The following is a 57,671-nucleotide window of genomic DNA, read 5'->3' as shown; positions in this document are numbered from 1 at the left end:
AAAATGGCTGAAAGAAAACCTGACAGAGTATTATGTAATCGGCTGCGGACGCAGCCCGGAGCTTCGGGATGAGCAGGTCAGCATCGCATACCGCAAGGATCGCTTAAACCTGATGGAGATGCAGTCCTACTGGCTGTCTGAGACGCCTTATGTGCCTGCATCCCGCTACGCAGAGCAGAGCATTTGCCCGAGAATCTGCAACGAAGCGCTGTTTGAGGATCTGGAAACCGGCAAGGTATTCCGTATTGTAAACACCCATCTGGACCATATCGGCGCACAGGCGAGAATCCTGGGGCTTCGTCAGATTCTGGAAAAATTAAAAACCGAGCAGCTTTATCCCGATGCACCTACGATGATCACCGGCGATTTCAATGCAGAGCCGCAGGACCCGGAATTCGAAATTTTAAAAGAGTATCCGGAATACACCAATGTAACCGAGCATATCGGCATCACCTATCACGGCTTCACGGAAGAAGATCATCCCTGCAGCATTGATTTTCTGCTGGTGAAGGGCGACATCAAGACCGGCGAGCCTGTGAAGTGGACAGACAAAGAGGGCAACGTATGGCTGTCCGATCATTATCCGGTTTGTGTGGAAGTGGAGTAAAGATGTTGTTGGGGTCAAAAAGTATTTTGACCCCTTTGATACCGGATTGCTTTGTGCGTAGCACTTGACACAAACTCGTTATGCGCAAAAAGCGTGCGCAGAAATGAGCGGGAAATATGAAAGAAATCAAAAGGATTATCGACAACCATATCTATATTCTGAAACTGATCAGGAAAGGCAGCGGGTGGTTCCCGCTGTTCCTGATTTTCTTTTCCGTGCTCCGCGGATTTAATACGTTTTTCATGACGACGTGGATTTACCAGTATGTGATCAATGCGCTGCAAAAGGGCGAAAAGCTGACGAAAATTGCGGTGACAGCGGGTGCGGTATTTGTGTTCACGCTGGCATACAACGCCCTGCTGCAATTTAAAAATGCCATGATGGAGATCGAATCCTGCAGGATCGAAAAAGAGCTGCAAACGATTTTGCAGAAAAAGGCGCTTTCGGTCGATCTGGGGTGCTTTGAACGCCCGAAATTTTATGACAGCTATGTAAAAGCGCTGTCGGAAACGTCGCAGCGGGCGATGAAGATGCTGGACAATTTCTGCGACCTGATTGTGGATACGATTACGGTCTGCTCGATCGGCGTTTTGATTTTCCAGATCGATCCGATTTTCGTTCTTCTGGCGGTGCTGCCGTTTATCGGCACACTGCTGCTCGGCGGAAAATATAACGATTTAAAATATGAACGCGACATGAAAAATCAGGAGATTTCCAGGGAAAAGGATTATGTCCAACGCGTTTTTTATCTGAGCGACTATGCAAAGGAATTGCGCCTGACGCAGATGTATCAGGTCATGTTACAGAAGATGAAACAAAGCGTGGCCAGGTTAAAGGAAACCGTCAGTCAGTACGGTTTTTCGATCATGACACTGGAATATATTCTGGCGCTGTTATATGAAGTCGGCGTTTATTTCGTTTCAATTCTGGTTGCAGTGTACCGGACGTTGGTTTCCAAAACGATGCTGCTGGGGGACTGCTTTGTGGTTATCAATTCTCTGACAAACATCGCATATCTGGTCGGTGAGTTCGGGGACATTTTTGTAGCGTTTGGTGAAAATTCACGGTTTATCGACAATATCAGAAGCTTTCTGGAATATGAGAACCAGACACCAGACAAGGCAAATGGGGAAGCGGTTGGAGTATTTAAAGAGCTGGAGCTTGAGCATGTAAGCTTTTCCTACGAGGGGCAGGAAACGGCGGCATTGAAGAATATCAGCCTGCGGATTCGCGCCGGGGAAAAGATCGCGATTGTCGGGCAGAACGGATCCGGAAAAACGACACTGGTAAAGCTTTTGCTGCGGTTTTATGATCCGACACAGGGGCACATTTTATGCAACGGAAAGTGGATTGGGGAGTATCCGATCGCGTCTTATCGAAACCAGTTCGGAACTGTATTTCAGGATTTTCAGCTCTTTTCGGAGACGGTTGCAGAAAATATTATGGTGAAAAGACCGCTTTCCGGGCAGCAGAGAAAGGATGCGGAAACAGCGCTGCAAAAGGCCGATATGCTGGAACGGATAAACGATTTGCCAAATAAAATGGATACGCTTGTCGGCAGGGAATTTGCCCCGGACGGCGCAGTATTTTCCGGCGGGGAGACACAGAAGCTCGCCATTGCCAGGGCGATTGCGAAGGATGCACCGGTTCTGATTCTGGATGAACCCTCCAGCGCGCTCGATCCGATTGCGGAGAATAAAATGTTTGAAACGATTTTTGACAGTTTCCGGGATAAGACGGTGATTTACATTCTCCACCGGCTGTCCAGCGCGACATTTGCTGATCGGATTTACCTTCTGGAAAACGGACAGATTGCAGAACAGGGGACGCATTCAGAGCTGATTGCGCAGAACGGGAAATATGCGGACATGTTCCATAAACAGGCGGAAAAATATATTTCGTAAGGGGATTTGACAGGGGACTGAAAATGGGATCAAAAAGAATTCGCAGCAGGAAGAAAAACGGCAAACAGATTTCGATGAAAAGTGTGTTGTTCCTGCTGAAATATGTGCGAAAATATACGCCGGGATATCTGGCATTAGAGCTTTTATTGGTGATTGGAAATTCGGCCTGGGATATTCTCGTCGGAATGCTGTATGTAAAATACCTGTTCGACGCATTGGAAAAAGGAGCGGATTACCGACAGGTTCTGGCGGTCACTTTTTGCATGATCGGGTACCGCATGGTGTTGACGCTTTACGGGAAATGGCTGGCAAATGTGTACCGCCCGAACGCAAATTTAAAGCTCCATGAAAGGATGCAGACGAAGCTGTATGAAAAAGCGCTTCAGTTGGATCTTGCGTCCTACGACAACACAGAGTTTTACAACGATTTCATCTGGGCAATCCGAGAGTCCGATACCCGTGCGGTGAAGGTTTTGACAGACGTGTGCAGCCTTTGCAGTTGTGTGATTACGCTGGTCGGAATGGGAGCGGTTTTTGCGGCGATTGACTGGATGGCGGCGCTGGTTGTTTTAGCGTCTTCCGTGCTGGGATTTTTTGTCCGGACAAAAGCAAACCAGATCCGTTATGCAAAGGCGAAGGAAATGAACCCGATCACCCGGAAGCTGGATTATTTTACGCGGGTTTTCTATCAAAATGAATACGCAAAAGAACTGCGGATGGGAAATATGGGAGCACTTTTGCAGGAGGATTATGAGCAGACTGCGGAGGAAAAAATTGCCTGTGCAAAAAAATATGCTCCGAAATTAATCGGAATTTCGCTGGCGTCGGAGCTGATTACGAGCGTACTGTTTAACGTCGGACTCTTGGGCTATCTGATGTGGCGGTATCTGACGGATGTAGCCTTTACGCTCGGCGATTTTTCGGTCGGAATCAGTGCGACGTGGAAGCTGTTCATGCGGGTAAACCAGTTGATCGGATTTTTGGCGCAGTTCCAGGAACACAGCATCTATGCGGAAAAATTCCGTACATTCGTGACGCAGAAACCGCAGATTTTAAACGGAACAGAAAAAGCGGAAGCCTTCAAATCGTTGGAATTAAGGCACGTTTCGTTTACCTATCCGTTCCCCGAAAAGAACCCCAAACAGGTACTTTCGGACGTTTCTTTTACGGTTCGAAAAGGGGAAAAGATCGCGATTGTCGGTTACAACGGCGCGGGGAAAACGACGCTAACGAAGCTTTTGATGCGGCTGTATGATGTGACGGATGGGGCGATTTTTTATAACGGAACAGATATCCGAAATTATGATATTTCATCCTTTCGGGCGCACATCGGAAGCGTATTTCAGGACTATAAAATTTTTGCGGCGACCATCGGAGAAAATGTGATGGGCGGTACTTATACGGATGCGCAAAAAGAGGCGGTAGAGAGTGCACTTACGGCTGCCGGTTTTTCCGAAAAATACCAGAAACTGCCCCAAAAGGCGGATACGGAGCTGACGCGGGAATTTGACGAAAAGGGCATCAATCTTTCCGGTGGAGAGGGACAGAAAATCGCGATTGCGCGCGCTTTTGCCCAAAACAGCGACATCCTGATTTTGGATGAACCATCCAGCGCGCTCGACCCGATTGCGGAATATGAACTCAATAAAACAATTGAAGCGGCGGCAAAAGACCGCACGGTAATCTTTATTTCACACCGGCTTTCAACGACAAGAATGGCGGATCGAATTTATCTGTTCGATGGAGGAAAAATCACGGAACAGGGCAACCATGAAGAGCTGATGAAACAGGACGGAACATATGCGAAAATGTTCCGTGTGCAGGCGAAGAAATATCAGGGATGAAGAAAAACTTTCCTGATTGCTTGATGAATCCATGGTGTGGAATTGTCTTTCTTTCCAAACTGAGATATAATGAGCGCAAGTGAGTCAACATGCTTGCATAACGGCTTCAATCCAAGACAATAGAAGGCGGGTTTTATTATGGCAGAAAAAATCGTCGGACTGATATCGTGTCTTTTATGCGCGGTTCCGTTTTTGATTATCGGGATCTTTGAAAAAAACAGCAAAGAGCCTATCACTTTCTGGAGTGGAGATAAAACGTTAAAATCGAAGGTAAAAGATGTCACGGCTTACAATCTGGAAATGGGGATGCTGTATCAAAAGTGCGCGTTCGCATTTATGCTTTCCGGAATCTGCTGCCTGATTTCGTTAGGCGTTGGGATTGTGATGCTTGTTTTGGACTGCACGGCAGGGGTTTATCTGATGTATCGAAGCTATAAAAGAATTCTGGAACGGAATTCGTAATTGACAGCGCCTGCAGGAAAGCGATGGCTCAAATACATGACCGCCAATACGTTGCATACCTGCGCAATGAGGGGCGAAATGTCAGATTCTAAAACCGTCCGATCCGGTAAAAATCAGACGAAAATAGAGAGCGCCCGCTTACGCTGTGTTTTTCACAGAATAAGCGGGCGTTTTTGAAATGTCGCTGTCGCAGCGTAAGGCAGCGTTTTAAAAGCTGTTTTCCAAAGAACCTCAATCCCTGTAAAGAACCGGGCTGACGCAGAGCAGTCCTTCGATTGCAGGAAGTGCGTCGATTTCTTTCAACTGCCCGGCAGCAGAGCTGGCATCCGCAGTATTGCTGCAGGATGTCGAAGCTGCGGCAGCGTTGACGCAGGAATCCGAGGCAGCTTCGTACAGCAGCGGAATAATCGGATCGGTTCCGGAGAGCTGGTTGAGGGAAACGCGTACCGGTTTGTCGAGGGAAACGCTCGTTGTGAATGTTTTGTCTTTTCCTTTTAAAACGACCTGAGCTGTTTTTGGAACAGCAAATCCGGTCTTGTGGGCATCTGTAAACGTCAGGAGCAGTTCGTTTGTTTCCGGGAGAACCTCCGTCAGCAGCAGAGCGCCTTTGGAAACCCAGGTGCGGTGCGTGTGAATGGCGGTATCGAGCTCGGAAGCGATGTTGCCGCCGCTTTTGCCTTCGATGTAGGTTGCATAGCAGCCTGCCAGCTTCGCACGGTTGTGTAAGTCCATGCCGCTGGTTGCGGTGATTTGATAGCCTGAAAAAATCAGGGACATCCAGAGATTCGTGCCGCGTTCGTTTACTTCGTGGAGCGATTCCGGATTGTTGAAAATCTCGATAAAGTCAACCTTTGAGTAGTCCGAGATGGTCATTTCAAAGCGGCAGCCGCGGGCAAAAGGATCGCCATAGGAAAACGGATGCGCGATGCCGACGAGCGCGCCTTTTTCGCGGGCAGCTTCGAACAACAGCTCGGGACGGTGCTGGTCGATCGAGTTCCAGGGAACATATTTTGCGAGGTTTAAGCAGAGGATATGCCCGAAATAAGTCGTATATTCCATGCCGCGGATCAGGCTGATCGGATAATACTTTTCTTCCAGCAGCTGTTCGATCTTTTTCTGACCGGAGGTGGTGTTGTGGTCGGTGATGGCGAACGCATCGACATGGTCGGCTGCCAGATATTCCGTCAGCTCCTGACAGGTTAAGCTGCCGTCGGATTCGACCGTGTGGTTGTGCAGCTCAAGGCGTTTGAAGCGGGTGGATGCAGTGACGGTATTACCAGCAGAAGAACTGCCAGTGGTGCTCGAATCGCCAGCTGTGGCAGCAGAGCCAGCGCCGGAGACGCCCGAACTGCCAGCCGTGGCAACAGCGGAGGCAGGAGCACTCTCAGCTTCGCACGAGGTGTCAGCGCTCTCGGCAGCATTCGAAGCCCCCGTATTTCCCGCTGCAGTCTTTACCGTATCCATTAGATTAAAGTTCGGTGCGATTACACCCTGTCCGACCGGATGTCCGGAAACGGTCAGCGTGTACTGCGTGTTGTCCAGCAGCACGTTGAAAACAAGGACGGTCACTTTTAAAACGCCGGAAAAGGTGTCCTGTGCCAGACAGCCGTCGCTTGTGAATTCTTTTGTGTATAACATGTGGCGGTCCGTCAGCTGGCGGTGGATGCAGCCGATGAAATTGTCGTTTAATTCCGCCATTGTGTGAATTTCTGTTTTCATTTCATGCAGAATGGTCTGCCTGAACTTCTCGACGGGATAGGTCGGGGCGTCATATTTTGCGGTGCAGAGTGTCTGAAGCTTGTCAATGAGCTCTGGCGTAACGTCGCTTTCACTGTAGAGCCGCTTGTCAAAGCTAAAATGAATGTCCAGCTCGTCATAGACCTGATCGAGGCTGATGGTGTAGGTGATCTGTCCTACAAAGCCTGCGTCCAGCATGCCGCCGACGCGGTAAATTTGTTGATAATTCTGATCGGTTGTCATACGTTCCTCTCCAAAATGTATAGTTGCAGTCAGACGCTTCCAAGACAGATGCGGAAGCGTGTCAGCTCGGCGCTTAGCGCAGCGGAATCACCATGTTCCAGGTTCTGGAGAACTGGTAGGGTGCAGGACCTTCCCCGGTTGCCAGAAACAGATGCGTGGGATGGTTATTTTCATCAAGCAAAAAGTAAGGGCGTTCGCAGTTTGCCTGATCGGTCTGTCTGCCATCGGACCAGGTAACGTGGCGGGAGTAAACGACAGGATTTTCGGCGAATTCCCAGTGAATGCAGTCGGCGCTTTCAGCGTACAGGCCTGCACCCCAGATGCCGCTGATGCCGGGACCTCCGTTTTTGAAGTCGTCTTTGATCAGCAGGCGGAATTTTCCGTCCTCGTACCACAGGTACGGATCTTCCAGATGGATGTTCGGGTCCTCGAAATTGAAAATCGGGTCGTCCAAAATCCGTTCAAACGGACCATCCGGGCGGGGCGCTTTTGCGACACCGATTTTTAACGGACCGTCTGCGAAGGAACGCGATTTGTAGAGCATGTAAGTCGTGCCGTCGGGCTGGATCGCGACGGCAGGATTGGTCGTTGCAGTGCAATCCCAGTGGGAGCAGTCTCTGGGAAAAATCAGCGGCTCATCGCACCGCGTCCATGGACCAAAAACAGACGGTGCGGTTGCAAGACCGATTCGTTTGCGGTTCCAGACCTCGGTAAAACGCGAGCTGTCCACCTCGTCACCGGGACCGGGAATCGGACCGCCGAAGGTCGTTCCCATATAATAAAGGTAGTAGGTTTGGTTCCATTTGCGGATGTACGGATTGTGCACGTTCATGCCGTCAAAAAAAGTGCGTCCCCGGAGTCCGAGCACGACCTCCTGAAAGGTATAGGGACCTTCCGGATTTTTGCTGGAAGCCCGGACGATTTCGCAGTTAAACAGCCAGTTTGCACCAAAGCCGAGATCTTTCGGCCAACGGGACGCAAACATGTGATAGGCTCCGTCTTCCCCCTGTACGACGGAGCCGCACCAGATCCAATAGTCCGGGTCGGAATAACCGCCGCCGACCGGAGCCGGCAAAAGCGCGTTCTGATAGGGATTCTGTACCATATTCTTTTTTATAAAACCTCCCCTTGAAATTCTGAATAATCTGTCCGGGTTTGACAGAAGTTTGAACCCGGCTTTTCTTTAGCGTATAGAGAATTTCCGGAAAAGTCAAGGGATCTGTGAAATGTCCAGTCGCAGGAATAGAATTGTGCATTTTCTGACCAAAAAGAACCTGATAAAATGCGAACATGAGAAGAGTTGGAATCAGGAGGGGTATCGATGAGACTGGAACGTTTTTATGAAAATACAGAAATTTTGCACGTCAATACAGAGCCGGACAGATGTTATTATCTGCCGTGCGATGCAGCTGGAAATTCCGAGCAGATTCTGTTAAACGGAGTCTGGAGTTTTCAGTATTTTCCGTCGGTTGCAGAGGCGGAGGACTTTCTTCGTTCGGAATTTGATCCGAAAAAAATGGATAAAATCCCGGTTCCGTCCTGCTGGCAGTTTCACGGATACGATCGCCATCAGTATGTAAATCTGTTTTATCCGATTCCGTACGATCCGCCATATGTCCCGTTCGACAATCCGTGTGGCCTGTATCGCAGAACCTTTGCGGCAGAAAATCTGAAAAAAGACGAGCGCGTGTACCTGGATTTTGAAGGGGTGGATTCGTGCTTTTATGTGTGGATCAACAAGGCGTTTGTGGGCTACAGTCAGGTTTCCCATGCGACGTCAGAGTTTGACGTCACGGAGTATCTGTCGGATGGCGAAAATGAGATGTATGTGCTCGTTTTAAAATGGTGCGACGGGACATACTGCGAGGATCAGGACAAGCTGCGTATGTCCGGGATTTTCCGAGATGTCTATCTGCTGCGCCGTCCCAAAGATCATATCCGGGATTTCACCATTCGCACATCGTATGAAGAAGCGGTCGGAAAAATCTGCGTCAGAACGGAAAAAAGCGGCACCTGCACGGTAAAGGCGACCTTAAAGGACAGGGACAGGGTGATCGGGGAACAGGCCGGGGAATCCATTTGTTTTACGGTAGAACAGCCAGTTTTGTGGAATGCGGAGGAGCCGTATCTTTATACGCTGGAACTGGAAACAGAGCGGGAAAAAATCGTGCAGAAAATCGGAATCCGGACGGTCGAAATCGTTGACAGAAAGCTGTTGATCAATGGAACATCGGTGAAGCTAAAGGGCGTCAACCGGCATGACAGTAACCCGTATCATGGGGCGGCGGTCACGAAGGAGGATGCGCTGACCGATCTGCGGTTGATGAAGGAGCACAATGTCAATGCGATCCGGACGAGTCATTATCCGAATGCACCGTGGTTTTCCGAACTTTGCGACGAGTATGGATTTTATCTGATCAGCGAGTCCGATATGGAATCGCACGGCTGCGGCGAGGTGTACTCGGAGGAGGATAAAGACTGGGTTTCCCAGATTGCGAAAGCATTCGGGTTTGCGAAAGCGATTCTGGACCGGGTACAGAAAAATGTGATCCGTGACAAGAACCGGACGTGCATTTTATTCTGGTCCCTGGGCAATGAGAGTGGATATGGTCCGAATATGATCGAAGCGGCAAAATGGGTGAAGGCCTATGATCCAACGCGGCTGATTCATTATGAAGGCTGTACCTGGCAGGACTGGCAGAAGCAGGATTTATCCGTGCTGGATGTGACGAGCCGGATGTATGCGCCGCTTGACTGGATTCAGAATTATTGTGAAAACGGGGAAAATAAAAAGCCGTTTCTGCACTGCGAATGCTGTCATGCGATGGGCAACGGCCCAGGGGATCTGGAAGAAAATTTCGCGCAGCTGTATCAGTACGAAAATTACTGCGGTGCGTTTATCTGGGAATGGTGTGACCATGCAGTTTATGCTGGAAAAACGCCGGATGGAAAAGAAAAATTTCTGTACGGAGGAGATTTCGGGGATTATCCGAACGATAAAAATTTCTGTATGGACGGGCTGGTGTATCCGGACCGCAGATCACATACGGGACTGCTGGAATTAAAAAATGTCCTGCGTCCGGTGCGTGTGACCGGTTATGACCGCCGGACAGGCGCGCTGGAGCTTCGAAACATGCTGGACTTTACAGACGCAGAGGATGCGCTTGAAATTCACTATCTCTGGAAGCAGGAAGAAAATGTGCTGGAAGAGGGGATGATTTCTGAGTTTCATCTGCCGCCGCATCGAACGATGCGGGTGATGATCCCGCCGCTGCAGACAGTGACCGGCGCAGACGAAACTGTCCTGACCATAGAGCTGATTCAGAAAAAAGGCGCGCCGCTGACCAAAGCGGGACATCTACTGGGCTTCGACCAGATAGTCCTTGCGGCGAACGCTGATGCTGTCACACAGGAGCTTTCGCTCGCGGAATCCGTCGCGCTGTCCCTGATCTCCTGTACGGAAACGGAGACAGAATACTGCTTCGCCGCAGAGCATTTTACCTGCCGCGTCTCCAAACGGACGGGTACGGTTGTTTCTTTTATAAAAGACGGGACAGAGTATTTAAAACAGCCGATGGTGTTTGATATTTACCGCGCGCCGACGGACAACGACGGCAATATTTCGGAAAAATGGAAGGAAGCCCAGCTGCATCATGCGATGGTACGGGTATATGAAAGCAGCGCATGGCAGCGTCAGGATGGCTGGAGTGTGCGGATGCATTTTTCGATGGCTGGCGTTTCCAGACAGAAATTTTTTGAAGGAAATGTAGAGTGGAAGATCGGAAACGACGGAAGCCTCGGCTGGTATGTCGAGGGCGGAATCGACCAGACCTTTCCGTTTTTACCGCGGTTTGGACTGCGCTTTGGTGTGGACAGAAGCTGGAATCAGGTTTCCTATTATGGCTATGGTCCGCAGGAGAGCTACTGTGACAAGCACCGCGGCAGCAGACTTGACGTGTTCACGCAGACAGTAGAGGAAATGCACGAGGATTATCTGAAGCCGCAGGAAAATGGAAACCATTTCGGAACGCGGTGGGTGCACCTGGAGCAGATGCCTGACGTCGGTTTCACCTCCCGTGGGGCGCAGCCGTTTGAATTTGGCATCTCCGAATACACGCGGGAGGAGCTGGAGAGAAAGAAGCACGCGTTCGAGCTGGAAAAGTCGGATTTCCTGACGGTGTACTTTAATGATATGGTCAGCGGCGTCGGTTCTGCCAGCTGCGGACCGGAGCTGGTAGAGAAGTACCAGATGAAGAAAGCGCACTTCATCTGGCAGATGGAGCTTCGATGGGCGTGACCCTAAATCGTGGAAATGTCCATTGTACAGTGTGGAAATGTCCATTGTCGGAAATTTATACAATTTTTATAATAATTTCATCAGATGACGGGAGGTGAAGAAACCTGTGAAAACAAAGAGCCTGGCATCCCGAAAAGGGAAAACGTCCGGGAATGCGTCAATCGGAGTACGACTGATGCGGTACTGGCCGTTGTATGTCATGCTGCTTCCATGTATCGTCTACTACGCACTGATCTGCTATGTGCCGATGGCTGGTTCCGTTCTGGCATTTAAGGATTATTCCTTTAAGAAGGGAATCTGGGGAAGCCCGTGGGTTGGTTTTGATTATTTCAAAACGTTCTTCAAGAGCTACGATGCAGGACGACTGATCCGCAACACGCTTGCGATCGGTATTATCAAGTGCATTCTGGAATTTCCGTTCGCAATCATTCTGGCACTTTTGTTAAATGAGCTGCGCAACATGAAGTTCAAGAAAATTTCTCAGACGATTACCTATCTGCCGCACTTTTTATCATCGGTTATCATCGTGACGATGCTTCAGAAAATTCTGGCACCGAATACTGGTATCTTAAACCAGGCGATTGCAGCGCTGGGCGGAGACGGAAGCACATTCTTTTTGATGGATGCAAAGTATTTTTACCGGATTTTGTTTTCCATGGATCTGTGGAAAAACATCGGATGGGATTCCATCATGTATCTGGCTGCAATCAGCAGCGTGGACCCGACGCTTTACGAAGCCGCTGAAATGGATGGTTGCGGAAAGCTCAAGAAAATGTGGCACATCACATTGCCAGGAATCAGAGGAACGATCGGTATCCTGTTCATTATGGGAATCGGCGGACTGCTTTCCTCCGGTGTCGATCAGGTATGGCTGCTGCGTACACCCGGCAACATGTCGATTGCAGATACATTGGATATTTACGTTCTGCGTGTCGGCTTGCAGGGAGGACAGTTCGGTTATGCGACGGCAATTGGTCTGATACAGGGGCTGGTTGGACTGGTACTGGTTGTAGCGTGCAACAAGATCTGTAAAAAGATGACGGAAGTAAGCCTGTGGTAAACAGGATACATAAAAAGGAAGAAAGGAAGAAACCAAATGAAAAAGAGATGGATCAGAAATCTGCTCGCAGCTGGTCTGGCAGGAAGCATGGTAGTTGGCAGCTTGGCAGGATGCGGCAGCAGCACAGACAGCGCATCGACGAGCAACAGCAAAACGTCTTCGGATGCGGCAACAGAGGACACGTCTGACAAGCCTGATACCTGGATTGCAGACCGTACCATCACCGTGCAGGCATATGTAGATGATATCGGCAACACACTTCCCGATGATTTTTCCAGCACTGAGGTTGGGAAAAAGATCAAAGAGCTGACCGGCATCACGCTGGATATCAAATATACCCCTGGCGACAGTGACCAGAAGGTTATGGCCTCCCAGCTGGCTGCAGGAACCATTCCGGACGTTATCGTTTCCTATCTGGATAATTCGACCAGACCGGAGTTCCCGCTTTTGTTAAAGGCTGCAAAAGAAGGCATGTTCGCAGATGTTTCCGAGTATATGAAAAACTCGGAAGTTTACTCCAAGTATTATGAAGATGGCTTCTTACCGGATGACTCTTACAAGAATGTAACCTTCCGGGATGATCTGGATGGCGTTTATCTGTGGCAGATGAATGTGGCAGAAACCGACAAGACTCTGGAATGGATTCCGGAGGGAGAATATGTCGGCGGTCTGTGGATTCAGAAGTCTATCGCTGATGATCTTGGTATCGACGTAACACAGATCAGAACAGCGGATGATTTTTACGACCTGCTTGTTAAGATCAAAGAAGGCGGTTACAAAGACGACAACGGCAACGATGTTTACCCGCTCGGGCCGAAATACTGGGGCGGCTCTATGGACACTATTGAGTACATCTGCCCTGGCTTAAAATGGGGTGTCAGCGATGATTACAACATCGACGAGGACGGCAATGTCAGACATGAGGCGGAAAAAGATTCCATCTATGATGAAATCGACTATGTCAGAAAACTGTTAAACGAGGGTCTGATGAACCCTGAGTTCTTCACCATGGATTCCACACGTGCAGAAGAAGTTTCCAGAAACCACAACTCTGCAATCATTGCAGACGTACATAACTATCAGGATATCATTTATGGAAACGATGACTGGATTCCGCTTGGACCGTTAAACGATATCTCCGGCGATAACAAGAAGGTAACCCACGGCAAGACCGCAAACGGCTGTATGGCGATTTCTGCAGATGCAGAAAACCCGGAAGAAATCTTCAAGTTCTTCGACTGGCTGAGCACCTATGACGGACAGCTTCTGGCACAGTACGGTGTAGAAGGCGTCAGCTACAACATGGTAGACGGCAATCCTGTTCTGACCGATGAAGCTCTGGAAAAAGTAAACAACAACGATACAGATTACATGATCAACCAGATCGGCGCTGCATTTGGCGGTATCGGTAACTGCTTCTTCTCCTTCTGTGTTACCAACACAGATAATACCAAGAACTTCGGGGAGTCCCGTCCCGGTGCAGCAGCAGGCACAACTTATGCAAGAAGCGTAGAACTGGCAACAGAGTATCCGAGAGAGAAAAAGCTGGTTCCCGGCTTAAATGCAACTGCTTACATGTCCGCAGACGAACTGGCAGCAGTAAAGACCCAGATGGATCTGTTAAACTGGGATGAGGTGCTGACACAGTGCTTCTTTGCAAAGGATGACGCAGAAGTAAAGACAATTATCGAATCTTTCCGTGCACAGTTAAAGGCTGCAGGCGTAGAACAGTTTGAAGACTATGTTGCAAATATCTATAAGGAAGATCCGGATGCGGTAAACTTCTACGACTAAAAAGGAATTAGAATTAAAAGCGCCTGCAGGTTTTACAGCCTGCAGGCAAAAAGGAGACAGACGCTATGAAGCAGATCGAGGTCAGGCGGGAAAACAAAATAAAAAGAAACGCGGGAGAACAGATCTTGCAGGCAATTATTTATCTGATTATTATTCTGCTGTGTCTGGCGATTTTGCTTCCGTGTCTGAATGTTCTGGTTTTGTCTTTTAACGATGGAAAAGATGCGGCGCGGGGCGGAATCTGGTTCTGGCCCAGACAGCTTACGCTGGATAATTTCCGCGAAGTATTCAAAGACGGCAGTATTATGGGAGCATATGGAATCAGTATTGCGAGAACTGTTATCGGTACATTCTTAAGCCTTATAGTGACAACCCTTGCGGGTTATGCACTCAAGCAGAAGGATCTGCCGGGCAGAACCGTCCTTACGATGCTGATTACATTCACCATGCTATTTGACGGTGGGATGATTCCGAAATATATCCAGTACAAAAACCTGCATCTGCTCAATTCTTTCTGGGTTTACGTTGTACCGAGTTTGGTGAGCGTAACCTACCTGCTGATGGTGAGAACCTTCTTTGAGGGAATTCCGGACAGCCTGGAGGAATCGGCGAAGCTGGATGGCTGCGGATTTTTCAAAATCTATACTAAAATCATGATGCCGCTAAGCAAGCCGGTTATCGCGGTTGTCGGGCTTTATACGGCAGTCAACCACTGGAACGACTGGTTTTCTGGTGCGTTCTACATGAGCGATACTGCGAAGTGGCCGGTACAGACCGTGCTGCAGAACATGTTGACCAAAGCGATGAACGCACAGCAGAACGTAGAGACAGTCGCTCAGGCGCTGGCTCAGAACGCGGCAACGACAACCTCTGATTCGCTGAAAATGGCGGCAGTCGTTGTAACTACCGTACCGATTCTGTGTGTATATCCGTTTATTCAGAAATATTTTGCACAGGGTTCCATGATCGGGGCAGTAAAGGAATGAGAATAAAGGGATAAATACATCTCTAAATTGCGTCGCTACGTAGTTGATGAAATCGGAAAAGACATGCCCGGGATTTGGCGCATGTCTTTTTTATCGCATGACACGATAAAACCACTCTGTGAGGATCGTATTTTGATTTCCTACGGACTTTATGGTATGCTGAAAAAGAATGAAAAAACGAAAGATGGAGGGGACTATGAAGGGAAAAAAATGGGACGTCTATGTTTACGGCGATGTAAATATAGACCTTGTTGTTCCGGGCGTTTCCAGTCTGCCAAAGCCCGGGCAGGAGGATGAAGTGCCGGTTATGGATACCTATGTAGGCGGCGGCGCGGCGCTGTTTGCGCTCGGCATTGGAAAGCTCGGTCTGCATCCGGTATTTCAGGGAGAGGTCGGGGACGATTGCTACGGGGAGTTGATCCGCAAAGAATTTGCCGCAAAAAATATCGACGACAGTCTGCTTGGGACGAGCAGGACGGAAAAAACCGGTATTTCGATCAGTTTTACCAATGAAAAGGATCGGTCGTTTTTGACGTATCGCGGCACGAACGCGGGAATTTACATCGACAAGGTGGATATCGAGGGCGTGAAAAACGCTTCGCATATTCATATGACAGGCTATGAGGGAAGCAAAAACCACGCGGCGTATCTTTCTTTGTTAAAACGCGTCAAAGCAGAGACAGAAGCGACTGTCTCGTTCGATCTGGGCTGGGATTCAACCGGGGAATGGAATCCTCAGATCAAGGAGCTGTTTCCGTATATCGACGTGCTGTTCATGAACGAGACGGAAGCGATTCACTATGGCAGGACGAAGACCGCACAGGAAGCGGCACGGGAGTTTGCAAAGGATTGTGACAGGGTGGTCATCAAGCTTGGCAGCAGCGGTTCTCTTGCAATCGAAAACGGAAAAGAGGTCTTTCTCCCGGCGTACCGGGTAAAGGCTGTGGATACGACTGGCGCAGGGGATTCGTTTAATGCGGGCTTCGTATACGGATTTCTGACCGGAAAAGGTCTGGAAGAATGTCTGGCCTGCGGCAATGCCTGCGGCGCGTTAAACGTGACAGCGTACGGCGGCAACACCGGATTTCCGGACAAAGAGGGACTGAAGGAATTTATGGGAAAAAAGAAAGGAGAGGAAACAAAATGAAAATCGCAGTCATCGGGGGAGCAGGCGTCAGAACCGTCATTTTTATCAACGGCCTGCTGGCAAGATACAAGGCACTTCATATTGACGAGGTAGCGCTCTATGACATCAATCAGGAGAAACAGCAGATCATCACAAAGCTGTGCCGCCATGTGGTAAACAGAAATCACAAGGATCTGATTGTAACGGAATCTGCGGATGTGCGTAAGGTATTGCAGGACGCGGATTATGTGGTAACAACGCTGCGCGTCGGCGGCGACCATTCCCGTGTTATGGATGAAACAATCGCATTAAACGCAGGCGTAATCGGACAGGAAACGACCGGTGTCGGTGGATTTTCGATGGCAGTGCGCACGATTCCGATTTTGCTGGAGTACTGCAGGCTGATTAATGAAATTGCACCGAACGCATGGATTTTCAATTTCACGAACCCGTCCGGTCTGGTGACACAGGCGTTAAAGAGCGCAGGCTATGAAAAGGTGATCGGCATCTGCGATGCGCCCAGCAGCACAAAATTCCGTATGGCAGCAAAGCTCGGCGTGGATGAAAAAGACCTGTATGTGGAATTCTTCGGATTAAATCATCTTTCCTGGATTCGCAGCGTGAAGATCAGGGACGAGGAGATTCTGCCCAGGCTCCTTGCGGACGACGCATTTTTAAAGAGCATTCAGGAATTTTCCATGTTTGATCCCGATTTGTTGCGGATGATCGGATTTTTGCCGAATGAATATCTCTACTACTATTATCATCGGGAAAAAGCGCTCGCCAATATCTTAAAATCCGGTGCGACCAGAGGTCAGACGATCGAGCAGGTCAACAAGCAGATGATGGAAGAGTTAAAGGCGATGGATATGGACGCCGATCCCGAAGGCGCACTGCAGATTTTCCTGTACTATATGCAGGTTCGTGAGAATTCCTACATGAGTATCGAATCCGGTCTTGCAAAGCGCCCGCTTCTGGAAAAAGGGCAGCTGGAAGTGCCTGATGGCATGGGATATGCAGGCGTTATGCTTGACTGCATCGAGGGGCTGCAGAGCAAGGACGGACGCGATCTGGTGCTTTCCGTGGAAAATCAGGGAAGCATCCCAGGTCTTGAGGATCGTGATGTGGTGGAAGTTACCTGTCATGTGGATGAAACCGGGATTCATCCGGTGAGGGTGGAGGAAGTTCCGGAGCACTGCTATCTGCTGATGCGTCTGATTAAGATGTACGAAAAGGAAACCGTAGAGGCGGTACAGGAACAGTCCGAGGAAAAAGCGGTCCAGGCGCTGATGCTGCATCCGCTGGTCAATTCCTACTCTCTTGCAAAAGAACTTGTCGCAGCTTACAGCCAGGCATACGGCGGACTATTCCATAAGGCATAAGGATGCGTGAAAAGGGGACAAGGATGAAGATACAATACGGGACATGCCCGATCGAGGAGTGCCGGAGCGTCAAAGTGACCGGCACGGGAATAGAGAACGACTGCTGTAGGACAGTTTCTTTTGAAAAAAAGAGTGAAGCGCAGAAGATCCGCGCCATCCGGGAATATTTTATGGAAATTGGAATGCAGCGTGTCGGTGCTGTGGACATTTGTCTGGAAACAGACGACGATGGCAAAGCGGCGGATTTGACTGGGCTGATCGTAAATGCGCTGTACCAGGGCGCATACCGATTTTCCAAAACAGCCGTCCGTAGATGGGAAGCGGGCGCAGCCTTTGCACGCCGCGATAGCCTGACGGACTTTGGAGATCTGGAGATCTGGATTCACGGCGGGGTGGCGGATGCTGCTGGCGTTGATGCAGCAAATTACGTGTACACCGCCGATGTAGTTGACGTTGACGCCGTGAATTGCGCGGAGACCGATCCGGTGAACCTGCCTGCTGTAGATATCGTTATCGCAGCTGCAATTGATTGCGCCGTGCAGTTCGCAACCTGCGTCGGCTATGCACGGACCCTCGGCAACTTGCCGTACAACCTGTTAAACATCGAAGAGATGGTAGCGTATGCACAGGCGATTTCCGAAAAATACGGCATCCGTTTCCATGCGTACCGGGAGGCAGAATTAAAGGAGCTTGGATGCAACGCGATTCTGGCGGTCAATCAGGGCAGCAGTGAGGAAGCAGCACTCGTCGTGATGGAATACGAGCCGAGACCGGGAGAAGAGAAGACCGCGCTGGTCGGCAAGGGACTGATGTTCGATGCGGGCGGCTATCATTTAAAATCCATGAAAGATATGGAAGGAATGCAGTACGATATGTGCGGCGCTGCAAACCTGATGGAGATTCTGGAAATTTCCGCTGCTGGCGGATTACAGAAAAATTTGGTCGGCGTATTTCCGCTTGCTGCCAACCTGATCGGTCCGAGCGCGAGCAGAATGGGAGATATCATCGAAACCCTGTCCGGCAAGACGGTGGAAATTTACAATACAGATGCGGAAGGACGTCTGGTTCTGTGCGATTCTCTGACAATGGCGCAGAAACTCGGCGCAAAGTGTGTGATCGACCTTGCGACGCTGACCTATTCCTGCCACGCGGCACTTGGCGACCTGACAGCTGGACTGTTCTGCAATGACGATGCGTTGTGCAAAGAGATCGAAGACGCGATGGCGCAGAGCGGAGAACGCTGCTGGCGGATGCCGTTAGACGACTGCTATCGCGATGAAATTTTGTGGTCCGCAATCGCTGACCTCGCCAACTATGCGCCGGGAAGGCCGGGAGCAGGACCGATCGCAGCGGCATATCTGCATGAGTTTATCGAAGATGGAACGCAGTGGGTGCATCTGGACGTTGTGGGACCGGCGGTGCAGAGAAAATCCGGCAAGCATTTGGCAAAGGGCGCGACTGGCGTTTGTATGGCGGGGGTGTGTCGGTTCCTGGCACAGGAATAAAAGACTGGCATTTGCACCGCGCGTCACAGGATTATCTATTGGAAGAGGGAAAATATGAGGCTCGATTTTGACGGAAAAATAGAAAAAGAAGTGCTGGAAAACTACCTGTCCCGCTGTGCGACAGCGGCAGGGCTGTATCAGAGCGAAACGCTTTCCGACGATCTGCGTGTGATCAAAAAACTCGGAATCAAGTTTCTGGGCAGGGCGTCCGGCATCTGGTATATGACGGAAAACGATGAGGAACATTTTGAACGTTCCAGAAAGTTGGCGGAACGGGTGCATGAGCTCGACCCGGAGATCATTCTGCAGGCGTGCGTGTTTGAGATGATTACGCAGGGCATCGAGCAGGTGGAAATTCCGCTGTATGTGCTGCGCGCATTTGGACAGAAGGAAGAAAAGCGATGTTTCAGGCTGCAGGATACACTTTTTGTGGATCGACCAGAGGGCTTTATTCATGAAAACAGCGATCCGGCGAAAAACGGCGGCATTCCCGATCTTTCCCGGTTAGAGGCGCAGATGTGGTTTTATTACCGTGCGACGCGCTATATCGATTGCGGCTATGAAGCATTGCACATGGGACAGATTCATCTTTATACAGCAAATGATTTTGGCATGGAGCAGACGCGGGATCTGTTTGTAAAGATCAGACGCTATGCGAGAGAGCACGGCAGAAGACATCTGGTGTTGATGGATGCGCATACGCATGGCGTAAATGTAAACGGAAAACTGTTATTTGATTATCATGCAATGCCGTTTACCCGCGCTGCGCTTCTGGAACGCAAGGGCACGAAGCTCGTGCTGGTTCGGGAGGGCTACAGTGAAGGCGGTGAGAATCCAAATGGCTGGAGTGCACCCGTGATGCCGTACCTGATGGAATATGACAACTGGGGCGGCAAAGTAGTCGGACACCCGGAGAATCTGACAAGAGAAGAGCTTGCAGGCAGTGACTGGTGGGGCTATGACCAGATCGGCTGGTTTGCGAATCAGTCCGAGGAAGAGCGGAACCATTTCCTGGAATACACTTACTGCTGGACGGAAATCAACAATCGCAACGCATATTTCGAAATTCCGCTGCGTCGGATGCTGAGCGATGCGGCTGTTGTGATGGACAGCGCAGTAGACGGCAAAAAGGGACTGCAGGAAACCTATCAGTTGAACAATCCTTCGATGGACTGCCCGTTTGGATTCGGACAGGAGGATATTGTAGCTGACTTATGGCAGAGAGGACACAAGCTGCGGGAGCTTGCAGGGAATCCGGAGCATCTGATTCGTTTCGGTGCGCAGGAGGAATACGATCCCGAGACCGGAATGAAGCTCCCGGAGGAAATCGTCGTATACGGTAGCTTTCAGCCGTCCGTCGGCGCGATGAAAAACGATTCCAACAGCAGCATGACGAGAATGTATTATGTCGGCGACAATACCTGGAAGCTTTCGGTTGTGATTCCATATGCAGGGACCTATGACTATGCGGTTTCAACCTATGGAACGTTGTCTGCAACCTATTGCAGGGATCGTTTCCCGAGAAGCGGCTCTTCGAATAAAGCATATTTTACGACACCGAAGGACAACTGCGTTGTGATGTTCGAGTTCCGGTTCCACAAGCCGCAGGTAAAGGCAACTGTGCTGTACTGGGACGAGACGGGGCACGAATGGCGCGTGTGAACTGTAATAGACCCGCCGCGTGCGAAGCACCGCGTGGCAGATCAAGTCGTGCGTACCGTATAACAAAAAAATCAGGAGGACGCCTGTGAGACTTCGTAAGCTGTATGAGCATCCCATTTTTATCCAACTCGTTGTATTTACCGTGCTGATTGGTATCGTTCCGCTTATTTTGATCAGCGGTTTTGTATTTTATAAAATGGCGGACATGGCGCGGGAAGAGGTTATGGATTCTCACGAGCAGGTCATTTTGCAGTATACAGACGGCGTGGAGGAAAAGCTGCGCCAGTACCAGGAGAGCGTTATTCAGATTGCGAACAATACGATTATTCTGAAAACATTGCAGCAGGAGGATTCAGACGCCTATACGCGCGGCAGGAGAGTCAGCGAGGAAGTTGTCAAATCACTCCTGCTGGAACGAAAAACCGAGATCAACAGTTGCATGGTCTATTCTACGCTCGCTCAAAACCCGATCTACGGACAGCGCGCGAGCATGTTAAAAGAGGCGGCGCGCGAGGGCTGGTTTCAGAAGAAAAATGCGACGCAGGACGGTTGGTATCTGTATTTTGCGACCGGGCAGCAGGAAAATCTGATGGCGATCGTCAAGACGATCCAGAATATCGACGTCAACAGCTATAGGAAAGAGGATATCGGCATTGTAAAGCTGGATTTAAATATCGCCCGTCTGTTCGCACCTGCAAAACAGGAAAAGAACACCAGTTTTCAGCTGATTTTATGCGATTCTGCAAACGACATTCTTTACAGCTCGCTTTCCGACGGGGGCGTCAACGCAGAGCAGATTTTGTCTGCTGTGGATGAGCAGAATACGAAAACGAATGGCGGTCAGACAGAGAAAACAGAAGTTAGTACGAGACGGAAAAAGTATGACGACGTGACGGCAGTCGGTTCGTATCTGGTACAGGAGCGAAGGATTCAGGATTACGGACTTCGCCTGTTGTTTTTGTTTGAAAATAACGAAATGAGCCAGAAGCGCGGTGAAGTGATTCGCTGGATTTTGCCGTGGATTTTGGTGTTGCTGATTGTCATTGTGCTGGGCGCGTTTGTCTATACCCGGAATTTCTCCGCGCGTGTGGAACGCCTGCTGCAGAAATTCCGCTATGCGGCGGAGACGGGCGATCTAACCGTGCAGGAACCGATTTCGGGAACAGATGAAATCGCGGCGCTCGACCGGCAGTTTTCCCAGTTGTTGAAGCAGCTCGACCGTCTGATCCAGAAAAACTATATCCAGCGTCTGGAAAATAAGGAAACAGAGTTGAAAAACCTGCAGCTGCAGATCAACCCGCATTTTTTGTATAATACACTGGAAACGATGAGCTCAATCGCCGCGGTTAATCAAGTTTTTCTGATTTGCGACATGTGCGGCAAGCTGGGCGAAATCTTTCGCTACAGCCTCGGAAGCAGCGACAGCGAGTTCGTTACGGTCAGCCAGGAGCTGCACCATACAGAAAACTATGTGTTCATCCAGAAAATCCGCTATGGCAACCAGTTTGAGGTCTACTACAGCGTGGATGAGGGACTGGACAAAAAGCTGATTCCGCGCTTTATCCTGCAGCCAATTGTGGAAAACGCAATTGTGCACGGCATGGAAAGGATGACGACGCAGGGAACGCTGGAAATTTCCGTGACGCAGAAAGAAGAAAATTTGCTCATTAAGATCGAGGACGACGGCGTCGGGATGGATCAGGAACAGCTGCAAGAGTTGTGCCGCTACATTGATGCGCCGGATATCAAGGAAAAGAAAAAGAGAAGCATCGGAGTCCGAAACGTCCATCAACGGATCAAAATGATCTGCGGGGAGCAGTACGGAATCCGGATCCGAAGTGAAGTATACCGGGGAAGCGTGTTTGAAATCTATCTTCCCATGCGCTGAGAGAAGAAGGAGATATTATGTACAAAGTCCTGATTGTGGACGATGAACAGTTGATTCGTTCCGGGATGATTGCCCGCTTTCAGTATCTGAATTTTACATTTGAAAGAATCCGTGAGGCGGCGTCTGGTATGGAGGCGCTTGCGCTTCTGGAAAAGGAACCGGCGGATATCGTCATCACCGACATCAAAATGCCGGATATGGACGGGATGACGTTGATTCGGGAAGCGAAAGAAAAATATCCGGGAACGCAGTTTGTCGTACTTTCCGGCTATGCGGAGTTTGAGTATGCGGAAACAGCGATCGAGCTGGGTGTCAAAAGCTATCTGTTAAAGCCGATTTCCAACGACGAGTTAAAACGGGTCATGAGGAAATTATTTGAGACGCTGGAAAAAGAGCGGCAGATGGAAGCGGAGATTTTCCGGAAACATCAGCTGGAAACGGAACAGAAAGGATGGCTGCAGGAAAAGGCGGTCAACCATCTTTTGCAGGACAACGCAGCATTTCTGACAGAAGAGGAAGCGGCACAGTTAAAATCGACCTGTCCGGAGCTTTGGAAAAAAGAAAAAGGATCTTTGTATCTGGTCGTGATCAATATTGACGCCAAAAGCTACGAGGGAAAAAAATTTCGGCATGAGGATATCGAACTGATCCGCTTTTCCGTGCAGAATGTGTTCGAAGAGATGCGGTCCGGCTGCTGGAAGCTGATTGTCAGCAACCTTGCCAATCCGAACCAGTTATACGCGATGTTCGGCAGAGGAAAGGTCAGCGAACTGCATAGGGAGATTGAGCGGATGTTTCTGCGCATCCAGGTTCTGTTCGAGGAAAAAATGGAAATCTATTTGACGTTTGGCGTCAGCCGCCCGACGGATTTCCCGGACAAAACGTGCGTGAAGGAAGCAGGGGAAGCGTTGAAGCAGCGGATGATTTCCGGAAGCTCGAACCTGTATTTTTATGAAGATTTGCAGGTACTCCAAAGCGTCGCGTTTCCGTCCGTGGAGCTGAAAATGCTGAGTCAGTACCTCGAACGCAGGGATATGGAAAACGTTTATGTGCTTCTCGAAGAAATTCTGGCGGAGGACCGGGTGCAGAAATCTGGAATCCGTTATGTGCGGATGATCTGGATTCGGATTCTGAATTTGCTTCTGCGCAGCTGCAGCAGTCTTCCGGAAAGGAAGGAGACGCTGACGGAGGTGCTAAAGAGTTTTTCTCTGGTGGACGAGGCGGCAGATATCGAATCCCTCAAAAAGCGTTATCTTGCGCTCGCAGAGGATTGCATGAAAAGCGGTGGGATGGCGCAGGGAAACGCGAGAAGCAGGATTCTGCGCGCAATCGAATATCTGGAAGCACATTATAATGAGGATATCGCGATCAACGAGCTGGCAGAGCGCTACGGCATGAGCCCGAACTATTTTTCCTCTCTTTTTAAGAAAGAAAAACAGCAGTCGACGGTTAACTACCTGATCGAGCTTCGAATCCGCAAGGCAGGGGATTATCTGGAGCATACAGAGATGAGCGTCGCGGATATCGCCCGGACGGTGGGCTACGAGGACAGCCAGTATTTTTTCCGGGTGTTTAAAAAAGCGACCGGGCAGACGCCGTTACAATATCGGCAGCAGCACAGAAAACAGGAATAGATAATGCGCAGATGGCAGGAGCGAAAGCTCCTGCCGCCTTTTTTTACAAAAAATTGACATGATTCTTAAAATATTGATATTGACGGAAAACGTTTTCTGATCTATGATAGGGGTGTATTTAGAAAACGTTTTCCAACAGAGAGGAGGAGAAAGCTTGGCATCCATAAAAGATGTGGCGAGACAGGCAGGCGTGGCGATCTCCACGGTGTCGAAGGTGCTAAACGGCTATGAAGGCGTCAGTGAAAGCACGAAAGACAAGGTAAATGCGGCGATCGAAGCGTTGAACTATACGCCCAATGCGGTTGCAGCAGCACTTTCCTCCAAACAGTTTGGGCGGGTTGCCCTGTTGTTAAAGCTGGAGGAAACAGTTGGCTGCGTGGATGAGATCAACCTGCAGTATCTTTCCGGCGCGATCCACCGGGCAAAGGAATTAAAGCTTGATGTGGTGACGCTGTTTTTTTCCATGGTAGCGGATATGGGACTGGATGAGCTGACCAGCTATTTAAAAGCTCAGAGCGTCGAAGGAATTATCGCATATGGGATGAATGAGGAAGATGAATTTCTAAGAGAGCTGATTGCGTCTGGTGCGTTTAAAATCGTGCTGGTTGACGCACCCTATCATGACAGGAATACGTCTTCGGTCTGGATTGACCAGAAAAATGCCCAGTACGAAATCGCAAAAAAGACGATCCTCGGCAATGAAAGCTGTACAAAGGTCCTTTATATCGCAGGGGATAAAAAGTCCTTTGTAACCGGAGAACGGATTGCAGGGATGAAGAAGCTGGCAGAGGAGCTTGCGCTGGAGCTGACCATCGAATACGGAGATTTCAGTGAGAAAAAAGCGAGGGAGCTGACCTTCTCTTATGCAGACAGAATGGATGTGTTTGTTTGTGCATCGGATCTGATGGCCATCGGCGCAATGCGGGCATTGATGGAGCTGGATGTGTTCCATCCGGTTTGCGGCTTTGACGGAATCCCGCTCATGAGCTATGCGGGCAAGCAGATGAATACGGTGCGTCAGGATTTTTATGGCGTGTCGGCTGCTGCGGTGGAAGAGGTTGACCGCCTGCTGCATCTGGAAGAGGGAAGAAACGTAGTGCTAGGATATGAACTGGTGCGGATGCGCTACCAGGACATTGTAGAGTAAACAATAGAATGCACGCTCTGCGAGCATTCTATTGTCATGAATCAAAAGTTGCCGCCAGGCGGCAGAAACGGAGGAAAGAATGAGACAGGAAGAAACGATCCGGAGAGAAATTCTGGAACAGAGAATTGACAGGGAGCTGGAAGCTCTGTCTGAGAAGCTCTTCGGCAAAAAGCTGGAGGATGCAAGCGATGAGCAGGTTTATGTTGCACTGCTGTATCTGGTAAAGGGACTGGAAGAGGCAACCGTACCCAACGACGGTGACAAGAAAATCTACTATATTTCTGCCGAGTTCCTGATCGGTAAGCTTTTGTCCAACAATCTGATCAATCTGGGAATCTATGAAAAAGTAGAAAGTGTATTAAAGAGCAAGGGCAAGGAGCTGTCCAGAATCGAAGAGATCGAGCCGGAACCGTCTCTTGGTAACGGCGGTCTGGGACGTCTGGCTGCCTGCTTTATGGATTCCATTGCAACCCTGGGTCTTCCCGGCGAAGGCATCGGCTTAAACTATCACTTCGGTCTGTTCAAGCAGGTATTTAAGGATCGCCTTCAGACCGCAGAAAAGAACGACTGGATCGAGAAGGATTCCTGGCTGAATAAAACCGATGTTTCCTTTGATGTCTTTTTCGGTGACAGAAAGGTAACCTCCCGTCTGTATGATATTGACGTAGTCGGCTACAACAATGGTGTCAATAAGCTGCGCCTGTTCGACATCGAGAGCGTAGATGAAAGCATCGTAAAAGAAGGTATCACATTTGATAAGGAAGCCATCGAAAAGAACCTGACCCTGTTCTTATATCCCGATGATTCCGATGAAGCCGGCAACCTGCTTCGTATTTATCAGCAGTATTTCATGGTCAGCAACGCTGCACAGCTGATCCTGATGGAGATGAAGGAAAAGCAGTACGATCTGAGAAAGATGTACGATTATGCAGTCATCCAGATCAACGATACCCATCCGTCCATGATTATTCCGGAGCTGATCCGTATCCTGGTAAACGATAAAGCGTTTACAATGGACGAGGCAATCGAGGTTGTCAGCAAGACCTGCGCATACACCAACCACACCATCCTGGCAGAGGCTCTGGAAAAATGGCCGCTGTCCTATCTGGAAAAGGTGGTTCCTCAGCTTGTTCCGATCATCAAGGAGCTGTCCGCTCGTGTTGCTGCAAAATACAGCGATCCGAAGGTACAGATCATCGACGATCAGAACCGCGTGCACATGGCTCACATGGATATCCACTACGGCTTCTCCGTAAACGGCGTTGCTGCGATCCACACCGAGATCTTAAAGGATACCGAGCTGCATGCATTTTATGAGATTTATCCTGAAAAGTTCAATAATAAGACAAACGGCATTACCTTCCGCAGATGGCTGCTTTCCTGCAACCGTGAGCTGGCTGCCCTGATTACCGAAAAGATCGGAACCGGCTATCAGAAGGATGCGATGGAGCTGGAAAAGCTGCTTGCATTTAAGGATGACGAGGAATTCTTAAACGATCTGGTAAAGATCAAAAGAGAGAAGAAAGAAGCACTTGTTGCTCATATCAAAGAGCACGAAGGCGAGGAATTAAATCCCGATTCCATTTTCGATATTCAGATCAAGCGTCTGCATGAGTACAAGAGACAGCAGATGAACGCACTGTATATCATCCACAAATATCTGGAGGTCAAAGGCGGTAAAAAGCCTGCCCGTCCGCTGACCTTTATTTTCGGCGCGAAGGCAGCTCCGGCTTATGTCATTGCACGGGATATCATCCATCTGCTCTTAGTCCTGCAGCAGATCATCAATAACGATCCGGATGTAAAGGACTACATGAAGGTTGTTATGGTAGAAAACTATAACGTAAGCTATGCAGAGAAGCTGATCCCTGCCTGCGATATTTCCGAGCAGATCTCTCTGGCTTCCAAGGAAGCATCCGGTACCGGCAACATGAAGATGATGTTAAACGGTGCGGTGACACTGGGCACAGCTGACGGTGCAAACGTTGAAATCCACGACCTCGTCGGTGATGACAACATCTATATCTTCGGCGAAAACAGCGAGCAGGTTATCGATCACTATGCAAAGGCAGACTACGTGTCCAGAAGCTTCTACGAGAAGAGCCCTGTGATCAAAGCAGCAGTGGACTTCATCGTAAGCGATCAGGCGCTGGCAGTTGGTCATAAGGAGAATCTGGAGCGCCTCTACAACGAGCTGCTGAATAAGGACTGGTTCATGACCCTGCTGGATCTGGAAGACTATATTGCAACCAAAGACCGTATGTTTGCAGACTACGAGGATCAGGAAAAGTGGAAACGCATGATGGTGGTAAATATCGCCAAAGCCGGATTCTTCTCTTCCGATCGTACTATCGCAGAATACAACCGCGATATTTGGAAATTAAAATAAGGATACCAGGGGAAAAAGGTCTAAGCACCCAGGGGCCTGCTCCTGGGTGGGGGAAAGACCTCTTGACCTGTCATACATGAGAAATCGGAGATTTCAAATGATGAAAAGGGCGAAAAGTCAGAAGAACGACTGTGCTTGCACGGGGGTTCTGATCTTTCGCCCTGCATGGCGTGACAAAACATATCGTTCAAAGGATGAGAGGAAAAAAGAATGAGAAGAAGCGGTGTTTTATTACCGGTTACCAGCCTGCCATCCCGATTCGGCATCGGAACCTTTTCCAAAGAAGCTTATGCTTTTGTGGATTTTCTGAAGGAAGCGGGACAGAAGCTGTGGCAGATCCTGCCCTTGGGACCCACTGGATATGGGGATTCTCCCTATCAGGCATTTTCTACCTTTGCGGGCAATCCCTACCTGATCGATCTCGAAGAGCTGATCGAAAATGGATGGCTGACAGAAGAAGAATGTGAGAATACAGACTGGGGCGGCAGCAAGTCCTATGTGGATTATGAAAAAATGTATCAGGGACGTTTTCCCCTGCTGCGCAAGGCATACCACAACAGCCATATCGCAGAGAATGCTGAATTTATTGCATTCTGCGAGGAAAATGACTGGTGGCTTTCTGATTATGCGTTGTTTATGGCGATCAAGGACAGTCAGGGCGGCGCAAGCTTCCTGGAATGGGACGCACCTTTAAAGCTGCGGGAGCCTGAAGCAATCAGACGCTGCAGACATGAGCTGTCCGATGAAATCTGCTTCTGGCAGTTTTTACAGTATTTATTTGCAAAACAGTGGCAGGCACTCAAGGCCTATGCCAATGGAAAAGGGATCTCTATTATCGGAGATATCCCGATTTACGTTGCACTTGACAGTGCAGATACCTGGTCTCATCCGGAGCTGTTCCAGCTTTCTGAGGGCTGTGTGCCCAAGGCAGTTGCAGGGGTTCCGCCGGATGCCTTTTCTGCCACCGGTCAGCTGTGGGGCAATCCTCTTTATGACTGGGAATATCACAAAAAGACCGGCTATGACTGGTGGATCTTAAGAATCGGTTACAGCTATCGCCTCTACGATATCGTCCGCGTAGATCATTTCCGTGGCTTTGAGGCATATTTCTCGATTCCTTACGGAGACGAAACTGCAGTCAATGGTCACTGGGAAAAGGGACCTGACTTCGAGCTGTTTGCAGCGATGAAGATGAAGCTGGGCAAAAAAGAGATGATCGCAGAGGATCTGGGTGTGATTACACCTCCTGTCCGCAAAATGATCAAAAAATGCGGATATCCGGGTATGAAGGTATTGCAGTTCGCATTTGATAGCTACGACAGCGAATACCTGCCGCACAATTATGATAAGAACTGTATTGTTTACACCGGAACCCATGACAACCAGACGACCCGCGGCTGGTACGAAGAAAACAACCGCAAGGTGCAGAAATACATTCGTGAGTACCTGAGGGTAAAAAGCGGTAAAGATGTGGTGGAAGCGATGATCGCAACAGCGATGTCCTCAACCGCAGGAACCGCAGTGATCCCGATGCAGGATTGGCTCGGACTCGGACGAGAAGCCCGCATGAACTTCCCGTCCACCCTTGGAGACAACTGGAAATGGCGCCTGACGGACGGACAGCTGACGGATGCACTGGCAGCACATATGAAGGACGTGACAGAGACCTATTGCAGGTGATCTGCCCTGACAAACAAGAAATCCCGGAGAGCTGCAGCTCTCCGGGATTTCGTTTGTGTTGACCGTGAACACTTATATCCTTTGCCTGATCCTATAATAGTATGGCGACGATCCGACGATCTTATTTCAAGATCAAATTCGAATTATGATACGCCGGATCCTTCGTCACATCCTGGTCGAACCAGTTCGGCGGTGTGAATGCGTTTGCTTCCTCGATGGATGGAAATTCTACTTCTGCGATGATAAGCGGCGCCAGAGACTTCTCAAAAACATCCAGCTCGATGGTATAAGGATCCCAGGGGATCAGATATCGTTTTTTGGAAATACAGATGCCGTCGGCTTTCGGAAGCAGATGCTCATAGGAGGACTGATTGAGCGGAAGATTATATTCTTCCCGCGCCATCAGTCCTTTTCCTTTGTAGGTCAGATAATATTCATTATCCTGTCTGCGGATGCGCAGGACGGGGTCGGTGTTTAAATAGGCCTGCTCGATGAGGTGGAAGGGATAGCTGTCCAGATTTTCCGGCAGAGCTTTGACTGTGAATTTTCGTTCGATTTCCATAGGGGGCATAGCGGTACTCCTTTGTGTGTTTTAGATGCTTGATAGGTTTAGTATAGCACACATACGCAGGATTTGTGAATTTTGTTGTGGAAGCACCCTGAATTTTAACATTCTTTAGAAATTATTCATACTTTTTCCCTTTTATGGAACAGAGATTTCTGCTAAGATAGGAATGGTTCAAATGGCAGGCTGCTGCCAGACATCAGAAAATGAACTTAAGAAGAAAGGGGACATACAGATGGCGAAAATTGGTGTATTTTTTTCGGCTGGTTATGAAGAAATAGAAGCGTTGACAGTGGTGGATCTCTGCAGACGGGCGGGCATCGAGGTGACAATGGTTTCCGTGGATGAGACGGCGGCGGTGACCGGTTCGCATCAGATTACCGTGCAGATGGATCAGTTGCTTTCTGAGACAGATTTTGATGCGTTCGATCTGCTGGTGCTTCCGGGGGGAATGCCTGGAACCCTGCATCTGGAAGCCTGTGATGGATTAATGGAACAGCTGGATCGTTTTTATAGCGCTGGAAAATGGGTTGCAGCGATCTGCGCGGCCCCGCAGATTTTCGGACATCGCGGATATTTGAAGGGGAGAAAGGCGACGAGCTTCCCTTCCATGGAAAAGGAGCTGGACGGCGCCTTTGTGACGCACGGCGCAGCAGAGGTGGATGGCAATGTGATCACCGGACGCGGCATGGGCTGTGCGATCGATTTTGCACTGAAAATTATCGGCTGCCTGATTTCGGAAGAAGAGGCGGCAGCGCAGGCGGAGAGAATCGTATACGAAAGGTAGACAGAATTTACAGATGAATATTTTATTCTTTTTGACACCAAAGAGCGAGGTCGCTTATGTGGAGGAAACTGACACATTGCGTCAGGCACTTGAAAAGATGGAGCATCACGGTTATGCTGCGGTTCCGCTTTTATCTACGGAGGGCAAATATCTTGGCACGCTGACGGACGGGGATGTGCTCTGGGGATTAAAAGAACTGAATTTTCCCAGCCTGTATCAGATGGAAGAGATTCCTGTCATGCAGGTGAACCGTTCCCGGGACAATAAGCCGGTTCATGTGAATGTGGATATGGAAGGACTGCTGGAAAAGGTCAGCGCCCAGAACTTCGTGCCAGTTATTGATGATGAAAAGGTCTTTATTGGGATCATTACGAGACGGGACGTGATTCATTATCTGGCGAAACAGTGCCGCAGCCGGGAAGAATCGGCGGTGTAAAAGAAAAAACAAAACATCGTGTCGCGGTAGAATGGAGCATTTATGGCACAGCGGTTTTACTGGAAGCAGTATGTGACGGATAAACAGGTTACTTTCTATATCGCCGATCTGATTTTGAAACCGGGAGAGCAGATCGAGGCGCACTGTCATGATTATTATGAATTTTTTGTCGTGTTGAAAGGCACGTTTCTGGAACGATGTAACGGACAGGAACTGGTGATGCAGCCGGGGATGGGACAGCTGCTCGGACCGGACGATGTGCATACCCTGTCAAATCCCTTTGGCGAGCAGAATCTTTTGTACAATATTGCGGTGCGAAAAGATCGTTATGAACAGCTGACAGCGCCGCTGTTTGGCAGCGGGAACGGGAGCAAAGATGCACCTGTTTTTGACCTGGGTTCGGAAAGCCTGGAAGGATTCCGTGAGAAAATACGTCTGCTGCATCAACTCTGGGAGTCCTCAGGGGAAAAGGAATTTCTGCTCCAGAGCATTTGCTGTGATGTCCTGGTAAACATCTTATTAAAAGGCAGGGAAAACAGTGCGCCGGACTGGCTGTCTGAATTGTATGACAGAATGCAGGAGCCTGAAAATTTTACGCAGGGACTTACACGCATGTTGGAACTTGCGGGCAAAAGTCAGGCGTATCTGAATCGTATTTTTTATAAGTATTATGGGCAAACGCCGACGGCGTTTATCAATTCCTGCCGAATGACTGAGGCATGCCGCCTGCTCCGCAGCACTGAAGAAAAAATTCTGGATATCGCTTACAGCTGCGGGTATGAGAATCTGTCGTATTTCAACCGACAGTTTCGGGCTCGTTACGGCCAGACGCCAAAAGAATACCGGAGTCAGAAGCGGTTCTTTGAATGACAGATGATATTTTGAAGTCTCTTTTCAGAAAACAGAATATTTTCACAGAAAAAAATATATTAGGTCAATATAGTATCAGAAACGGGGAACAGGTGTTAGCGGTGTTTCCCGTTTCTTTTTATACTGAATACAGAAGCTGTGGAATGAGTTGATTTAAAATCAAAACAACTGTATTTATGGAAAAAGAAATGTGGAGGGACAAAAATGTATCATCCGAACAGAATTTTAGAGCGGGAACTGGAATTTACAAAAATCTATCGGGAAAATATCGGGCAGCCTAAAGCGGTGCGGGAGAGCCGCTGCATGGAAGCACAGATGTCGACGTACTTTGTGACGATTCAGCCGCAGGATCTGATTGCCGGAAGGATCAGCCGTCCGTATGTGGTGTTTGCACAGTGTATGGAGGGAGACGGCATCGACAAGACCGGTTATTGTATAGATGTGGTAAACTGCGAGAAGGAGCTGGCACGGATGAAGGCAGACGCCACCTATTCCGGGAAGGATTGTATGCAGGCAGAAGAGATGATCCAATTCTGGAAAACAGAAAATACAAATACAAAAATCCGGCAGCAGTTCCCCAAAAGCTGGGTAGGTTCGATGGGCGGTGACGATTATGCGCATGATAATGCGGCAATTCATCCGCTTTACCGGCTGGCCGGCGTAAATCTTGATTTTAAAAAGCTGTTCCGGCTTGGCGTTTGCGGTCTGCGTGATGAAGCGCTCAGACTGTCGCAGGAAACGCAGGAGCCGGAGAAAAAGAATTTTTACGAGGGCGTAGCTTCTGTGCAGGAATCCCTTCGCCGGGTAATGGGGCAGTATACAACGGATGCAAAGCGTTTGGCTGGACAGGAAAATGACAGGGTGCGACAGCAGGAGCTTTTGCAGATGGCAGAGTGTCTGGAACACATTCAGACTGCACCACCGGAGAGTATGCAGGAGGCGATTCAGCTGCAATGCCTCTATATGCTTGCGGCGCGGGCAGTAGAGATCGGTAGAATCGACGATTATTTGGGGGAATTTTACCGGAAAGATTTGAAGACCGGACGGATTACACACGATCAGGCAGTGCGTTTGCTGGATAATTTTTTCACAATCATCGAAACCCAGTGCGGACGGGATACTCGGGTGATTATCGGCGGCATGGGGCGCGAGCATGAAAAGAGCGCGGACGAATTTGCCATGCTGGTGATGGATGTATTGGAAGTGCGCAGGGAACATTTTTATCCGCAGATCAGCCTGCGATATTATAAAGAGATGAATCAGGATATTTATGACCGTGCGTTGCGGATTCTTGGCAGCGGCTCGACCTTTCCGATGCTGTATAACGATGATGTGAATGTGCCTGCAGTGATGCGGGCGATGGATGTGCCCAAAAAGGCAGCGGAGCAGTATTCGTTCTTTGGCTGCGGAGAATATATGCTGGCGGCACAGAGTATCGGAACGCCAAATACAGCCCTGAATGTGGCAAAGGTTCTGGAGCTTGTACTGCATGATGGAATCAATCCGGCGACAGGAATTTTGTCAGGACCGCTGGCAGCTGGGCAGGAATGTAAAAAGCTTCAGGACATTATCTGTTATGAGGAACTGGAAGAGTTGTTAAAAACTTATCTGACGTTTTTTATCGAGATTGCAGGCGGTTTTGAAGAGCTGGTGTATGACGTGGATGGAAAAGAAGCAGAGTTTTTACAGTTCTCCTGTCTGCAGGACGACTGCATGACGCGTGGACGCGGTATGCTAAACGGCGGTTACAGGTACCTGGGCGGAACGGTGGAAACCTATGGAAATATCACGCTTTCAGACAGTATGGAAGCAATCCGAAAAGTTGTATTTGAGGAAAAGCGCTGCACATTACAGGAGCTTGTAGAGGCGCTCGACTGTGATTTTTCGGGAAAAGAGATGCTGCAGCAGGCGCTTCTTGACGCGCCGAAATTTGGAAACGATAAGGAAGAGGCGGATGAAATTGCGGTTCGGCTGCATGAGTTCATCTGTCAGACGATCCGCAGCCAGAAAAACCGGACACGGCTGGATTCTTTTCTGGCGGTGTTGATCAACAACAATATGAATGTGACGCTGGGGCAGTTTGTCGGCGCGACGCCGGACGGCAGAAATGCGCATAAGTTTTTGTCCAACGGCAACAGCCCTTACAACGGACAGGATAAAGAGGGGCTGACAGCGCTGATTCTGTCGTTGACTAAACTGGATAATTCGATTCATGCGGGCGGAAACCAGAACCTGAAATTCGCGCGCAGCATGTTTGAAGGCGATCTGACGCAGATTAAGAGCGTGCTTGGAACGTTCTTCGATCTTGGAGGGCAGCAGGTGAATTTGAGCGTTGTCTGCCAGAAAGATTTGGAGGATGCGCTGGTGCACCCGGAAAGCCATGAAAATCTGGTGGTGCGGGTCGGCGGATTTACAGCGAGGTTTATCGATCTGGATAAAAAAACGCAGCAGGATGTCCTGACGAGGACGGCATACTGCTAAGAAAAAAAACGAGTGGCATCGTTGCTGCTGTGCAGTGTCGGAAAACAAAATATATCCGGTATCGCTGCGCAGTGCTGTGATGCCGGAAAGGGAGATATAGTTTGGAAGCGTTGCTTGTAGATATTCAGAGGGGAAGCCTGCATGACGGACCAGGTGTGCGGACAACATTCTTTTTTAAGGGCTGCCCGCTACGCTGTCGGTGGTGCCATAATCCGGAGAGTCAAAATCCCGGAAAGCAGCTGTCGTTTCATCGTGAGCAGTGCGTTGGATGCGGGCGCTGTGAAACGGCATGTCACAGTAATGTACATTGGTTGACGAAAACCGGGACAGAACAGTTTCGGCATCAGGTTTATTTTGAACATTGTCAGTTTTGCGGGAAGTGTTTGGAACAGTGTCCGACAAAGGCACTGAAAATTATCGGAACACCGTATACAGAAGAAGAGCTTTTGAAAATTGCACTGTTGGATCGGGCGTTTTATGAGCATTCCGGCGGCGGAATTACGTTGTCGGGCGGAGAAGTGCTGCAGCAGGCGGATTTTGCAGCCTCCTTTCTTTCGTTGTGCAGAGAGGAGGATCTGCATACCTGTGTGGAGACGAGCGGGTTTGGGACTACAGACGCGATGGAAAAGCTGCTGCAGGAAACTGATCTGCTATATTTTGACTGGAAAGTGAGCACTGAGGAGGACGCAAAAAAATGGATTGGCGGATCGCTTGTCCCGATTTTGAATAACCTTGCCCTGGCGGATAAAAAAGGGGTACGGACAGTTTTACGCTGCCCGATTATCCCTGGAGTCAACGATAATACAGTCCATTTACAGGCAATCTGTGATCTGCTTGGGCGATACCCTTCGATAGAGCAGGCGCAGCTTTTGCCGTATCATTCGTTCGGTATTTCCAAAGGAGGAAATATCGGGCAGCTTCAGCAGGAATTTCCGGTTCCGGGGGAAGAAGAAAAGAAAAATTGGCTTTCCTGGTTTGAACAAAATGGAAAAGAAGAAGGAAAACGGGTGGTTTTGGAACACTAGAGACCGGGAGTGTGCAGAAGACAGTGTAAAATTCCTTGCCCACAGCCTGTGAGTTTGATATACTTAAATGCAATCAGATTGAAAAATGGCGAGTATGGCGTCGGCGTAGCAAACGGTTTTCATTTTCTAAAATGCGGCGGTTGACGACAGGAATCAGAGTGAGGAAAGAATGTCCAAAATAAAACAGAGCAATATCAGAAATTTTTGTATCATCGCGCATATCGATCACGGCAAATCGACGCTGGCAGACCGAATTATCGAAAAGACCGGTCTTCTGACGAGCAGAGAAATGCAGGAGCAGGTGCTTGATAACATGGAGCTGGAGCGGGAGCGCGGCATTACGATCAAATCCCAGGCGGTGCGGACGATTTACCGTGCAGAGAATGGGGAAGAATATATTTTTAACCTGATCGACACTCCCGGACACGTGGACTTTAACTATGAGGTCAGCCGTGCACTGGCAGCGTGCGACGGCGCAGTTCTGGTCGTGGACGCAGCACAGGGCATCGAGGCGCAGACGCTGGCGAATGTGTATCTTGCGCTGGATCATGATCTGGAGGTATTTCCGGTCATCAACAAAATCGACCTGCCGAGCGCAGAGCCTGAGCGCGTAAAAGAAGAGATCGAGGATGTGATCGGTCTGGATGCGGAGGATGCACCCTTGATTTCCGCTAAAAACGGATTAAATATCGAACAGGTGCTGGAGCAGATTGTGAAAAAAATTCCCGCGCCGGGCGGCAGCTTAGAAAACCCGCTGCAGGCGCTGATTTTTGATTCCCTCTACGATCCCTACAAGGGCGTGATTGTCTTTTTCCGAATTATGGAAGGACAGTTAAAAAAAGGTACCAAAGTCCGTATGATGGCAACAGGTGCAGAGTTTGATGTTGTGGAGGTCGGTTATTTTGGCGCAGGTCAGTTTATCCCCAGCGAGGACGGGCTGTCTGCAGGAATGGTTGGCTATCTGACGGCTTCGATCAAAAATGTCAAGGATACCCGCGTCGGCGATACGATTACAGATGCAGCCAATCCGTGTGCAAAACCGCTTCCCGGTTATAAAAAGGTCAATCCGATGGTGTACTGTGGATTGTATCCGGCAGACGGTGCGAAGTATCCTGATCTGCGGGATGCGCTGGAAAAGCTGCAGTTAAATGATGCGTCCTTATTTTATGAGCCGGAGACATCCATTGCCCTTGGCTTTGGATTCCGCTGCGGATTTCTGGGACTGCTGCATCTGGAAATCATTCAGGAACGTCTGGAAAGAGAGTACAACCTTGATCTGGTGACAACGGCGCCGGGCGTTGTGTACCGGGTGCATAAGACCAACGGGGAAGTGATCGAGCTGACCAATCCGTCCAATCTGCCCGACCCGTCGATGATCGAATATATGGAAGAGCCTGTGGTTTCGGCAGAGATCATGGTGACGACGGACTACATCGGTTCCATTATGGAGCTGTGCCAGGAGCGCCGAGGTCAGTATCTCGGCATGGAATATATGGAAGAAACCCGTGCATTGCTCAAATACGAGCTGCCGTTAAATGAAATCATTTACGACTTTTTCGATGCGTTAAAGTCCCGTTCCAAGGGTTATGCGTCGTTTGACTATGAGTTAAAGGGGTATGAGCAGTCAGAGCTTGTAAAATTGGATATTTTGATTAACCGGGAAGAAGTGGATGCACTTTCATTTATTGTACATAAGGACAGCGCATACGAGCGTAGTCGGAAAATGTGCGAAAAGTTAAAGGATGAAATCCCGCGCCATCTGTTCGAAATTCCGATTCAGGCGGCAGTCGGCGGCAAGATTATCGCCCGGGAAACCGTCAAGGCGATGCGCAAGGACGTGCTTGCAAAATGCTATGGCGGCGATATCAGCCGTAAGAAAAAGCTTCTGGAAAAGCAGAAGGAAGGCAAGAAGCGGATGCGTCAGGTCGGCAACGTGGAAATCCCGCAGAAGGCTTTCATGAGCGTCTTAAAGCTGGATGAGAACTGAGCCTATGACACCGAAAAAAGATCTGGAATTATATCTGCACATTCCATTCTGCAGGCAAAAATGTCGCTACTGTGATTTTTTGTCGGCACCGCTGGCAGCAGACAGCTCTACAGCGGATGGTTACGTTCCGGAAGCATACGTCGATGCCCTCCTTTCACAGATCGTGCAGGAGAGTCAGTTTTATCAAGAGCGCAGAGTCACTACGATTTTCTGGGGCGGCGGTACGCCGTCCCTTTTGCGCGTCATGGATATGGAACGGCTGATGGACGCGATCCGGGCGCATTTTTGTGTTGCGGACGATGCAGAAATTACGCTGGAAAGCAACCCGGGCACGCTGGATTTTGAAAAACTCGCAGGATATCGGCGTGCCGGAATCAACCGGCTGAGCATGGGGCTGCAGTCGGCGTGTGACAAAGAGCTTGCCATGCTTGGCAGAATTCACAATTTCGATACCTTTGTCCAAAACTATAAGCAGGCGCGGAGGGCTGGGTTTGAAAACATCAACGTCGATCTGATGTCTGCGCTGCCGGGGCAGACGGTGGAGAGCTGGGAGCAGACACTCATGAAAGCTGCAGAGCTTGCGCCGGAGCATCTGTCGGCCTACAGCCTGATCATCGAAGAAGGTACGCCATTCTGGAGCTGGTATGGTGAGGATGCAAACCAGACGCTGCGCCCGAAAGAAATGCTGCCGCTTCCGTCGGAAGAGGACGAACGCCGGATGTATGCCCGAACGCGGGAAATTCTGGAACAGTATGGCTACCATCGGTATGAAATTTCGAATTATGCGAAGGACGGGTATGCCTGCCGCCACAACATCGGCTACTGGAACCGGACGGATTATTTGGGGATCGGGCTTGGAGCGTCGTCTTTGATTGACCCGATGCGCTGGAAGATGACGTCTGATTTATCGGACTATCTGGAATGCGGCAAAAATCAGGGAGATTTTGCAAACCTTCGGGAAGAGGTGCAGACGCTTCGTGTGTCGGAACGAATGGAAGAGTTTATGTTTCTGGGGCTGCGCCTGACAAAAGGCATTGAACTGCAAACATTTGAACACCAGTTTGGAAAAAGTTTCTGGGACGTTTATCAGGACGCTGCGGATAAGCTGTTTTCCGAACAGTTACTTTGTCTGGATGAATCGAAAAAAAATCTGCGCCTGACGGATTATGGCGTGGACGTCAGCAACTATGCGCTGGCGGAGTTTTTGCTGGATTATTAAGATCGGGAGAATCGCATGCAGTATGAATTTGCCCCGCTGGAGGGGATTACAGGATATATTTACCGGAATGCGCATCATGCGTGCTTTCCGTCGATGGATCGCTATTACACACCGTTCATCACGCCGAAAAAAGGGAAAAGCTTCACGACGCGGGAGTGGAACGACATTGCAGCAGAGCACAATCAGAACATCGCGGTTGTTCCGCAAATCCTGGCGAATCAGGCGGAAGGCTTTTGCAAGGTTGCCGGGATGCTCAAAGAACAGGGCTACGAAGAAGTGAACTTAAATCTTGGCTGTCCGTCCGCTACCGTGACGGCGAAGAAAAAAGGCGCCGGGTTTTTGGCTGATCCAGACGCACTGGATGCGTTTCTGGAGGAAATTTTTGCACACAGCCCGCTGAAAATCTCGATCAAAACGAGAATTGGCGTGGAAAACCCGGATGAATTTGAGCGCCTGTTGGATATTTTTTCCCAGTATCCGATTCAGAAGCTGATCGTGCATCCCCGCGTGCTGAAAGAGTTTTATAAAGGAAACGTGCACCGGGAAGCCTATGTGCGGGCGAAAGAAAGGCTGAGCGCAGCTGCAGCAGATGAAGAAACTGTGGAACGGACCATTCCGGTCTGCTACAACGGCGATTTATTCAGCGTTTCCGATACGGAGAGATTTTTGGTGGAGTATCCGGGTGCGGATGACCTGATGTTCGGCAGGGGAATGCTGATCGACCCGGCGCTGGTGATGCGGCTGCGCGCCCGAAGAACTGATTTGGCAGAAAAAAACGCTGCAAAGAAACTGCGCCTGGAAAACGGAAGCACAGTCTGGGAGGACGCTGCGAAGCGAGTATCGGATATCCGCGATTTTTATGGGCGATTGGCGGAGGATTACGCAGCGGTGCTGTCCGGAGAACGGGACGTACTATTTAAAATGAAGGAACTCTGGGGCTGGCAGGGACAGCTGTTTGAGGGCTCCGAAAAATATCTCAAAAAAATCCGCAAGGCACAGAAGCTGACAGAATACAAGTCCGCAGTGGCGGCGCTGTTTGCAGACTGTCCGATCAAAGACGCGTGAATACCGCGCGTCAAAAACGGCTGCGTCGATAGACAGCCGCTGCTGTGCGCCAAAATCGAGCACACCGCTCAAAAATAGGGACAGATGGAAAGGCACGGGACGAAAAGGGTTTTCATAAAATAAAGTAAACTGCAGGAGGCCGGGGCGTTGGCAACGGCTGGGGGCTAGGAGTGAAAACCTTTCAGAAACCTCTGTCAAAGGAAGAGGAAAGCCTTTGCATACAGGCATTGCAGGCAGAAGATGCCGGAAGAAAAAGCGAGGCGAAACGGCTCCTGATTGAACGGAATTTAAGGCTGGTCGCGCACATTGCAAAAAAATACAGCAGCGAGGAAGAACTGGAAGACCTGATTTCAATCGGGACAATCGGGCTGATCAAGGCGGTGGAGACCTTTGACCCGCAGAAAAACAGCCGTTTGGCAGCCTACGCCGCCCGATGCATCGACAACGAGCTCCTGATGATGCTGCGCAGTAAAAAAAAGACATCGCGGGAAGTATCGTTATATGAGCCGATCGGAACGGATCGGGAGGGCAACGAGATCAACCTCCTGGACGTGATGGAACAAAAACAGCCGGACATTGTGGAAGAGATGGAAAAACAGCGGCTGAACCAAAAGCTCTATGAGCTGATGGAAAACGTGCTCAGCCTACGGGAAAAGGAGGTGCTGTATCTTCGGTATGGACTGCCCGGAGGAACGGAACTTACGCAGAAAGAGGTGGGAAAACGGCTGGGAATTTCCCGAAGCTATGTCAGCCGGATTGAAAAACGAGCGCTCTTGCGCTTACGGGATGCGGCGTGGGGATGAAAGGCTGATTTTTGAAAAGCAGCAATGCAAAAAGCAGTGAGTCGGAATGCACAAAAAACGGTTGACAGCATGCTGTGGCATGCGGTATGGTTAAAACAGTTATGATAGTTGGAGGGCAGAGGAAAAATCTGCCCTTTTTCTGGTTGGATGAATTTCCCGGGACGGAAAGGGGAAAGATGTATTGTCAGATCAATGCAGGCGGACTTTATGGCCTGCAGAGCTATGTTGCGCAGGTGGAAGTCGATATTTCAAAAGGACTGCCCTGTTTTGATATGGTAGGACTTTTAGACAGTGAAGTGCGGGAGGCGCGGGAACGTCTGCGCGTTTCCCTGCATCACATCAACGCAGCGCTTCCGGCGGAAAAGATTACGGTAAATTATTCTCCGGCAGGAATCGTGAAATCCGGGACGTCGTTCGATTTGCCGACTGCACTCGTCATCCTTGCAGCGCAGGGGAAAGTGCCGCCGGAGCGGTTGAGGGAGCTCTGGGCGGTGGGCGAGGTCGGGCTGGATGCGCGAATTAAGCAGGTTCGGGGCGTACTGGCGATGCTGCATGCGGCAAATCAGAGCGCTTTTCGAAGCTATTTGATTCCGTTTGAAAATCTGGGAGAAGGGCTTGCGGTTGGGAAACTGCCGGTCATGGGCGTTTGCAGCCTGGAAGAAGCAATGGAGTATGTAAACGCGTCTGCGCAGGAACAGGAACGGATGCGGCGGGACGCGGAAGACAGATGGCAGAGTCAGGCAAAAGGCAGGATGGAAAAAGAAAAGAAAACGCCGGACTTTGCATTGCTGTGCGGAATGGAGGAAGCAAAGCGCGCTGCAATGATTGCAGCTGCCGGAGCCCATAATCTGCTTTTGGCAGGACCGCCCGGTACCGGAAAGACGATGCTTGCGAGGTGCCTGCCGGGAATCCTGCCGCCCATGAGCGAGGAAGAAAAGCAGGAGGTGTCTGCAATCTACAGCGCGGCAGGGCAGCTGGAGGATGGAACGCTGATTCAGGAGCGACCGTTTGTCAGCCCGCATCATACGGTATCTGTTTATGCAATGACCGGAGGCGGCGCTGTCCCAAAACCGGGAATGGTGACGTTGGCGCACCGGGGCGTGTTGTTTTTGGATGAAATGGCGGAATTTAAGCGACAAACGCTGGACGTCCTGCGGCAGCCGATGGAAGAGGGAAAGATTTTTCTTGCCCGGAGCCGGGGAAACTTTGTGTATCCGGCGGATTTTATGCTGTTAGGAGCGACGAACCCCTGCCCCTGCGGCTATTATCCGGACAGAAACCGCTGCAGATGTCAGGACTGGGAGGTGCGTCGGTATTTGGCGAGACTTTCGGGACCGCTTCTCGACCGGATGGATTTATGCTGTCAGATCAAACAGACGCCGATTCGAAAGCTGTGGGAAAAAAGAGAAGCTTCCTATATAGATAGCGACAAAAACGGAAGCAAATGGATGCGGGAACAGGTGCTGGAGGCAAGAAAGCGGCAGCAGATGCGATGCCGTGGTGCGGCAATGCGGGAAAACGGTCGGTTGAGTCCAGGGGAAATTTTAAAATACTGTCCGTTGGGACTTGAGGAACAGGAGTTTCTGGAACAGGCCAGCGAGCAGGCGGGGCTTTCCATGCGGGGATGCCATCGCGTTATCCGTGTGGCGCGGACGATTGCAGATCTGGAAGGAAAAGACCGGATTGGTGTAGAGCATCTGGGACAGGCGCTCTTTTTCCGAAATCAGAATGTGCTGCGGGAGTGAAGCGCCGCGGGCAGAAGGGAGCATAGAATAGAAAAACAACAGAATTGTAAAAGTCAAATGGAGCAGGAGCGCACTCTGGCACTTGCCCTTTGCCGGGTGGAAGGGATCGGCGCTGTCAGCATTCGAAAGCTTTTGGAAAAGGCAGGAGACGTTTCCGAAATCCGAAAGCTGCCGGCGGAAAGTCTGCAAAAGCTGCTGGGGGAGAAAAAAGCGGCGCTTTTGAAAAACTGGGACGCGCCCGAAAATCTGGAACGGGCAAAGCGACAGGAGGAGCAGTGGAAGAAAAAAGGAATTTCCTTCGATTTTTTGTGGGAAGAAGGGTTTCCAAAACGATTGAAGGAAATTTCCGATCCACCGCTGGTGCTGTACAGGATCGGGAAGCTGCCGGAGCCGGGAAAAAAGATGGCAGCCATTGTCGGTGCGCGGGCCTGTTCCTCCTATGGAAAAGAAATGGCGGAATATTTCGCCAGGGGACTTGCGAAGGAGGGGATCGGAATTGTCAGCGGCATGGCGCGGGGGGCGGATGGAATCGCGCAGCGGGCGGCGCTGTCAGCAGGCGGATATTCGGTTGCGGTGCTGGGCTGCGGTGTGGACATCTGCTACCCGGAGGAGAACAGACCGCTGTATGAAAAACTGTGGGACAACGGATGTATCCTGTCGGAATATCCGCCGGGGACGCTGCCGCATTCGCGACTGTTTCCGCCGCGCAACCGGATCATCAGTGCACTTTCGGATCTCGTGCTCGTTATCGAAGCGCGTGAAAAGAGCGGAACGCTGATCACCGTAGATATGGCGCTGGAACAGGGAAAGGATGTGTTTGCTGTGCCGGGACGCATTACGGATACCTGTAGTCGTGGCTGCAACCGATTGATCGGAAATGGCGCAGGCATCGCGGTGAGTGTGGCACAGCTGCTGCAGGAACTGCAGGGCAGTGTACCGCACGCAGGTAGAGACGAAGCGTTTTCCTTAACCCAGGCAGAACGCCCGAACGCTGCCAATGCTGCCGGTGTGATTGCCGACAAAATGCTGTGCCCTGTGACAGACGCTCTCAGCGCTACCGCCTCATCCTCCTGGCCGCCTCTGCGCAAAACCATCTGGCAGGCGCTGGATACAATGCCGCAGAGCATGGACGAAATTGCGGATACCCTTGCGAGACAGAAGATATTCATAAATGTGCAGATGCTGATGCAGGAGCTTGTTTTTCTGGAGCTGGAGGGCGCTGCAGGAAGCGTAATGGGGCGATATTACAGGAAAACTTTTGCTTGCAATGACGGATGATATGGTGTATAGTGGTTCACGATCACTGCACAGGACCAAAAATGTGCGTAATAGCAGTAATGAAAATTGGGGATATCAAATATGGCAAAATATTTAGTGATCGTGGAGTCACCGGCCAAAGTCAAAACGATCAAGAAGTTCTTGGGGGCGAACTATGAGGTAGCAGCCAGTAACGGGCATGTGCGTGACTTTCCCAAGAGCCAGTTCGGCATTGATGTGGAGCATGATTACGAACCGAAGTATATCACGATCCGCGGCAAGGGTGACATCCTGGCGAACCTCCGCAAAGAGGTCAAAAAAGCAGAAAAAATCTATCTCGCAACCGACCCGGACCGGGAGGGAGAGGCGATTTCCTGGCATCTGATGGAAGCGCTCAAGCTCTCCGGTAAAAAGGTGTACCGTATTACCTTTAACGAGATCACGAAGACAGCAGTGAAGGAATCGTTAAAGCATGCGAGAGAAATCGATATGAATTTAGTGGATGCGCAGCAGGCGCGCCGGATGCTGGACCGTATGGTTGGCTATCGGATCTCCCCGCTTCTGTGGGCAAAGGTGAAGCGGGGACTTTCTGCCGGACGTGTGCAGTCTGTTGCCCTGCGCATTATCTGTGATCGCGAAGAAGAGATCAATGCGTTTATTCCGGAGGAATACTGGACCCTTGATGCAGCATTCCAGATTCCGGGGGAAAGAAAACCCCTGATAGCCAAATATTACGGGGAGCAGGATACCAAGCGTATTTTAAAAACCGCAGCGGAAGTAGAAGCAGTCAAAAAGGATTGCGAAAAGGCAGAGTTTCAGGTGAGCGACGTCAAAAAGGGCGAGCGCATCAAGAAGGCTCCCCTTCCCTTTACCACCTCTACCCTGCAGCAGGAAGCCAGTAAGGTGCTGAATTTTTCCACACAGAAAACCATGCGGCTGGCACAGCAGCTGTACGAAGGGGTAGATATCAAGGGAAATGGTACAGTCGGTATCATCACCTACCTAAGAACCGATTCCACGCGTGTTTCCGAAGAGGCGGAAAACATGGCGCGCAGCTATATTACTGAGAAATACGGCGAACAGTATGCCGGAGAAGGCACCGTGAAAAAGGGCGGACAGAAAATTCAGGATGCCCACGAAGCGATCCGTCCGACGGATGTTGCACGGACCCCTTTGGAAATCAAAGAATCCTTAAGCAGGGATCAATTTCGTCTCTATCAGCTGATCTGGAAGCGCTTTATGGCAAGCCGCATGACGCCTGCCAAGTACGAGACAACCTCTGTGAAGATTGACGGCAACGGACATCGTTTTACGGTTGCGGCCAGCAAGGTGATCTTTGACGGTTTCATGAGTGTATACACGATGGACGACGAGGATAAGGCTGAAAACCGCACCCTCGCAAAAAGCATCGACAAGGATACGAAGCTGTCCTTAAAGGAATTTGACGGGGAGCAGCATTTTACCCAGCCTCCCGCACATTATACAGAAGCGTCCCTTGTCCGGACGCTGGAAGAACTGGGTATCGGCCGTCCCAGTACCTATGCACCGACGATCACGACGATCCTTGCACGTCATTATGTCATTAAAGAAAACAAGAACCTGTATGTGACGGAGCTGGGAGAGGTTGTCAATAAGATGATGAAGGAGGCGTTCCCGACCATTGTGGACGTCAACTTTACAGCGAATATGGAAGCACTTTTGGATGGCGTTTCCGAAGGAACCGTAGACTGGAAGACAATTGTTTCCAATTTCTATCCCGATCTGGAGGAGGCTGTGCAGAACGCGGAGAAGGAACTGGAAGAGGTCAAGGTGGGAGACGAGGAATCAGATGAGGTTTGTGAGCTGTGCGGACGGCGCATGGTCATCAAATACGGACCTCACGGCAGATTCCTGGCATGTCCGGGCTTTCCGGAATGCCGCAATACCAAACCTTATTACGAAAAAATCGGCGTAGCATGCCCCAAGTGTGGCAAGGATATCGTCCTGAAAAAGACACAGAAGGGCAGAAAATACTATGGCTGTATCGGCAACCCGGAGTGCGATTTCATGGTATGGCAGAAGCCTTCCAATGAAAAGTGCCCGGTCTGTGGCTCCATTCTTCTGGAAAAGGGCAACAAACTCGTATGCTCGAAGGAGGGCTGCGGTTTTGTCAAAGAGAAGGAAAAAGAAGAAAACGGCCAGGGATAAATTTGTGGAGGAACAGAAAAGATGAGCGGGATTCAGCTGCTGGATAAGACAAGAAAGATCGGGAAGCTGCTGCATAACAGCCATTCCAGCAAAGTTGTTTTTAACGATATCTGCAAGGTGATGCAGGATGCGCTGCAGTCAAACGTGCTGGTGATCAGCCGAAAAGGAAAAGTACTGGGCATTTCCGGCAAGGACGGCGGTGCAATCCGGGAGCTTTCCGGCTGCAACGTCGGAAGCTTTCTTGATCCGCTGCTGAATGAGAGAATGCTTTCAATTTTGTCCACCAAAGAAAACGCAAGCCTTGCGACGCTGGGCTTTGATGGCGAAGAGGACGAAGAATTTTCCGCGATCGTGACACCGATCGAGATCGCAGGGGAACGCCTCGGCACGCTGTTTTTATACCGCAGGGGGCAAAGCTATACGATCGACGATATTATCCTGTGCGAATATGGCTCCACGGTGGTGGGGCTGGAAATGCTGCGGGCCGTGACCGAGGAGAGCGCGGAGGAAGACCGCAAAATCGCAGTGGTACACGCCGCACTCGGAACCTTATCCTATTCCGAACTGGAAGCGATCAGCCTGATTTTTCAGGAGCTGCATGGGACGGAAGGCATTCTGGTCGCAAGTAAAATTGCGGATCAGGCGGGTATTACCCGTTCCGTTATTGTCAACGCGCTGCGCAAATTTGAGAGCGCGGGAATCATCGAATCCCGTTCCTCCGGCATGAAAGGCACTTATATCAAGGTCTGCAACGAATTTGCCTATGGAGAAATCCGCAAAATGAAGGAAAAGAAGTAAATAATAGTCTTGCAAGTCATCAGCATTTATGATAGAATCCTAATGTTGTGACCATAAAACATGTGTCTGGTTCCGTCACCGGTGTCCTTTAACGCTTTGGATGGCTGGCGGGTGGAAATGGTGGATCCTGTGAATTGAGCTTTACAGGATGTTTCTAAAAAGGCACAGAGGAAAAAACCAATGGAGGTAAGAACAATGAGCGTTATTTCTATGAAACAGTTACTTGAAGCAGGTGTTCATTTCGGACATCAGACCAGAAGATGGAACCCTAAAATGGCTCCTTATATCTTCACCGAGAGAAACGGTATCCACATCATCGACCTGCAGAAGTCTGTAGGCAAAGTGGACGAAGCTTACAAGGCAGTATTTGAGATCGCAGCACAGGGCGGCACCATCCTGTTCGTCGGCACCAAGAAGCAGGCACAGGACGCTGTTAAGACCGAGGCTGAGCGCTGCGGTATGTATTTTGTAAATGAGAGATGGCTGGGCGGCATGCTGACCAACTTCAAGACCATCAGAAGCAGAATCGAAAGACTGAAAGCAATCGAGACCATGTCCGAAGACGGTACCTTCGATGTTCTGCCTAAGAAAGAAGTTATCCAGCTGAAGAAGGAATGGGAAAAGCTGGAGAAGAACCTGGGCGGTATCAAGAACATGACCAGAATCCCGGATGCAATCTTCGTTGTTGACCCTAAGAAGGAAAAGATCTGTGTACAGGAAGCTCATGCACTGGGCATCACACTGATCGGTATCGGCGACACCAACTGCGATCCCGAAGAGCTGGATTACATCATTCCTGGTAACGACGATGCAATCAGAGCCGTTAAACTGATCACTTCCAAGATGGCAGACGCTGTTATCGAAGCAAATCAGGGCGAAGAAGTTTATACCGAAGAAGCAGCTGCACAGGGTGAAGCTTCCGATATCGAAGAAGTAGCTGCTGCAGAAGAGGCGTAAATACTTTTTGACAATAGAACCCAATAAACTGATTTTATATGGAGGAAAGTAAAATGGCTGTTACAGCTGCAATGGTAAAAGAGTTAAGAGAAATGACCGGCGCTGGTATGATGGACTGCAAAAAGGCGCTGACCGCAACAGAAGGCGACATGGACGCTGCTGTTGAATTCCTGAGAAAGAACGGACAGGCAAAGGCTGAGAAGAAGGCTGGCCGTATCGCTGCAGAAGGTATCTGCCGCATTGCTGTAAAAGATGAAGGCACCGCTGCTGTCGTAGAAGTAAACTCTGAGACAGACTTTGTTGCAAAGAACGAGAAGTTCCAGAACTTCGTAGCTGCAGTTGCTGAGCAGGCAGTAAATTCTGACAATACAGAGCTGGAAGCATTCCTGGATGAAGCATGGCATGAGGAACCCTCCAAGACTGTAAAGGAAGTTCTGGTTGAGCAGATCGCAGTAATCGGCGAGAACTTAAAGATCAGAAGATTCCAGAAGGTTACCGCTCCCCTTGTTGTTTCCTACACACATGGCGGCGGACGTATCGGCGTTTTAGTAGAAGCTGACACCGATGTAAAGAACGATGCGGTAAAAGAAGCACTGACCAACGTAGCAATGCAGATCGCTGCACTGTCTCCGAAGTATGTTTCCACTGCTGACGTTTCCGAAGAGTACAAAGCTCATGAGAAAGAGATCCTGATGGCTCAGATCCAGAACGATCCTAAGATGGCTGGCAAGCCTGAAAAGGTAATCGAGGGCGCAGTAAGTGGCCGTCTGAACAAAGAGCTGAAGGAAGTTTGCCTGTTAGAGCAGGTATACGTAAAGGCAGAGGACGGCAAGCAGACCGTTGCTCAGTATTTGGCTCAGGTAGCAAAAGAGAACAATGCAAACCTGACTGTAAAGGGCTTCGTTCGTTTCGAAACCGGTGAAGGTATCGAGAAGAAGGTAGAAGACTTCGCAGCAGAGGTTGCAGCTCAGCTTGGCTGATAACGGCGCATTCTGATAAGACTTGCACCGCAAAGGGAAAAACAATAGAATGCACGCTCTGCGAGCATTCTATTGTCATGAATAAAGGACTGTCGCATTAGCAAATAGTTTTGCTGGGCGACAGCCCTTTTTTTATCGTATAGGAAACTTCGTTTCCATACGATAATAAACGCGCTACGCGGATCGCACTGCAGCGGAATGGAAGAATGTCGCTTACGCGACCCGCCGCAGGCGGAGGAGCCGGGAGCAGAAAGTGCTTGGCATGATCGGGGTGGCAGCACATGAATGCGGACACATCAATTTCAGTAATTTTGAAAAGCGCAGGATTTATGCTTCCGGAATCCGGGAGGGAATCTTATATCCGGAACTGCCAGAGCCAAAAAATGAAGAGGAAAAACAGGTACTTGGGGAATTGCAGGTATGTCTGGAGCAGAAAAAGGAGAAGGAATTGAGAGTGATCCGGGAAACGCTTTTGTATCTGCATAACATTCTGGAAGATATGTATATCGAAGCAAGGCAGTGTGCGGAATATGGCGGGATTGTACAAAAAGCCATCCGGTTCCTTGGAAGATGGGACATGGAACAGGCAGAAAGCATCCGGCAGATGCAGGAATACGGGATGGACAGCCTTTCCATCATGAAAAATGTCCTCCTGCAGTATCTGAGGAGCAAAAAAGTAAATGACTGGGAGCGCGCAGGCGGAATTTATATGGAAATGCTGGAGCGGTGCAAGGAGACGCTGGATGAAGTGGTAATCCCGGCAGACGAAGATGTGCGCTTCCGGGCGGCAAACAGGCTGCTTCTGATTCTGTGGGAGTTTGTAAAGGAGGCTTTTGAACAGGAAGAGAGCGGAAAAGAAGATACAGAACAAATTCCCCCTGAATATGAAGGCGGCGATGGAGCTGGGAAATGGAAAGAGTCCGCAGCCACAGATACAAAGGAAGGGGAAGAAAAAAGAAGACGTGCGGCTGCCGTTCTGGGCGGGGAACAGCAGGAAAAGGCAGCCGCGGAGGATAGCGTAAAGGAGATTAGCGACGAAATCGGAAAAATTGTGACAAAAATGGAACAGGAAATGCTTGAGCGGGAACTAAAAGAGAACGCAGATAAGATGGATCTGGGAGAAATCCATAACGGGTATAGGCTGCGGATCATAAGACCAGAGCCAACATTGGAACAGATTGCACGATATGAAGTAATGAAAAAGAAGGTGGATGCAGCTGCAGAAAAAATGGTACGGTTGATTGCCCCGCATTTGGAGGAACAGGAAAGATTTCAGAAAGGGATGGTACAGGGGAAAAAAGTCTGTGGGAGCCAGATTTACCGCAGGGATGGCAGGATTTTTAGGAGCCGGAATATTCCGGGCAACCAGGACGCGGCGGTGGGGGTATTGATCGATGAGTCCGCATCCATGGATATCCATAACCGGATTGGCAGTGCGCGATATACCGCCTGTGTGATATACCGCTTTTGCCAAAGGCTCGGGATTCCCGTGCTGATTCTTGGTCATTCCACAGGAATTGGCGAGAAAAAAGAGAGTGTTGAGCTGTATTCCTATGCAGAATTTGACGCATGGGATCAAAAGGACTGTTTTCGCCTTACGGGAATCCGTTCCAGATGGAACAATAGAGACGGGGCTGCCTTGGCATACGCAGGGATGCGGCTTGGAAAAAGAGCTGAGGGACAGAAGCTTTTATTTGTTATTTCGGATGGGCTTCCTCTTGCGGAGGGGTATCGGGGGGAAGCAGGGATAGCGGATACCAGACGGGAAAGAGAAAAGCTGGAGCACGGAGGAATCCATGTGATGGCAGCGGCAATCGGGGAAGACAGGGAACTGATTAGACGGATTTATGGAAAAGGATTTTTGAACATATCGGATACGGAACGGATACCTGCGGCAATGGCGGGGATCATCCGGCAGTATATGGGAAAGTAGGTGAAAGGCTTGGAAAAGAATGGTGGAAAAACCGATTACAGCAGGATCACTTCGCGTCAGATCGCAGTATATAAGACAGATAAGGCACTTTTGGAGCTGGTAGACAGCTTGAAACCGGCGGGAGCTTCTTATCCGGCACACATCCATGCATCCGGGGAAGAGGATGAGGAAGGATATTCCCTGATCCGTCTTCAGATGGTGGATTATTCTGCAGGAACTGGTCAGAAGTCTGTCAGTGTGTATGCAAACATCAGCCCGGATGAGGCACTATACCTGTATTCCAGAATATTCAGCGGTGTGCAGACTTTTTTCATGTCCCGGCAGAAGATATTTGGGGAAGCAAAAAAAGAAGGGTATGCCAATGTGACAAAGCTTATGGTCAGCAGGTATGAAACAGACAGCGCTGGAAAAAAGCGGGCATATCCGTGGTCAGTCCAGATCCAGAACGGGATTGGAATCAAAGGGAAAAACAGCAACGGGGGGACATACTGTAAAAAGGATAGTTTTGTTTCGGATGGAGCTGCAGAAATCTTTTTAACGGATGCGGACATGTTCCACATGTTTTCGCGGGCAGAGGCATGGATCCGGGCATTTGAACGGGAACAGACAGGAAGAAAGCAGAGAAAGGAGAATTTTGGCAGTCTGTACCGGCTGCTCAATAAGGAACTGGAAGGGCATTTTGCGGGGCTCTATCAGAGATTTGAGGAAATGGGGCTTTTGGAGCCAGATGAAAAGGCAGCCTGAATTTTTTAGAATCTAACTTATTGTAATGGTATCTATATTCAGGGACGATAAGAAAGATTTTATGATACAGACCAGTTTCAGATTTAAGAAATAAATAAATTCCCGGGTGTCGAAAAGGCAGCGGCAGGGCAGATATAAACGGATTGTTTGTACCTGCCCTTTTTATTCCCGTGAAAAATTTTGGGGAAAATTCAACTTGAGAGAAGAGGGATGTGTCTTCTGAAATAGGAACTTACTTCATATATGGAGGATTTGTATAATATCGAGATTTACCGGAGGAAAGCAGAATGGAGAAAAGACAGGGAGCATTGTATTTTGACAGGGAAGAGGAGCGCTATAATATTCGTTTCGGCTTGGAAGAATGTTATCATGGCCTGTACTGCGGGGAAGGGCTGGAGGTGCTGGTAGGAAAAAGATGGGTGCGTACCCGGATTGAAAAGGCAGCGGACTGGTATCTGGTTGGGATTGATACGGACTGGCTGGACGGGCTGCGGGTAAGGGTATGAGTAAGCTTGCTATTTGCAAGTGTGGATGGTAAAATTACAGGTAACAGGGAGAGCATAGAAAGGGAAGGAATGACAACTGTAAGGAAGGGGCTGAACAGATGGGAAGATTCTTAAATCCGGATAACAGTGCGTTTCAGGTAGCGTTAAATTCAGAAATTTATGTTGATAAGACAGGACTGTTAGAATATACGAACAGGGTAATGGGGACAAAGCAGGGCTATATTTGCAACAGCCGTCCGAGACGGTTTGGAAAATCCATTACGGCTGACATGCTCACGGCATATTACAGCAGGGGTTGTAGTTCTAGAGAAATGTTTGAAAAATTAAACATTGGTAAAAGTACGGATTTTTTGGAACATCTTAACCGGTATGATGTGATTCATCTGGATATCCAGTGGTTTCTGGCAACAGTGGACAGCGTTGATGAGGTCATAAACTTTATTACGGACAGCGTGCTTGTCGAATTGCGGGAGAGTTATCCGGATGTTTTGCCGGAAGAGGTAAATACAGTACCGGATGCGCTTTCGCGGCTCAGGGAAGAAAACGGTCAGAAATTTGTTGTAATCATTGATGAATGGGATGTTCTGATTCGGGATGAGTCGGCAAATGGCAAAGTCCAAAAAGCTTATATTAATTTTTTAAGGGGAATGTTTAAAGGATCGGAACCGACAAAATACATCCAGCTTGCGTATTTGACAGGAATCTTACCGATTAAAAAAATCAAAACCCAGTCGGCGTTAAATAATTTTGATGAATTTACGATGCTGGATGCCGGCAGGCTGGTTTCATTTGTAGGTTTTACAGAAGATGAGGTAAAGACACTTTGTGAAAAATACCGGATGGATTTTGAACAGGTAAAAAAATGGTATGATGGGTATTGTTTGGGGGAATGCCATATTTATAATCCGATTGCAGTAGTAAACCTTGTAACAAAAGGAAAATTTAAAAGTTATTGGTCAGAAACCGGCACCTATGAGGCAATCGTGCCTTTGCTTAATATGGACTTTGAAGGTTTGAAAACAGCAATTATTGAGATGTTGGGAGGAAGTCGGGCAGAGATTGATGTATCTTCTTTTCAGAATGATATGGTAAGTTTTGCAAACAGAGATGATGTGCTTACGTATCTGATCCACCTTGGGTATCTGGGCTATGACGAGGATGCAGAGGCGGCATTTGTGCCGAATGAGGAAATCAGGCAGGAACTGACAAAAGCGATTAGAAGAAATGCGTGGGATGAAATGATCCAAAATCAGAGATGTTAGGATTGATTGTTGGAATATGCATATTTTTGTAATGGAATGGTAATTGATAGGGAGTGAGATGCTTTGTCAGAGTGTCAGAAACTTGAAAGGGTTTCTGCACTTTTTAAATTCATTCGTATTAAATTTGACCAAAAATGAGGGGAAAATGTCGTTTCGTGCATAACATGTTGAATTTGTAATAAATTTATGAATAATAGAAATTGAAATAGAATTTAAGGTATTTTGAAAAGGGAGGCGAATCCGATGCACAACGAATTTTTTTTAGTAGTACTTAGAAAACAGAAGAATTGTGATGAAGGAGGTCTCTATGAAAAATATTATTAAGTATTTGGGGTGTTTGGCTCTAGGATTATTGATTTTGAACAAGGTAGATTTTTCGGTATATGCGGCAGAACCCTCTAAAGTTGTAAGGCATGTAGAGTATGATGAAATTACAGATGTGAATCAGCTGTTACAGATGGGGATTGAAGAATATCAAAAAACTCCTAAAGTAAGAAATCAAAGCGAAAATGAAGAAATAACTGTGAAACAGTTATTAAGTATTACAGAATATGATGATGGTACGATTGAAAAAGAGTACTGTGTTACAGGTTTGGGCATGGTTGATAAGTCCGGTAAAAATGTGTCTGCAGCTCAAATCGCGAGGGCAGATTCTCCGGTAAATAAGGATAAGCAGGTGTCTAATTATGGAGTAACATTAGTGTGCTCACTTTATACAACAATGAGGCTGGATAGTGTATTCGATATGCCACTATTTAGGGTTGATAAGGTAACCACTACTATTTTAAGGACAGGTAGTGTATATCCGGGAAATGGAAGCACGCGGTATAATCATCAGCGTGGAAATGAATTTAAGTCTGTGCCTTTTACCGCCAGCACGGCATCAAATCAAAGTTTTACGATTCCCGGAAGCGCAAATTTCTACCATTCAAGTCCAGAGCCTCTTGCAGGAGGGTTAGTAGCACAGTCGGATGTTTCTTTATCGAATGGTAAGTCTTTATCTGTAATTGTAGGTGTCCCTTCAGATGATCCGTATGCAAAATAAATTGGGGAGAAGAAAGTAAAATGAGGGTAAAAATTTTTAATAGAATTATTATTCTTTTATGTATGATTTTGCTTTTATCTGGATGTGGACAAAAAACCAATACATTTCCTCAAATAGAAGATTTATCTCTTTTTGGTAGCAGCGTTAAGGAGGCTGGTAAATTATTAGGAATAAACCTTTTAGATATATCTCCTACTATATCAGAAAATTCAGAACAACTGGAAGTATACCAGTTACCTGGAACATGGATGATTGGAGAAGGAGAAGCGGAGGTTAGCCTTCATTTTTTGACCACGTCAACACCAAAAGGAAATCCAATGGGTTTGGAAATGGTTACCATGGAATTTTCAGAAGGAACGGATTTAAAAAAACTGTGGGAGTATATTTCTGAAACATGGAATTTGAAGGATAATCCAGATTGGGATAAGGACGAAAGAGGAAATGTTCAAGAGTTTTCATGGATGTCGGAACCTTTGGATGCGGAGACGACAGAGAAACTTGAAAAAATATCAGAAGAAACTTTTGGTAATTCGATGATTTATGTTATGCCATATATTTATATGGAAGGACGTATACGAAAAGATGGTTCAGTTCTATTTTATGTGTTTAGCGCCAGTGGTGCATTAAAGCATCATGAGGATGACTGGGACATAGATTAGCAGAAATCGGAAGATAGATTGACTTTAAAGTAAATATCATTTTTGAAAAATGTAAAGGAGTTGTACATGGTAATAAATGTGCAACTCTTTTATATAGGCAGGCTAACAAGTTCATGTTTTCAAAACAAGAATTGAAAGTTTGAGATATATGGAAAAGGGTGATACTGAGAGCGGCTAAAAGAAATAGTAGTTATCAAGATGGAGCTGGATGATTGAAGTACATTTAGAGTTAAAAAGGGGAAAATATGGGAAAAAGAAAAGAATATAGAAAAATAATAAAAAATTACAAAGAACAGAAAATAGTTTTTCAAGAAGAGATGAAATTGGATTATAGTAAATTAGAGGAAACAATTGCAGAGGCAATAAAAATAGAGAAAGAGAGGGAGAATGAAAACAAGAGAAAACATAGTAAAAAAAGGGAACTCCTATATAAAACTCTCAATATAATTTTTTATATGGTATTGATGATAATAGTTCTGTCGCTATTATATTCTATTTGTATGGCTTTTATAAGCGGAAAAATTGATGATATAGTTGGTTTTTTGATAACAATTGCAACGCTGATTATAATAATTATTATTATGATTTTGTGTTTTGATGAGTCATTTCAAGATGATGTTGAAGAAGCAGCAAATCATTTAGGGGTTAATGTTGCGGTGCTGGCACTTATTCTTTCGCTAATTAGTTTGATAAAGTAGATGCATAGATATTACAAAAATTTGTATGATAAAATTTTTATCCATCTACTTCCAAAATAGTCGAAAATCAATTGATTTTTTCGAAAAGATGTCAATCAGGAAAATTGACAATCATCTACAGAGAATGTTATAGTTGATACTATAAAAAAGAGTGATTGAAAGGCAGCAAAGGCTATGTGTGAATTTAAAATTCAGGAATTGGCTCTTTTGAATTACAGAAGATTTGAAAATGAAAAATTTACGTTAAATCCCAGAATGAACGTTTTTGCTGGAAAGAACGGGTCTGGAAAAACGACCGTATTAGAAGCTGCAAATGTAATGCTGGGAGCATATCTGGCAGCCTATAAAACATACGTTCCGTCCCGGTTTGTATACAATATAAAATCGGCAGATGTGCGGCAGAAAGCACAGATTTCTGAAGACAGTACGATTTTTACCACGGGGACGATCTCTCAATATCCTTGTAAAATCAGCTGTATAGCAAAATGGGGGGAGCAGGATAAAACGATAGAATTTCAGCGTGTAATCCTGAAAGAAGATGCCAGAACAAAATTTGGCGGTTCAAATCCGATGCAGCCGACAGTAATAGCGTGGGAAGAAGCAATATCAAAAGCAGATCATTCAGATATTGAAGTTGTTCTTCCATTGGTACTTTATCTTAGTACAGCACGTTTATGGAAAGATGGAAATAAAAAAGCGACAAAAAGGGGGGTATTCAGCAGGACGGATGCCTATAACCATTGTCTGGATGCGCAGCATGGACTGGATATTGCATTTCGATATTTGGATACACTAAAAGCAGTTTCGATGGAAGAAAATGGTGGAATACTGTTTCCGGCATATCAGGCGATTTTAGAAGCAGTAAATGAGGCATTTAGCGAAGAACTGCAGCCAGGGGAAGAGATTATATTTTCGACCAAATATGAGGATGATATGATTGCCCTTAAGACAGCAGAAGGAACAATTCTTCCATTCCGAATGCTTAGTGATGGTTATCGGAATGTGATAAAGATTATTCTTGATATTGCAACTAGGATGTGTATTTTGAATCCGTATTTGAAAGGGGATGCTCTTAAAAAGACACCGGGAGTTGTTTTGATCGATGAGGTTGATTTAAGTTTGCATCCGACCTGGCAGAAGCGCATTATAAGAATCTTGAAGGAACAGTTCCCAAGGATTCAATTTATCTGTGCGACACATTCGCCGTTTATTATTCAGTCTCTTGAAGACGGGGAACTGGTTACTTTGGATCAGCCGTTAGATAGTGAATATTCGGGTGAGGGGATTGAAGATATTGCGGAAGATATTATGGGCGTGGTACTGCCTCAATATAGTGAAAAAAAACGGAAAATATATGAAGCCTCACGAGAGTATTTTTCTGCGCTCAAAGAGGCAAAGACACAGGATGAAATTGAGAAGTTGGGAAAACGATTAGCTGAACTGGAAGCTGAGTACAGCGAAAATCCGGCATATATGGCATGGGTTCACCAGCAATATACGGAGAAAGCATGGAAGGTTAAAAAAAATGAGGGCAATAGATAAGGGCGGATCGCCTTATAAAGAAATAGACGAGTATCAGGATGCAATACCGTATTTGGAAAAGAAAATTGGTTTATATTGTTCTTATTGCGAAATGTCAATTAAACATGTTCCGGAAGTAGAGCATAAAATTTCCAGAAAGAATGGCGGAGACTGGACGGCATGGAGCAATTTGCTTTTAGGATGTAAATATTGTAATACCAGAAAAGCAGCAAAGATAACACCACAAAATGTGGGGGAGTATTTATGGCCAGATTCTGATAATACAGCGGTGGCTTTTTCCTATACGAATGGGATTCCAAAGGTAAATGAAGATATATTGAGTGCGTTAGATCCAACTGGGATTTGCTGTGAAAAGGCGAAAAATACATATGAAATGGTTGGATTGGGAAATATACCGATACAAAAGGATGATAAAGACAGAAGGGCTACAAGCAGGAATAGTGCGTTTATTAAAGCAAGGGAATCTTTGGAAGGATGGCGCCAGATTAAAGATGCGCCAGAAACGTATAAAAGCGTTATGAAAACACAAATTATGATAACAGCTGTAGCAGAGGGATTTTTTTCTGTTTGGATGACAGTTTTTGCGGACGAACCACAGATTTTGCAGGCATTGATAGAAAGTTTTCCGGGTACTAATGGGGCATATTATGGTAAGGATGGGAAAATAAAGAAGATTATGTAAAAAGAAAAAGGGCGTGTGAAAAAACGAGAAATCATTTTTTACACGCTCTTTTAGACTAAAAAATTATAAACGAAGTACTCTCTAAAAGCGC

Annotated in this window: 43 protein-coding genes and 1 pseudogene (1 of these 44 running past the window's edge); 41 read left to right on the top strand and 3 right to left on the bottom strand. The window is 48.5% G+C overall.

The window, feature by feature from the left end; translation table 11 throughout:
• The 4 genes from OCV62_RS04290 to OCV62_RS04275 all read left to right on the top strand — a co-directional run.
• Positions 1 to 607 carry the 3' portion of an endonuclease/exonuclease/phosphatase family protein gene (locus tag OCV62_RS04290; RefSeq protein ID WP_021915094.1) on the top strand. Its footprint begins 146 nt before the window's first position, so the window shows 607 of its 753 coding nt (coding positions 147–753); its start codon lies off the left edge, out of view; the stop codon is at positions 605 to 607.
• A 116-nt stretch (positions 608 to 723) separates the two neighbouring features.
• Complete coding sequence (locus tag OCV62_RS04285; protein WP_262585315.1) at positions 724 to 2,511, top strand: ABC transporter ATP-binding protein; 1,788 nt, start codon at positions 724 to 726, stop codon at positions 2,509 to 2,511.
• 23 nt (positions 2,512 to 2,534) lie between these two features.
• Positions 2,535 to 4,355: an ABC transporter ATP-binding protein gene (locus OCV62_RS04280; protein ID WP_262585314.1), complete on the top strand. Its 1,821-nt coding sequence runs from the start codon at positions 2,535 to 2,537 to the stop codon at positions 4,353 to 4,355.
• Between the two features lie 138 nt (positions 4,356 to 4,493).
• Positions 4,494 to 4,817 carry a hypothetical protein gene (locus tag OCV62_RS04275; protein ID WP_262585312.1) on the top strand — a complete coding sequence of 108 codons (324 nt, stop codon included), beginning with the start codon at positions 4,494 to 4,496 and terminating at the stop codon, positions 4,815 to 4,817.
• Between the two features lie 231 nt (positions 4,818 to 5,048).
• On the opposite strand, the gene OCV62_RS04270 is transcribed toward OCV62_RS04275, so the two are convergent.
• Both OCV62_RS04270 and OCV62_RS04265 read right to left on the bottom strand, forming a co-directional pair.
• A complete protein-coding gene (locus tag OCV62_RS04270) occupies positions 5,049 to 6,797 on the bottom strand; it encodes a DUF6669 family protein (RefSeq protein ID WP_262585310.1) in 1,749 nt (582 codons plus the stop codon).
• 73 nt (positions 6,798 to 6,870) lie between these two features.
• Positions 6,871 to 7,902 (bottom strand): glycoside hydrolase family protein, encoded by a 1,032-nt coding sequence (locus OCV62_RS04265; RefSeq protein WP_262585308.1) that lies wholly within the window; start codon positions 7,900 to 7,902, stop codon positions 6,871 to 6,873.
• Positions 7,903 to 8,118: 216 nt separating this feature from the next.
• Between OCV62_RS04265 and OCV62_RS04260 the strand changes: the two genes are divergently transcribed.
• From OCV62_RS04260 to malQ, 13 genes are all read left to right on the top strand, one after another.
• Positions 8,119 to 11,094 carry a glycoside hydrolase family 2 TIM barrel-domain containing protein gene (locus OCV62_RS04260; protein WP_262585306.1) on the top strand — a complete coding sequence of 992 codons (2,976 nt, stop codon included), beginning with the start codon at positions 8,119 to 8,121 and terminating at the stop codon, positions 11,092 to 11,094.
• A 106-nt stretch (positions 11,095 to 11,200) separates the two neighbouring features.
• Positions 11,201 to 12,154 carry an ABC transporter permease gene (locus OCV62_RS04255; RefSeq protein WP_262585305.1) on the top strand — a complete coding sequence of 318 codons (954 nt, stop codon included), beginning with the start codon at positions 11,201 to 11,203 and terminating at the stop codon, positions 12,152 to 12,154.
• Between the two features lie 36 nt (positions 12,155 to 12,190).
• Entirely contained in the window at positions 12,191 to 13,948 is a 1,758-nt protein-coding gene (locus OCV62_RS04250) for an extracellular solute-binding protein (RefSeq protein ID WP_262585304.1), read from the top strand.
• A gap of 65 nt (positions 13,949 to 14,013) precedes the next feature.
• Complete coding sequence (locus OCV62_RS04245) at positions 14,014 to 14,934, top strand: carbohydrate ABC transporter permease (RefSeq protein WP_262585303.1); 921 nt, start codon at positions 14,014 to 14,016, stop codon at positions 14,932 to 14,934.
• A gap of 196 nt (positions 14,935 to 15,130) precedes the next feature.
• Entirely contained in the window at positions 15,131 to 16,081 is a 951-nt protein-coding gene (locus OCV62_RS04240) for a carbohydrate kinase family protein (protein WP_262585302.1), read from the top strand.
• Positions 16,078 to 17,442 carry a family 4 glycosyl hydrolase gene (locus OCV62_RS04235; RefSeq protein ID WP_262585300.1) on the top strand — a complete coding sequence of 455 codons (1,365 nt, stop codon included), beginning with the start codon at positions 16,078 to 16,080 and terminating at the stop codon, positions 17,440 to 17,442. The genes OCV62_RS04240 and OCV62_RS04235 overlap by 4 nt, the downstream gene beginning before the upstream one ends.
• Positions 17,443 to 17,465: 23 nt before the next feature.
• Positions 17,466 to 18,947, top strand: a complete 1,482-nt coding sequence (locus OCV62_RS04230) for a M17 family metallopeptidase (protein ID WP_262585299.1) — start codon at positions 17,466 to 17,468, stop codon at positions 18,945 to 18,947.
• A 54-nt stretch (positions 18,948 to 19,001) separates the two neighbouring features.
• On the top strand, positions 19,002 to 20,609 hold the full coding sequence (locus OCV62_RS04225) for a hypothetical protein (protein WP_262585297.1): 1,608 nt from the start codon (positions 19,002 to 19,004) through the stop codon (positions 20,607 to 20,609).
• Positions 20,610 to 20,694: 85 nt separating this feature from the next.
• Positions 20,695 to 22,497, top strand: a complete 1,803-nt coding sequence (locus OCV62_RS04220; RefSeq protein ID WP_262585295.1) for a sensor histidine kinase — start codon at positions 20,695 to 20,697, stop codon at positions 22,495 to 22,497.
• Between the two features lie 17 nt (positions 22,498 to 22,514).
• Positions 22,515 to 24,131, top strand: coding sequence for a response regulator (locus tag OCV62_RS04215; RefSeq protein WP_262585293.1), 1,617 nt, complete (start codon positions 22,515 to 22,517; stop codon positions 24,129 to 24,131).
• Positions 24,132 to 24,285: 154 nt separating this feature from the next.
• The gene (locus tag OCV62_RS04210; RefSeq protein WP_021915100.1) at positions 24,286 to 25,278 is read left to right on the top strand and encodes a LacI family DNA-binding transcriptional regulator; all 993 of its coding nucleotides are present in this window, start codon (positions 24,286 to 24,288) and stop codon (positions 25,276 to 25,278) included.
• Between the two features lie 79 nt (positions 25,279 to 25,357).
• A complete protein-coding gene (locus OCV62_RS04205) occupies positions 25,358 to 27,667 on the top strand; it encodes a glycogen/starch/alpha-glucan phosphorylase (protein ID WP_262585291.1) in 2,310 nt (769 codons plus the stop codon).
• Positions 27,668 to 27,877: 210 nt separating this feature from the next.
• The gene (malQ, locus tag OCV62_RS04200) at positions 27,878 to 29,347 is read left to right on the top strand and encodes a 4-alpha-glucanotransferase (RefSeq protein ID WP_021915102.1); all 1,470 of its coding nucleotides are present in this window, start codon (positions 27,878 to 27,880) and stop codon (positions 29,345 to 29,347) included.
• Between the two features lie 121 nt (positions 29,348 to 29,468).
• Here the strand turns inward: malQ and OCV62_RS04195 are convergent, their stop codons facing one another.
• On the bottom strand, positions 29,469 to 29,909 hold the full coding sequence (locus OCV62_RS04195; protein ID WP_262585423.1) for a CYTH domain-containing protein: 441 nt from the start codon (positions 29,907 to 29,909) through the stop codon (positions 29,469 to 29,471).
• Positions 29,910 to 30,147: 238 nt separating this feature from the next.
• Here OCV62_RS04195 and OCV62_RS04190 point away from each other — a divergent pair, with 238 nt between their 5' ends.
• The 24 genes and pseudogenes from OCV62_RS04190 (at position 30,148) to OCV62_RS04075 (ending at position 57,580) form a co-directional block, all read left to right on the top strand.
• Entirely contained in the window at positions 30,148 to 30,699 is a 552-nt protein-coding gene (locus OCV62_RS04190) for a DJ-1 family glyoxalase III (RefSeq protein WP_021915104.1), read from the top strand.
• A gap of 13 nt (positions 30,700 to 30,712) precedes the next feature.
• Positions 30,713 to 31,135 (top strand): CBS domain-containing protein, encoded by a 423-nt coding sequence (locus OCV62_RS04185; protein WP_262585289.1) that lies wholly within the window; start codon positions 30,713 to 30,715, stop codon positions 31,133 to 31,135.
• 42 nt (positions 31,136 to 31,177) lie between these two features.
• A complete protein-coding gene (locus OCV62_RS04180) occupies positions 31,178 to 32,005 on the top strand; it encodes an AraC family transcriptional regulator (protein WP_262585288.1) in 828 nt (275 codons plus the stop codon).
• A gap of 204 nt (positions 32,006 to 32,209) precedes the next feature.
• Positions 32,210 to 34,486 (top strand): pyruvate formate lyase family protein, encoded by a 2,277-nt coding sequence (locus OCV62_RS04175; RefSeq protein ID WP_262585287.1) that lies wholly within the window; start codon positions 32,210 to 32,212, stop codon positions 34,484 to 34,486.
• A 101-nt stretch (positions 34,487 to 34,587) separates the two neighbouring features.
• Positions 34,588 to 35,511, top strand: coding sequence for a glycyl-radical enzyme activating protein (locus OCV62_RS04170; RefSeq protein WP_262585285.1), 924 nt, complete (start codon positions 34,588 to 34,590; stop codon positions 35,509 to 35,511).
• 169 nt (positions 35,512 to 35,680) lie between these two features.
• Positions 35,681 to 37,498: a translation elongation factor 4 gene (gene lepA, locus OCV62_RS04165; protein WP_262585284.1), complete on the top strand. Its 1,818-nt coding sequence runs from the start codon at positions 35,681 to 35,683 to the stop codon at positions 37,496 to 37,498.
• A 4-nt stretch (positions 37,499 to 37,502) separates the two neighbouring features.
• Positions 37,503 to 38,717 carry a radical SAM family heme chaperone HemW gene (hemW, locus tag OCV62_RS04160; protein ID WP_262585283.1) on the top strand — a complete coding sequence of 405 codons (1,215 nt, stop codon included), beginning with the start codon at positions 37,503 to 37,505 and terminating at the stop codon, positions 38,715 to 38,717.
• 15 nt (positions 38,718 to 38,732) lie between these two features.
• Positions 38,733 to 39,782 carry a tRNA dihydrouridine synthase gene (locus OCV62_RS04155; protein WP_262585282.1) on the top strand — a complete coding sequence of 350 codons (1,050 nt, stop codon included), beginning with the start codon at positions 38,733 to 38,735 and terminating at the stop codon, positions 39,780 to 39,782.
• A 170-nt stretch (positions 39,783 to 39,952) separates the two neighbouring features.
• Complete coding sequence (sigK, locus tag OCV62_RS04150) at positions 39,953 to 40,585, top strand: RNA polymerase sporulation sigma factor SigK (RefSeq protein WP_117962623.1); 633 nt, start codon at positions 39,953 to 39,955, stop codon at positions 40,583 to 40,585.
• Positions 40,586 to 40,671: 86 nt separating this feature from the next.
• Positions 40,672 to 42,330 (top strand): YifB family Mg chelatase-like AAA ATPase, encoded by a 1,659-nt coding sequence (locus OCV62_RS04145; RefSeq protein WP_262585281.1) that lies wholly within the window; start codon positions 40,672 to 40,674, stop codon positions 42,328 to 42,330.
• A 57-nt stretch (positions 42,331 to 42,387) separates the two neighbouring features.
• Positions 42,388 to 43,608 (top strand): DNA-processing protein DprA, encoded by a 1,221-nt coding sequence (gene dprA, locus OCV62_RS04140; protein WP_262585279.1) that lies wholly within the window; start codon positions 42,388 to 42,390, stop codon positions 43,606 to 43,608.
• Between the two features lie 81 nt (positions 43,609 to 43,689).
• Positions 43,690 to 45,774 carry a type I DNA topoisomerase gene (gene topA, locus OCV62_RS04135; protein ID WP_262585278.1) on the top strand — a complete coding sequence of 695 codons (2,085 nt, stop codon included), beginning with the start codon at positions 43,690 to 43,692 and terminating at the stop codon, positions 45,772 to 45,774.
• A 21-nt stretch (positions 45,775 to 45,795) separates the two neighbouring features.
• Complete coding sequence (codY, locus tag OCV62_RS04130; RefSeq protein ID WP_021915114.1) at positions 45,796 to 46,572, top strand: GTP-sensing pleiotropic transcriptional regulator CodY; 777 nt, start codon at positions 45,796 to 45,798, stop codon at positions 46,570 to 46,572.
• A 195-nt stretch (positions 46,573 to 46,767) separates the two neighbouring features.
• Entirely contained in the window at positions 46,768 to 47,529 is a 762-nt protein-coding gene (gene rpsB / locus OCV62_RS04125) for a 30S ribosomal protein S2 (protein WP_021915115.1), read from the top strand.
• A 53-nt stretch (positions 47,530 to 47,582) separates the two neighbouring features.
• Positions 47,583 to 48,509 carry a translation elongation factor Ts gene (gene tsf / locus OCV62_RS04120; RefSeq protein ID WP_117962634.1) on the top strand — a complete coding sequence of 309 codons (927 nt, stop codon included), beginning with the start codon at positions 47,583 to 47,585 and terminating at the stop codon, positions 48,507 to 48,509.
• A gap of 262 nt (positions 48,510 to 48,771) precedes the next feature.
• Positions 48,772 to 50,442, top strand: a complete 1,671-nt coding sequence (locus OCV62_RS04115) for a cobaltochelatase CobT-related protein (RefSeq protein ID WP_262585277.1) — start codon at positions 48,772 to 48,774, stop codon at positions 50,440 to 50,442.
• A 9-nt stretch (positions 50,443 to 50,451) separates the two neighbouring features.
• On the top strand, positions 50,452 to 51,186 hold the full coding sequence (locus OCV62_RS04110) for a hypothetical protein (RefSeq protein WP_021915118.1): 735 nt from the start codon (positions 50,452 to 50,454) through the stop codon (positions 51,184 to 51,186).
• A gap of 287 nt (positions 51,187 to 51,473) precedes the next feature.
• Complete coding sequence (locus tag OCV62_RS04105; protein WP_021915119.1) at positions 51,474 to 51,692, top strand: DUF5348 domain-containing protein; 219 nt, start codon at positions 51,474 to 51,476, stop codon at positions 51,690 to 51,692.
• A 98-nt stretch (positions 51,693 to 51,790) separates the two neighbouring features.
• Positions 51,791 to 52,948: pseudogene (locus OCV62_RS04100) on the top strand (AAA family ATPase); the annotation flags it as partial.
• Positions 52,949 to 53,261: 313 nt separating this feature from the next.
• Positions 53,262 to 53,999 carry a hypothetical protein gene (locus OCV62_RS04095; RefSeq protein ID WP_021915121.1) on the top strand — a complete coding sequence of 246 codons (738 nt, stop codon included), beginning with the start codon at positions 53,262 to 53,264 and terminating at the stop codon, positions 53,997 to 53,999.
• Positions 54,000 to 54,019: 20 nt separating this feature from the next.
• Positions 54,020 to 54,658: a hypothetical protein gene (locus tag OCV62_RS04090; protein ID WP_021915122.1), complete on the top strand. Its 639-nt coding sequence runs from the start codon at positions 54,020 to 54,022 to the stop codon at positions 54,656 to 54,658.
• A 245-nt stretch (positions 54,659 to 54,903) separates the two neighbouring features.
• On the top strand, positions 54,904 to 55,356 hold the full coding sequence (locus tag OCV62_RS04085; protein ID WP_021915123.1) for a hypothetical protein: 453 nt from the start codon (positions 54,904 to 54,906) through the stop codon (positions 55,354 to 55,356).
• A 174-nt stretch (positions 55,357 to 55,530) separates the two neighbouring features.
• Positions 55,531 to 56,898 (top strand): AAA family ATPase, encoded by a 1,368-nt coding sequence (locus tag OCV62_RS04080; RefSeq protein ID WP_021915124.1) that lies wholly within the window; start codon positions 55,531 to 55,533, stop codon positions 56,896 to 56,898.
• Positions 56,882 to 57,580, top strand: coding sequence for an HNH endonuclease (locus tag OCV62_RS04075; RefSeq protein WP_021915125.1), 699 nt, complete (start codon positions 56,882 to 56,884; stop codon positions 57,578 to 57,580). The genes OCV62_RS04080 and OCV62_RS04075 overlap by 17 nt, the downstream gene beginning before the upstream one ends.
• Positions 57,581 to 57,671 lie beyond the last annotated feature (91 nt).

It is taken from the genome of Gallintestinimicrobium propionicum (genome assembly GCF_025567525.1).
Taxonomy (GTDB): Bacteria; Bacillota; Clostridia; order Lachnospirales; family Lachnospiraceae; genus Gallintestinimicrobium; species Gallintestinimicrobium propionicum.
The sequence above is the reverse complement of the archived record's forward strand: the minus strand, read 5'-3'. Positions and strand labels throughout refer to the sequence as shown.

Coding starts and splice junctions, on each gene's coding strand:
- OCV62_RS04270 (WP_262585310.1), bottom strand. CDS start 6,797: ATGACAACCGATCAGAATTATCAACAAATTTACCGCGTCGGCGGCATG.
- OCV62_RS04245 (WP_262585303.1), top strand. CDS start 14,014: ATGAAGCAGATCGAGGTCAGGCGGGAAAACAAAATAAAAAGAAACGCG.
- OCV62_RS04230 (WP_262585299.1), top strand. CDS start 17,466: ATGAAGATACAATACGGGACATGCCCGATCGAGGAGTGCCGGAGCGTC.
- OCV62_RS04265 (WP_262585308.1), bottom strand. CDS start 7,902: ATGGTACAGAATCCCTATCAGAACGCGCTTTTGCCGGCTCCGGTCGGC.
- OCV62_RS04080 (WP_021915124.1), top strand. CDS start 55,531: ATGTGTGAATTTAAAATTCAGGAATTGGCTCTTTTGAATTACAGAAGA.
- OCV62_RS04145 (WP_262585281.1), top strand. CDS start 40,672: ATGGTTAAAACAGTTATGATAGTTGGAGGGCAGAGGAAAAATCTGCCC.
- OCV62_RS04180 (WP_262585288.1), top strand. CDS start 31,178: ATGGCACAGCGGTTTTACTGGAAGCAGTATGTGACGGATAAACAGGTT.
- hemW (WP_262585283.1), top strand. CDS start 37,503: ATGACACCGAAAAAAGATCTGGAATTATATCTGCACATTCCATTCTGC.
- topA (WP_262585278.1), top strand. CDS start 43,690: ATGGCAAAATATTTAGTGATCGTGGAGTCACCGGCCAAAGTCAAAACG.
- OCV62_RS04105 (WP_021915119.1), top strand. CDS start 51,474: ATGGAGAAAAGACAGGGAGCATTGTATTTTGACAGGGAAGAGGAGCGC.
- OCV62_RS04075 (WP_021915125.1), top strand. CDS start 56,882: ATGAGGGCAATAGATAAGGGCGGATCGCCTTATAAAGAAATAGACGAG.
- OCV62_RS04115 (WP_262585277.1), top strand. CDS start 48,772: ATGATCGGGGTGGCAGCACATGAATGCGGACACATCAATTTCAGTAAT.
- codY (WP_021915114.1), top strand. CDS start 45,796: ATGAGCGGGATTCAGCTGCTGGATAAGACAAGAAAGATCGGGAAGCTG.
- OCV62_RS04280 (WP_262585314.1), top strand. CDS start 2,535: ATGGGATCAAAAAGAATTCGCAGCAGGAAGAAAAACGGCAAACAGATT.
- lepA (WP_262585284.1), top strand. CDS start 35,681: ATGTCCAAAATAAAACAGAGCAATATCAGAAATTTTTGTATCATCGCG.
- OCV62_RS04260 (WP_262585306.1), top strand. CDS start 8,119: ATGAGACTGGAACGTTTTTATGAAAATACAGAAATTTTGCACGTCAAT.
- OCV62_RS04155 (WP_262585282.1), top strand. CDS start 38,733: ATGCAGTATGAATTTGCCCCGCTGGAGGGGATTACAGGATATATTTAC.
- OCV62_RS04250 (WP_262585304.1), top strand. CDS start 12,191: ATGAAAAAGAGATGGATCAGAAATCTGCTCGCAGCTGGTCTGGCAGGA.
- OCV62_RS04085 (WP_021915123.1), top strand. CDS start 54,904: ATGGGAAAAAGAAAAGAATATAGAAAAATAATAAAAAATTACAAAGAA.
- malQ (WP_021915102.1), top strand. CDS start 27,878: ATGAGAAGAAGCGGTGTTTTATTACCGGTTACCAGCCTGCCATCCCGA.
- dprA (WP_262585279.1), top strand. CDS start 42,388: ATGGAGCAGGAGCGCACTCTGGCACTTGCCCTTTGCCGGGTGGAAGGG.
- OCV62_RS04195 (WP_262585423.1), bottom strand. CDS start 29,909: ATGGAAATCGAACGAAAATTCACAGTCAAAGCTCTGCCGGAAAATCTG.
- OCV62_RS04175 (WP_262585287.1), top strand. CDS start 32,210: ATGTATCATCCGAACAGAATTTTAGAGCGGGAACTGGAATTTACAAAA.
- OCV62_RS04185 (WP_262585289.1), top strand. CDS start 30,713: ATGAATATTTTATTCTTTTTGACACCAAAGAGCGAGGTCGCTTATGTG.
- OCV62_RS04095 (WP_021915121.1), top strand. CDS start 53,262: ATGAAAAATATTATTAAGTATTTGGGGTGTTTGGCTCTAGGATTATTG.
- OCV62_RS04225 (WP_262585297.1), top strand. CDS start 19,002: ATGAGGCTCGATTTTGACGGAAAAATAGAAAAAGAAGTGCTGGAAAAC.
- OCV62_RS04240 (WP_262585302.1), top strand. CDS start 15,131: ATGAAGGGAAAAAAATGGGACGTCTATGTTTACGGCGATGTAAATATA.
- OCV62_RS04285 (WP_262585315.1), top strand. CDS start 724: ATGAAAGAAATCAAAAGGATTATCGACAACCATATCTATATTCTGAAA.
- rpsB (WP_021915115.1), top strand. CDS start 46,768: ATGAGCGTTATTTCTATGAAACAGTTACTTGAAGCAGGTGTTCATTTC.
- tsf (WP_117962634.1), top strand. CDS start 47,583: ATGGCTGTTACAGCTGCAATGGTAAAAGAGTTAAGAGAAATGACCGGC.
- OCV62_RS04275 (WP_262585312.1), top strand. CDS start 4,494: ATGGCAGAAAAAATCGTCGGACTGATATCGTGTCTTTTATGCGCGGTT.
- OCV62_RS04215 (WP_262585293.1), top strand. CDS start 22,515: ATGTACAAAGTCCTGATTGTGGACGATGAACAGTTGATTCGTTCCGGG.
- OCV62_RS04190 (WP_021915104.1), top strand. CDS start 30,148: ATGGCGAAAATTGGTGTATTTTTTTCGGCTGGTTATGAAGAAATAGAA.
- OCV62_RS04235 (WP_262585300.1), top strand. CDS start 16,078: ATGAAAATCGCAGTCATCGGGGGAGCAGGCGTCAGAACCGTCATTTTT.
- OCV62_RS04205 (WP_262585291.1), top strand. CDS start 25,358: ATGAGACAGGAAGAAACGATCCGGAGAGAAATTCTGGAACAGAGAATT.
- OCV62_RS04090 (WP_021915122.1), top strand. CDS start 54,020: ATGAGGGTAAAAATTTTTAATAGAATTATTATTCTTTTATGTATGATT.